Raw genomic sequence first — 57,135 nt, 5'->3', positions numbered from 1 at the left:
CGCGCTCGTCGAACGGGACCCATCCGTCGCCGGCCGCGTTGCGGGGGTTGTACGCGTAGACGAGATCCAGGCCGGTGCGGCGCAGGAAGCGTCCGGTGAGTGCCGTGTACGCGTCGAGCGCCTTCTCGGGCCAGGAACCGGCATAGGTGTAGCCCGCGCCCGAGGGGCCCGCGATCAGCAGGTCGTTGCCGGTGGCGGTCTTCTGGTAGTACGCCAGGAGCGCGGGTCCGATGTCGGCGAGCAGGGGGCTGACCGTCCAGTTGACGGGGACGGCGCCGCGCTTCGGGTCGTCCCAGATGTCACGCATGTGGCGCTGGCAGTACTGGACGTTGTCGCCCTCCCCGAACGTGAGGGTGAGGTAGACGCGGTTCCGGAGGGTGGACTTCGGCCGGGGCCTGACCTTGGAGGAGACCTTCGCGGGGACGCCCGCGTGCACGGTGCCGTTCATGTAAAAGTCGGCGGGCACCACCTCGATGCCGTGCTGCGAGGCCCGGTCGACGCCACCCCACTCCCCCGCCACGTCGTTGGAGAACCAGCCGGCGTACGGGGTGGTGGGCTCGACGCGGCTGAAGATCTCGTCGAGGAGCTTGCCCGTCTCGCCGGTCGGCGGCAGCCACACGACCATGGCGCGGCTCGCGACCGCATAGTCCCGGAAGTACGGGAACGGTTCGACGCGCGTGGGCGCGGTCGTCGTCGCGGTGACCAGGTACTGGTTCCACACGTCGACCTCGGCCACGAGTTCCCGGGTGCCTGCCGGCGCGGTGAACCGGTAGATGAAGTAACCGCCGCCGTCGCAGAACCGGTTGGCGTCCCCGCCCATCGAGGAGTTGACGCCGTCGAAGAGGTACGGGGTCTCGGCGTCCGTGCCGGGCGCGAAGGAGGCGACCACCTGCCCGTCCGCCTTCACCTCGACCGAGCCGACCGACGCGCCCCAGCCGTCGTCTCCGTAGGAGTCCTGGAAGCGGAGATAGACGCCGTCCTCGCCGGTGAGTTCCGTGCTCAGGTCGAAGGTGCGCACCTGCCGGTTCGACGAGTCGCGCACGCGCTCGGCCTCGCGGGCGAGCTCGCGCCACTGCACGCCGTCGGCCCGTACGGTCCTCGTCGGCGGCAGCCCGGCCAGAAGTGTGGGGGTGCAGCGCGGGAACAGATGGTCCAACTGCCAGCGGTACGTGGCGAGTACGTCGTCGGCGTCGAACCGGCCGCGCAGGTCGGCCACGGTGGCGAGGCCGTGGTCGCGGGCCCGGTCCGCCGTGGCGGCGACAGCGTTCTCCAGGCCGGCGAGGGTCGTGGCGATGTTCACCGAGTCGGGGACGCCCGGGTCGTAGAGGACGGCTCCGCGCACGTCGTCGCGGTAGCGGCGCACGAGGTCGGTCGCGTGGTCGTGGCGGGTGACGGTGGCGCCGGTGCCGGGCAGCCAGCGCAGGTCCACGTCGCCGCTGTCGAAATTGAAGTACAGGCGCGGGCGGCGGCGGTTGACGACGCCCTGAAGGGTCGTCAGGAGCAGCTGGTCGTGGCCGTCCAGAGTGCTGACATCCGCGACGTCGAGGTGGGTGGGGCGGCCGAAGGACGGCAGGAGGGGGCGGGCGGCAGCGGATTCGGCGGCACCGGCCGGGTTCGGCAGGCCTCTACCCGGTCCTCCCGCCGCGAGGGCCGCACCGCTTGCCTGGAGAAGGCTTCTTCGGGACACCATCGGCGATCACTGCTCCTTGGGAGAAGTAGAGATGACATCGTTGTCACACGGCCGGTTGCACTCGATCGAAGACTGCGGCGCCGTGGAGCATGACAACACGGGTGCGGCACCGTGTCCACCCATCCGTCAGGGCCTCGCAGGGCAGGCGGAATTGGGCACGACCGCACTCTTGCCTCCGGACCACCCAGCTCATATAACGTTGTAAAGCACACGCGGTGAAGCACCGCCTCCGCACCTGCGGTCCGCGCGGCTGCGAGTCGAGGCCGTGAACAAGAGCGCCGAGCGCTACCTTCTCTGACAACCCGTCAGCACCCTGAGGCCCCTCCGTATTCGGCAACAGCGCCCCCGTGAAGGGTGACAACGTTATCAATTGCCCTGCAGCCGCGGGCTGTCGGGCAGAAGGCGAGATCCCCGCATGACTTCGACCTTCCCCTCCCCCTCCCCCTCCTTCCCCGGCAGGAGAAGCCCCAGCCGCCGCGGTGTCCTGCGCGGCTCCGCCCTGCTCGGCGCCACCGCCGCGGCCTCCGGGCTGCTCGGCTCCCCGCTCGCCGGGGCCGCCACGAGGCCCGCCGCAAGTCCGGGCGGCCGCCATCTGCCCCCGGCGGACCGCGCGAAGGCGGCCCAGGTGCGCGCCGAGTTCCTCCATGGCTGGAACGGCTACAAGAAGGCCGCCTGGGGGCACGACGAGGTCAAGCCGGTGTCCGGCACGAGCAGCGAGTTCTTCGTCCCGGGCCGTCCCGTCGCGCTGTCGGTGATCGAGGCGCTGGACACGCTCTACGTGATGGAGCTCGATGACGAGCTGAAGTTGAGCTGCGACTACCTGGAGAAGCATCTCGACCTCGACATCGACGGCGACTTCCATGTCTTCGAGGCGATCATCCGCGTGGTCGGCGGCCTGCTGTCCGGCTATCTGGTGACCCGCAGGCCGAGGCTCCTGGAGCTGACCCGCGAGGCGGCGGACCGGCTGCTCCCGGCGTTCACGAAGTCGCCGACCGGCATCCCGTACACACAGGTCAACATGCGTACCGGTGCCGTCTCGGGGAACACGCCGCCACTGGCCGAAGTGGGCACGAACATCCTGGAGTTCGGGGTGCTGTCTCAGCTGACGGGCGATCAGAAGTACTACCTGGCAGCGAAGAAGGCCTGTCGCGAGACGATGCGACGGATCTCTCCGCTCGGCCTGCTCGGTACGTCGCTGAACGTCGAGACCGGGAAGTGGGCCGACGGGACCGACACGGCTCCGAACCCGCCGGTGGACTCGTTCTACGAGTACCTGTGGGGCGGCTGGGAGCTGTTCGGTGACCGGGACCTGCTCAACTGGTACCGCGAGACCACGCGCGCGATCCTGCGGCGCCAGTCGGTGACCGTCGACGGTCACCTGTGGTTCCGCCAGGTCGACATGGACACCGGAGAGACCACCGGGACCCGCGCCTCGGAGCTCGCCTCGTTCTACGGCGGGCTCCTCGCGATGGGCGGCGACCAGCCGCAGGGTGAGGCGTACTACCGGTCCTGGTCTGCGGTGATGCAGCGTTATCCCGTCCTGCCCGAGGAGATCGACTACACCGACTTCTCGGCGACACAGAAGGGCAATCAGCTCAGGCCGGAGTACGTGAACTCCGCGTTCAACCTCTTCCAGTTGAACGGCCGGCAGGAGTGGCGCGACACCGCGTGGACGTACTTCCAGGGGATGAAGAACCTGCGCGTCGACGGCGGTTACACCATCGCGTCGGACGTGACCGTCTCGCCGATGGCGCTCGGAGACCTGACTCCCGCGTACTGGTTCGCCGAGAACATGAAGTACCTCTACCTCATCTTCGCCGCCACCCCGCGCTACGACTACCGGACCGGCTATCTCTCGACCGAGGGCAAGCTGCTGCGCGGCGTGCGCTGATCCCGGCCGGCCCCCGGCGGCAACCGGGGGTCGTCTTGTCATGACCCTGGACAGCGCACCTGAGGGCGTGCTGTCATGCCAACTGCCCGTTCCTTCCAACGTTGTACAGACGCAGGCGACGAGCCGCCCCCCTTCCTCAGTCAAGGAGGATTCGTGCGCACCAAACGACTCAGAGGCCGACTGGCCATGCTGCTGGCCGCGGGACTGGGCCTCGCGGCACTCACCGTGTCGCCGTCGGCGACAGCGGCCGACGACCCGGTCGAACCCCACGGCCTGAAGGGCGAGTACTACACCCAGTCCGCCGCCGGAGCCTTCGACTTCCACGAGCTCAAGGCCACCGGCTTCGACCCGAAACTCGACTTCGACACCCTCGAGCCGCGGCTGCGGACGGCCACCGGCCAGGCCGACGACGCCAGTGTGCGCTGGACGGGCAAGGTCGTACCGGAGAAGACCGGCGCGACAACGTTTTCCATCACCGGCGACAACGGCTTCCGGCTCTGGGTCGACGGCAAGCTCGCCATCGACCACTGGGTCGACGACTGGGACAAGGAACAGACCTCCCAGCCCGTCGAGTTGACGGCCGGCAAGGCGTACGACATCAAGGTCGAGTACTTCGAGCACTTCGGCGGCTCGAACCTCCATCTGCGCTGGACCGAGCCGGGCGAGAGCAAGGAAGCGATCCCCTCCTCCGCCTTCCGTCTCCCCGACGGCTGGGACTACGACGGGGCGATATCCACGACCGTCCTCAAGGACGGCCGTACCCTCAAGCTCGACTTCGCGCAGTCGCTCGCGGCCCCGCCGGCCGGCCTCGCGGATCACCTCCAGGCCGTGATCGGCGGTGCCCAGTGGCCGCTCTCCACGATCAAGGCCGACCCGGCCGACCCCCGCACCCTGCTCGTCGGGCTCAAGGAGCCGGTCGTGGGCAAGAAGGGCGGCGGCGCGTCCGGCCAGGCCGATGTCACGTACGACGGCAAGGGCGGGCTGACCAGCACCGGCGACAAGGCCGTCGGCCAGTTCTGGAGCAGCGGCCCGAACGACTCCGAGTACGAGCTGCGTACCAAGTGGGCCGACGAGGTGGGGCCGAAGAACGCCCACCCCGAGTACCCGCGCCCGCAGCTCACCCGGGACGCCTGGCAGAACCTCAACGGCGAGTGGCAGTTCGCCGCGGCGAAGTCCGGTGACAAGCCGCCGGTCGGCAAGGCGCTCGGCGAGAAGATCCTCGTGCCCTACCCGGTCGAGTCGCAGCTCTCCGGCATCGAGCGCCACGAGGACCGCATGTGGTACCGCCGCACCTTCACGGTCCCCGCGGGCTGGAAGGTCGGTGACGGCAAGCGCCTCCAGCTGAACTTCGGCGCCGTCGACTGGCAGTCCGAGGTGTACGTCAACGGCACCAAGGTCGCCGAACACAAGGGTGGCTACGACAAGTTCAGCGCCGACATCACGGATGCGCTGAAGCCGGGGCGCACCCAGGAGCTGATCGTCGGCGTCTACGACCCGACGGACGCGCAGGGCGGCGAGAACCCGCCGGTCGGCAAGCAGCGCCTCGACCCGAGCGGCATCTGGTACACCCCCTCCTCCGGCATCTGGCAGACCGTGTGGATGGAGCCGGTCGCGGCCGATCACGCCGCCGACCTCAAGATCACACCGGACGTCAAGGCAGGCAGCGCCACCGTCGAGGCCAAGGGCGTACGGGACGGCGTGCCGGTCACGGCGACGGCGTACGACGGCAAGCGCAGGGTCGCCACGGCGAGCGGGGTCACCGGCGCGCCGCTGACCCTGAAGATCGACAAGGCGCATCTGTGGTCGCCCGACGACCCGTTCCTCTACAACCTCAAGGTGAACGTCGGCAAGGACAGCGTCGGCAGCTACTTCGGGATGCGCTCCATCTCCGTGGATAAGGTGAACGGCACGCCGCGCACCCTCCTCAACGGCAAGCCCGTCTTCATGATGGCCACGCTCGACCAGGGCTTCTGGCCCGACGGGCTGCACACCGCGCCGACGGACGAGGCGCTGGCCTACGACCTGAAGATGCACAAGCAGATGGGCTTCAACTCGGTCCGCAAGCACATCAAGGTCGAGCCCGACCGCTGGTTCTACTGGGCGGACAAGCTCGGTCTGATGGTGTGGCAGGACATGCCGGCCATGAGCGCGGCGCCGGACGCGGCCGCGCGCGCCGAGTACGAGCGCGAGATGAAGACGATGATCGACCAGCACAGCAGCCACCCCTCGGTGGTCATGTGGGTCACCTTCAACGAGGGCTGGGGCCAGTACGACGTGGGCCGCATCGCCGAGCAGGCCAAGGCCTGGGACCCGACGCGGCTGGTCAACAACATGTCGGGCCTCAACCTCGGGGCGGACGGCGGGACCGGCGACATCATGGACGAGCACGGCTATCCGAGCCCGGCCCTGCCGCCGCATCCCGACGGCAAGCGCGCCCTGGTCAGCGGCGAGTACGGCGGCCTCGGCCTCGCGGTACCCGGTCACGCGTGGGCGGTGCAGCAGTCGTACGTGGACGTCGACCCGGCGAAGTACACGGACGACTACCTCGCACGGCTCGCCGAGGTGCACAAGCTGGCCTGCCAGGGCAGCAACGGCGCCGTGTACACGCAGATCTCGGACGTCGAGGGTGAGCTCAACGGCCTGGTGACGTACGACCGCAAGATCGTCAAGCCGGATGTGAAGCGGGTGAAGGCGGCGCAGGACGCGCTGATCCGCGACGCCTCGCAGGCGACCGTGGCCGGCTGCTCCGGCAGCTGAACACGGTCTGACATGTGCCCGGTCCCCCTTCCGCGCTCCCTCGGGGCGGAAGGGGGACCGGGGCGCGGCTCGCCCTTGTTGCGCGAGCCCGGCCCTTCGCATCCCCTCCCCCGTACCTCCGTACCTCCGTACCTCCGTACCTCCGTACCTCCGTACCTCCGTACCTCCGTACCTCCGTACCTCCGTACCTCCGAACAGGAGCACCCGCATGCCTGTCAGCAGACGCGCTCTTCTCGGTGCCGGCGCCCTGGGCCTGGGCGCCGCGGCGCTCGGCGGCCCGTTCGCCACGTCCGCGGCGGCGGCTTCACGCCCCTCGGCCGGCACTCTGCTCCCGGACGCGTTCCGGAAGCTGCCCTCCGGCAGTGTCACCGCCCGTGGCTGGCTCGCCGGGCAGCTGAAACTCCAGCTCGACGGGCTGTGCGGCCGGTACGAGGACCTGTCCCACTTCCTGGACTTCGACAACACCGGCTGGGTGCACCCCGAGCGCGGCGCGTGGGAGGAACTGCCGTACTGGCTGCGCGGCTACGTCCCGCTCGCCGTCGCCACCGGTGACGAGCACGCCCTGGCCCGTTCGCGCGAGTGGATCGACGCGATCCTCGCCACGCAGGAGAGCGACGGTTTCTTCGGCCCGCGCGCGCTGCGCACCTCGCTCAACGGCGGTCCGGACTTCTGGCCGTTCCTGCCGCTGCTGATGGCGTTGCGGACCTACGAGGAGTACACGCGCGACCGGCGCGTCGTCCCGTTCGTCACCCGCTTCCTGCGTTTCATGAACGCCCAGGGGGCCGGAGCCTTCAACTCCAGCTGGGTTTCGTACCGTTGGGGCGACGGGCTCGACATCGCAGTGTGGCTGTACCGCCGCACCGGGGAGAAGTTCCTCCTCGATCTGGCGGGCAAGATGCACACCCTCGGCGCGGACTGGACAGGCGGCACGCCCTCGCGCCACAACGTGAACATCGCCCAGGGGTTCCGTGAGCCGGCCCAGTACGCACAGCTCACCGGCTCGGCCGAGCTGACCCGGGCCACCTACCGCGGTTACGACGCCGTGATGGGTGCGTACGGCCAGTTCCCCGGCGGTGGCATGGCGGGCGACGAGAACTACCGGCCCGGCTTCGGCGACCCCCGTCAGGGCTTCGAGACCTGCGGCATCGTCGAGTTCATGGCCAGCCATGAACTGCTCACACGCATCACCGGTGACCCGGTGTGGGCGGACCGCTGCGAGGAACTCGCGTTCAACATGCTGCCCGCCGCACTCGACCCGCAGGGCAAGTCCCTGCACTACGTCACCAGCGCCAACAGCGTCGACCTGGACAACACCCCGAAGACACAAGGGCAGTTCCAGAACGGCTTCGCCATGCAGTCCTTGCAGCCCGGCGTCGACCAGTACCGCTGCTGCCCGCACAACTACGGCATGGGCTGGCCCTACTTCAACGAGGAGCTGTGGCTCGCGACGCCCGGCGACGGGCTCGCCGCCGCCATGTACGCCCCCTGCACGGTCCGTACGCGGGTCACCGGCGGCACCGAGGTGACCATCGTCGAGGAGACCGGCTATCCCTTCACCGAGACCGTCGAGTTCAGGCTCTCCACCCCGAAGCCGGTGCGTTTCCCGCTCCGGTTGCGTATCCCGGGGTGGTGCCGCGGGCCCGAGCTCCTCGTCAACGGCAAGCGCCTGGCGGCCGAGGACGGACCGGTCTGGGCCGAGGTGGAGCGCACCTGGCACGACGGTGACGTGGTGACGCTGCGCCTGCCGCAGCGCACTTCCGTACGCCACTGGCCCGACAACCATGACGCCGTCAGCGTCGACCACGGACCGCTCACCTACTCCCTGAAGATCGGCGAGCAGTACGAGCGCTACGCGGGCGACGACACGTTCCCCCACTACGAGGTGCACGCGACCTCCGCCTGGAACTACGGCCTGTCGCCCGACGCCGGGCTCTCGTTCCGGCGCGACGACGGGCCGGTCGGGGACAACCCGTTCACCCACGGAACGACGCCGGTGCACATCACCGCGCGCGCCCGTCGCATCGAGGAGTGGGTCGCGGACGACGAGCACGTCGTCGCGCCCCTGCAAAGCGGACCGGCCCGCAGCGACGCGCCCGTCGAGACGGTGACACTCGTCCCCATGGGCGCGGCCCGGCTGCGGATCACGGCGTTTCCCCAGGCCTCGCCCGACGGCAGGGCATGGACGCCGGAGCCCGCGTTCCGGCGCAGCGCCAACAAGCACAGCGGGAAGGTTCTGGCGGTCGACGGCATGTCGACGGAGAACAGCGCCCGCGTCGTCCAGTTCGCCAACTCCGGTACGGGCGACCACGCGTGGCAGCTCGTCGACCAGGGCGACGGCTGGCATCTGATCCGTAACGGCCAGAGCGGCAAGGTCCTCGGGGTCGACGGGATGTCCACGGCGAACAGCGCACACGTTGTCCAGTACGAGGACAACGGCACCGCCGACCACCTGTGGGCGCTCGTCGACAGCGGGGACGGGTGGTACCGGATCCGCAACAAGAACAGCGGCAAGGTCCTCGGCGTGGACGGGATGTCGACGGCGGACAGCGCGCAGGTCGTCCAGTTCGACGACAACGGGACGGACGACCACTTGTGGCGGCTCCTCTGACGTCGTGACCGACCGTGGCGCGCCGGGGGGATCCCGGCGCGCCACGGCGTCGGTGTGCCGGGGACGGTGTGCCGGGGGTCCTGTGTGTCAGGAGCCGGTGTGCCGGTCGTCCTGTGTGTCGGGGGTCCGGTGCGTCGGGGGTCCGGTGGGTCAGGGGTCCGGTGGGTCAGGAGTCGGTGTGCCCGGGTCTCGTTACCCTGCTGGTCCGGCTGCCGGTGCCGGTAAATCCGTTCCCCTTGCCACCTTTCGCCATGCGGACGTATAACGTTGTAAGCCCGGCTCCAGAGCCTTTGCGCCGGGGCCATGGCTCCGGCGCCGTGCGGGCACGCACCGGTCCCGGCGCCCGGCAGGCCACCGGAAGGAATGTTGTGCGGGTCAGCCTCAAGGACGTCGCCGCGCGTGCGGGCGTGTCGATCAAGACCGTCTCGAATGTGGTGAACAACTACCAGCACGTCACACCCGCGATGCGCGAGCGGGTGCAGCAGGCCATCGACGAGCTCGGCTACCGGCCCAACCTCACCGCGCGGCACCTGCGTAAGGGGCGGACGGGCATCATCGCCCTCGCCCTTCCCGAGCTGGGCAACCCGTACTTCGCCGAGCTCGCGGCCGCGGTGATCGACGCCGCCGCCCTGCACGACTACATCGTGCTCCTGGACCACACGGGCGGCCGGCGCGAACAGGAGGTCCTGGTCAGCCAGGGTTTCCGCGCCCGCGTCATCGACGGCCTGATCCTCAGCCCCATCGAGCTGGAGGCGGAGGACCTCCGTGAGCGTACGGAGAACGTGCCTCTGGTCCTGCTCGGCGAGCGCCACTACGACCTGCCCTACGACCACATCGCGGTGGACAACGTCGCAGCGGCCCGCACCGCAGTCCGCCATCTCATCGATCTGGGGCGCCGCGAGGTGGCGTTCATCGGCGCCCGCCGCGGTCACAGCCAACCCGCCCACCTGCGTCTTCAGGGGTGGCGCGAGGAGCTTCTCTCGGCGGGCCTCTCCGTGGACGACGGGCTGATCGCGACGACCGAGGGGTGGGGGCACGCGGACGGCGCTGCGGCGATGACCCGGATCCTGGAGACCGGACGTCGGCCCGACGCCGTGTTCGCGTACAACGACCCCATCGCCATCGGAGCGATGCGGGTGCTGTCGGAGCGCGGCATGCGCGTGCCCGAGGACGTCGCCGTGGTCGGCTTCGACGACGTCGTCGAGGGGCACTTCGGGACAGTCACGCTCACCTCCGTGTCGCCGGACAAGGAGGCCATCGCGCGGATGGCTGTGGAGTCGGTCCTCGCCCGGCTCAGCGGCCAGGCGCCCGAACCCCGCCGCGTGTGGGCGGACTACCGGCTCATCGCGCGCGAGAGCACGCTGGGGCGGAGCACGCAGGCCTGACGGGGCATGTAGACCGGACCGAGCACGTAGGCCGAGCGGCGGGACGGCGTGCCCGTTCCGCCGGCAAAGGGACTTCCCGCCGAAATCCCCGGCCCGGCAGCCGCCGGATGACCGCCGGATATCCGAAAGACCCGAGCAGATACCTGTACCGACCCCTTACAACGTTGTAATGTCCAGGCGTCCGCAGCTGCCGGTCCCCGGCTCCGTCCGCGCCCCGTCGGCATCGCCCGCGTCCGGCGCCGGACAGAGCCCGGCCCTCACCCCCGCGAGGAGCCCATGTCCTTCGCCGCCCCTTTCCCGGCACCCTTCGGCGCCACCCCCTCGGGCCTCCCGGTCGAGCGCTGGACTCTGCGCAGTGCTAGCGGAGTTGAGGCCGCCGTGCTGACATACGGCGCCGTACTGCACTCCCTGCGTGTCCCCGGCCCCGAACGCCGGCCACCCGCCGAGGTCGTCCTGAGCCTCCCGGACGTGAAGCACTACGCCACCCACGGCGCGTATCTCGGGGCCGTGGTGGGGCGGTTCGCCAACCGCATCGCCGCGGGCACGTTTACCCTGGACGGAACGCGGCACCACATCCCCGGCAACGACCGGGGCAACTCGCTGCACGGCGGAGCCGACGGGTTCGACCGCCGGTTGTGGCGTGCCGAACCGTGCGAACGGCCCGACGGCGCCGCGAGTGTGCGGCTGAGCCTGGAGAGTCCGCACGGCGACCAGGGCTTTCCCGGTTCGCTCCAGGTGTCCGTCACCTACACCCTCGCGTCCGACGGATCCCTGACGCTCGACTACCACGCCGTCACCGACCGCCCCACGCCCGTCAATCTGACGCACCACGCCTACTTCAACCTCTCCGGCGACCCGGACCGAGGGGTACTCGACCACCTGCTGACGGTGGACGCCGCCGCGTATCTGCCCATCGACGAGACGGGCCTCCCGCTCCCCGGGGCACCCGCACCGGTGGCCGGTTCGCCGTTCGACTTCACCCGGGCACGGCGGATCGGTGCGCGGATCGCCGAGCCCGACAAGCAGTTGGCGCGTGCCGGCGGCTACGACCACTGCTGGGTGCTCGACGACCGTGACCGTCCGTCGGGCGAGGGGCAGTTGGGCCTGCGCCGTGCGGCCCGCCTCGAGGACCCCGGCAGCGGGCGCGTGCTCGAGGTGCACACCAGCGAGCCGGGGCTCCAGGTCTACGCAGGGCAGCAACTCGACGGCGGATTCGGCGACTTGCTGGGTCGCAGGCTGGGCGCCCACGCGGGCCTGTGCCTGGAGACGCAGCACTTCCCCGACTCCCCCAACCGTCCCGACTATCCGAGCACCGTCCTGCGCCCGGACCAGGCCCTGCGCAGCCGGACCGTGCTCGGCTTCCCGCACCTCACAGCGGTCGCACGTTGACCGCGGTCGGGCGGCCCACCCGAATCACAGGGCGGTCACGTCCCGCACAAAGGCTTTACACCCTCCTTTCAACGATGTAAAAACTCCTGCGGGCGGACCAGTCGAGGCTCTCGCCTCGTCGAGCCGCATACTCGCCGCCCTCGCTGCTCCCTGCCAACCCTCCGTCGCCGCGCCACCCGGATCGGGGTCACCATGAAGCACTTCGCCCACCGCCGTCACCTCACCGCCCGCCCTGTGATCGTGGCCCTGGCCGCCGCCATGGCCCTCACCGCCTCCGGCTGCGCCAAGTCCGAGGACGACGCCGCGAACAAGTCCGACTCCTCCGCGTCCGCCGCCGACGCGGGCCAGAAGGTCGTCACGCCGAAGCCCGGCAGCAAGGGCTGCACGATCGACGCGTACGGCGGGAAGAAGCTCGACCTCAAGAACGCCACGGTCGGCTTCTCGCAGTCCGAGAAGGAGGCCAACCCCTTCCGGATCGCGGAGACGGCCTCGATCAAGGCCGAGGCGAGCAAGCGCGGTCTGAAGCTGCTCACCGCCAACGCCCAGTCGCAGTTCTCCAAGCAGATCAGCGATGTGCAGGACCTCCTCGCCAAGGGCGCCGACCTGCTGGTGATCGCCCCGCTCAACTCGGACGGCTGGGAGCCGGTGTTGAAGGCCGCCGCGGCCAAGAAGGTGCCCATCGTCACCATCGACCGCAAGATCAACGCCACGGCGTGCAAGGACTACGTCAGCTTCATCGCGTCGGACTTCGTCGACCAGGGCAAGCGCGCCGCCGACCGGATGATCGAGGCGACCGGCGGCAAGGGCGAGGTCGCGATCCTGCTCGGCGCCGCGGGCAACAACGTCACCACCGAGCGCACCAAGGGCTTCAAGGACCGCATCAAGGAGAAGGCCCCGGACCTCAAGGTCGTCTTCCAGCAGACCGGCGACTTCGCCCGCGAGAAGGGCCAGCAGGTCACCGAGCAGCTGATCCAGTCGAAGCCCGGCATCAAGGGGATCTACGCCGAGAACGACGAGATGGGCCTCGGCGCGGTCGCCGCGCTCAAGGGCGCCGGCAAGAAGGCCGGTGACGTGAAGATCGTGACGGTCGACGGAACGCGCAACGCCGTCCAGGGCATCGTCGACGGCTGGATCAGCGGTGTCATCGAGTCCAACCCGCGCTTCGGCCCGCTCGCCTTCCAGACCCTCGACACGTTCACCCAGGGCAAGGAAGTCCCCCAGGACGTCATCATCCAGGACGGGGCCTACGACGCGAAGAACGCCAAGTCGGACATCGGAAAGGCGTTCTGACACGGCTTCAGGCGGGCGGGGTGGGTGGGCCTGCGCAGGCCCACCCCGCCCCTGATCCGGCCTGATCCAAACGAAAGACCCTAGCCCTCACCCCACTCTGGAGGCACAGGTGGCTCCCTTCGCCGAAGTCCTCACCGTCCGCGGACTCAGCAAGTCGTTCCCCGGTGTCCGGGCCCTGGACGGTGTGGACCTCGCGCTGCACGCCGGTGAGGTCCACGCCCTGATGGGCGAGAACGGCGCCGGCAAGTCGACGCTCATCAAGGTGCTCACCGGTGTGTACCGGCCCGACGCGGGAGACATCACCTTCCAGGGCCGCCCGGTCTCCTTCGCCACGCCGCTGGAGGCCCAGCGCGCGGGCATCTCCACGATCTACCAAGAGGTCAACCTCATCCCGCTGTTGAGCGTGGCCCGCAACCTCTTCCTGGGGCGCGAGCCGCGCAACCGGTTCGGGCTGCTCGACTTCGGCCGCATGCACCGCGAGGCCGAGGAGACGCTGCGCGCGTACGGGGTGCGGGTGGACGTTCGGCAGCCGCTGCGGACGCTGGGCGTCGGCGCCCAGCAGATGGTGGCCCTGGCCCGGGCCGTCGCCACCGACGCGCGCGTCGTCATCATGGACGAGCCGACCTCCTCCCTCGAACCGCGCGAGGTGGAGACCCTGTTCGAGGTGATCCGCCGGCTGCGCGCCGACGGGATCGCCGTCATCTACGTCAGCCACCGGCTCGACGAGCTGTACGCCATGTGCGACACCGTGACGGTGCTGCGGGACGGCTGCCGCGTGCACACCGGACCGCTCGCGGATCTGGACCGGCTCACGCTGGTGTCCACCATGCTGGGACGTGACCTGGGCGAGGTCCGCAGTGAGGGCCTGACCAAGTTCACCGGCGACCACCATGCCGCCGACTCCGAACCGGTCCTCAGCGCAAGGGACCTGACGGTTCCTCACAAGTTGCACGGGGTCTCGCTGGACATCCGTCCTGGCGAGGTCGTCGGTCTGGGCGGACTGCTGGGGTCGGGGCGCACGGAGACCGCGAAGGCGATCTCCGGCGCGCTGGCGTCGAAGGCGGGCAGCGTCACGGTGGCCGGTGTCCCGCTGCGCGCGGGATCCACGCCCGCCGCCATCCGCGCCGGCATCAGCCTGCTGCCCGAGGACCGCAAGAGCGAGGGCATCGTCCCCGGGCTCTCCGTCCGCGAGAACATCGCGCTGGCCGCGCTGCCGAGGCTCTCCCGCTTCGGTCTGGTCTCCGAGGCCCAGGTCGACAAGATCGTGGACACCTTCGTCAAGAGGCTCCGTATCAAGGCCTCCTCGCCGCACCAGAAGGTCGGCGAGCTGTCCGGAGGCAATCAGCAGAAGGTGCTCCTGGCCCGCTGGCTGGCCATGAACCCGAAGGTGCTGCTCCTGGACGAGCCCACGCGCGGTATCGACGTGGGCGCCAAGGCCGAGGTGCAGAAGCTGGTCGACGAACTGGCCGAGGACGGCCTCGGTGTCCTGCTCATCTCCTCCGACCTGGAGGAACTCATCGAAGGGTCCGACCGCGTGGTCGTGCTGAAGGACGGCGCGGTCGTCGGCGAACTGACCGGCGACGACGTCACGGAGGACAAGCTGATGCAGACCATCGCGGCGGGCAGCCCCGCCCCCGGCGCCGCCGGGGAGGTGACCCGCCATGGCTGAGGCCGCGATACGGCCGGCCGCCCTCGACCGCGCCCGCGTCCTGCAGTGGATGCAGACGTACGGCGTGTACGCGGGCGTGGCCGTGCTGCTCGTCGTCAATATCGCCGTCACCCCGCACTTCCTGTCCGCCGAGAACTTCCGGACTCAGGCCGTGCAGGTCGCGCCCGTGATCATCGTCGCGCTCGGCATGGCCCTGGCCATCGGCACCGAGGGCATCGACCTGTCCGTGGGCGCCGTCATGGCGCTCGCGGCCTCGGTCACTGCCCTCTATCTGGGGTACGGACTCGTGCCTGCCCTGCTCACGGTGGCCGTGTTCGCCGCCGTGGTGGGCCTGGCCAACGGGGCGCTGGTCGCCTGGGTCGGCGTCCAGCCGATCGTGGCCACGCTCGCCCTCATGGTCGGCGGCCGCGGCATCGCCCTGGTGCTGCTGCCGCAGCTCAAGGACCTGCACAACCCGGCGCTCGCGTCGCTCGGTTCGGGTGACGTACTCGGCATCCCGTACCTCATCGTCATCGCCGCCGCGCTCGCGCTGCTGGTGGCCTTCGTCATCCGACGCACCACCTTCGGGCGGCAGTTGCTCGCCATCGGCGACAACCGGGCGGCGGCGAAGCTCGCGGGGCTGCCGGTGCGCCGGGTCCTGATGCTCGTCTACGTGGCGTGCGCGCTCCTCGCCGCTGTCGCGGGTGTGCTCGCGACCGCGCGGCTCCAGGCCAGCGACCCCACGTCGCTGGGCAATCTGATGGAACTGTCCGCGATCACCGCGGTGGTGGTCGGCGGCACCCCCCTGAGCGGCGGCAGGGTCAACATCGCCGGAACGGTGGCGGGCGCCGTCCTCATCCAGCTGCTCACCGCCACCCTCATCAAGCACGATCTGCCGCCTTCGTGGACGCAGATCGCCCAGGCCATCGTGATCGTGCTGGCGGTCTACGCGGCGCGCGGAAGGGGGAAGCGATGACGGCGACCAGGACGGAAACGGAAGAGGCCGTGGCCCGTACGGAGAAGGAGCTTCTCGACGCCGAGCCCGTCGGCAGCAGCCGCTCCGAACGGCTGAGCGCGCTGGTCCAGCAGCACGGCGCGCTGGCGGTCCTCGTGATCGTGTCGGCGGTGGCGTCACTGAGCTTCGGCTCGTTCGCCACCGGGGACAACTTGTCCAACATGGCGACGAGTTCGGCGTTCCTGGCGGTCGTCGCGCTCGGCATGACCTTCGTCATCATCACCGGCGGCATCGACCTGTCCGTCGGTTCGCTCTTCGCCCTGGGCGGCGTTCTGGCCGCGTGGGGGTCGCAGTACGGCACCTTGGTGGCGCTCCTGCTGCCGATGGCGATCTGCGGTCTCATCGGTGTGGTCAACGGCCTGCTGATCGCCCGCTCGCGACTCGCTCCCTTCATCGTCACGCTGGCCGCGATGCTGGGCGCGCGCGGCCTGATGCTGTCCCTGACCGACGAGGGCGCCGACACCTATCTCCTCGCCAAGGGTTCGTTCCTCGCGGAGCTCGGCCAGGGCACGACACTCGGCCTCGGCAACCCCGTGTGGATCACCCTGGTCCTGTTCGTGGCGGGCGCGGTGGTCCTGCGCCGCAGCCGCTTCGGCCAGCATGTCTACGCGGTCGGCGGCAACGAGGACGCGGCCGCTCTCATGGGTGCTCCCGTGGCCCGTACCAAGATCATTGTCTATACGCTGTCCGGCATCCTCGCGGGCCTGGCCGGCGCGCTCAACGCCGCCTGGCTGGCCTCCGGCGTCACGATTCTCGGCAACGGCATGGAGCTGGAGGCCATTTCCGCGGTCGTCATCGGCGGCACGCTGCTGACCGGCGGCCTCGGCTACGTCAGCGGCTCCCTGGTGGGGGTGCTGCTCCTGAAGGTCATCCAGAACGTCATCAACCAGATCGGCTCCCTCGACTCCTCCTACCAGCAGGTCGTCAGCGGCGCGTTCCTGGCGGTCGTGGTCATCGCGCAGACGTGGCTCGGCCGCAGGCGGCAGTTGTTGTAGGCGACCGGATCGCGCTGAGGCTTTACGACGTGGACCCCAGCGGGCGGGCCCGGGCGATCAGGAGGGCCACGTCGTCGCGGTCCCCCTCGTCCCGCAGTGCCACGAGGAGGTGGTCGCAGACCTCGTCCAGGGACCCCTGCGGGTCGGAGAGCAGATCGAGCAGGGTGTTGATGCGGGCGTCTATGGCGTCGGAGCGCGTCTCGATCAACCCGTCGGTGTAGAGCACGAGTTGGTCGCCGCACTCCATCTTCACGGTCGTCTCCTGGAAGGCGACGTCGCCCACACCGAGGGGTGTCCCCGTGGGCAGGTCGAGGAGTTCGGGTCGCCGGCCGGGCCTGACCAGGATGGGCGGCAGGTGGCCCGCGACGGCGATCCGGCACTCGCCTCGGTGCGGGTCGTACACGGTGTATATGCACGTGGCGAACGCGGGGTCGAGTTCGGCGGCGGTGTGGTCGAGGTGGCGGAGCACCTCGGCCGGCGCGAGGTCCAGGTCCGCCAACGTGCGGGTGGCGGTGCGCAGTTGGCCCATGGTGGCGGCGGCGTTGATGCCGCTGCCCATCACGTCACCGATCACGAGGGCGGTCTTGTCCCCGGCCACCGGGATGGTGTCGAACCAGTCGCCGCCGATCTCGCTGGCCGACTGGGCGGGCTGGTAGCGGTAAGCGATCTCCAGGCCGGGCCTGCGGGGCGGCCTGGGCGGGAGCAGGTGGCGCTGGAGGGTGAGGGCGGTGCGGCGTTCACTCTGGTACGAGCGGGCGTTGTCGATGCAGACCGCCGCGCGGGCGGCCAGTTCGCCGGCCAGGACGACGTCGTCCTCGTCGAACGGCAGCTCGTTCCTCGCGCGGCCCAGGTCCAGCGCGCCGAGCACCTCTCCGCGTGCGATGAGCGGCACCGCCAGATAGGAGTGCAGCCCCGCCCGGGACAGGACCCGGGCGGACTTCGGGTCGGGGGCGATGCGCTCCAGGTCCTCTTCGCTCACGTGCTCCACCAGCACCGGGCGCCCTGAGGTCACGCACTGGGTGATGTACCGGTCGGCCGCATAGCTGGCGATCTGCCCGGGGGTGTCGGCGGCGTGGAGCGCGTTGGTGGAGTAGGCCGCCGTCACCGCCAGTGCCCGGAAGAGAGCGGGTCCTCCGGCGGCCGGGGTGGTCTGGCGCAGGCCCTGGAGCACGGCGTCGAGTATGTCGACCGCCGCCAGGTCGGCCAGCTCGGGGACGACCACCGACGCCAGCTCGTGCGCGGTCTGCTCGACGTCCAGAGTGGTGCCCACGGTCCTGGACGCGTCGGCGATGAAAGCCAGGCGCCGGCGGGCCCGGGCGGCTTCCTGCGAGGCCCGGTGCTGTTCACTCACGTCCACCACGGAGATGGCCAGGCCGAGGACCCGGCCGGCCGGGTCGTCCAGCCGGTAGTAGGACACCGACCAGGCGTGTTCCACGTCGGCGGCGCCGCCGGGGCGGCCGATGGTGAACTCGTTGAGGACCGGCGTGCCCGTGGCCATGACCTGGCGCATCGTGGCCGTGATGGCTTCGGTGTCCAGGAACGGAAGGGCCTCGCCGACGCCGCGGCCGATGTGCTGCTCGGCGGGCAGGGCGTTGATGCGTTCCAGCGCGGGGTTGACCATCACATAGCGCAGGTCCGTGTCCAGGACCGCGAGCCCGATGGGCGACTGGGCCACTAGCTGCACGGACAGCGCGAGGTCCCTCTCGACGCGGCGCAGGAGGGCCTGGTCGCTGGCGATGCCGAGGGCGTAGACGTCTCCGAGCTCGTCGTGGAGCCGCATGTTGCGGAACTCCACCAGGCGGGTGCTGCCGTCCTTGTGGCGTACGGGGAAGACGCCGGCCCAGCTCCGGCCGCTCTCCATGACCTCGGCGAACAGGCTGAGTACGAGGTCCTGGTTTTCCGGGGCGACCAGGAGCGGCGCGGCGTGCTGCCCCAGCGCCTCCTCGGCGGTGAAGCCGAACAGCTCCTCGGCCTGCGGGCTCCACAGGCAGATCCGGCCCTGGGCGTCGATCATCACCGCGGCCACGGCCAGGGCGTCCAGCAGGCCGCCGGGCTCGGAAACCGTGCCCGCCTTTGTCAGGCCTGTCCGCGACGAACCGATCGCATCCATCCAGTCACCTCCCCAGAATCGCCGGGGTCCGAGGGACGGCTGAAAGGGATCAGCCCGGTTCGGGATGTCATCGACTCCATCGAGGACGAGTATTTTGTCAGCCGGAGCCCCGGCGTGTACTGCGGTCCAGATTCTCGGCCATGCTGCCTCCAGACTCCCCACGGCATTTTATGCCCCTTTCCCGGGGAAGGTCATGTTCGCTTCCTCTGCTGCTGGTGGGCCGTGCCCATGCAGGGGCCGGTGGATCTATCGGGCGCCGATCATCGCCAAGCTGTCGACCGCCGCAGGGGACAGCTCGGACTCCCGCAAGCCGGACAGGGGCATCCAGGTGACGGCGCTCGTGGAGTCGTCCGCCTTGGTCACCACGAGCGGGCCGGGCTTGACGTCGACGCGGTAGAAGAGCCCCACCAGATGCCGGTCCACGCCGAGCCGGTGAGCGGTGTACGACCGCGCGTCGATCAGCCTGGCGTCCAGGAGTTCCAGGCCCGTCTCCTCGTACAGTTCGCGCCCCAGCGTCTCGTGCGGCTGCTCCCCCGGATCGATCCCTCCACCGGGCAGGTGCCACAGGCCGGGCTCGAAGACCGGTGAGTTTTCCGCAAGTTGGGTCAGCAGCAACTGCTCCTCCATGACAGCGATCGCATACGCCGAGACTCGCGAACGCATCTGACCTCCCACGTTGCACCACTGCGGACATCACCGTCCCCGATGACGGCCGATGCAGGGGAACAACCTATCGATCACGCGCCCCGCGCGGTCAGGAATCACGCCGAACCCACGGAGCCCGCACAACGCGTCAACGTGACACGCCGATCAACCACGTGCGGGTGCCCTGTGCGGCCATGGCAGAACATGGCACATGCCGGCTCGTTGGGATACCCGAGGACGTCTTCGGGTTCCTGTCGTGGCGACGGCAACCGGTGCACACCCTGAGGGCGGGACTCCATCACGGCCCCCTCCGCGCCCTCACCGGCTACGGAGGGGGCCTTTCCTCTTCTTTCCTCCCGTGGGCCGGCTTCTTTCCTCCCGTGGGCCGGCTTCTTTCCTCCCGTGGGCCGGCCGCTTGGGCATCAGCCGATCGGTTGACCCCGGTGTCGTCCGTAGGGGTCCGTAGCCGCAGACGGCAGGCCGACCGGTGAGGGCGGGACGTGGCCGGAGAATGGACTCCGGAACGGAAATCGGAGGCGCCCCCGTTCCTTCCCTACGGACTTGGAGCACCGAGATGCACGACCGCGACCGCCGACTCCTGGAGGCCGCCCGGCGCGGTGACGCCGCCGAGGTGCGCGCAGCCCTCGACGCCGGGGCCTCGGTGGAGACCTGCGACGAGGAACTGCGCTCCCCGCTGCTCCTTGCCGCTCTCAACGATCACGTCCAGGCCGCGCGGGTCCTGGTCTCGGCCGGAGCGGACCCGGACGCCCAGGACCGGCGGCACGACAGCCCGTGGCTCGTCACCGGCGTGACCGGCAGCGTCGCGATGATGCGCGTCCTCCTCCCGGCAGGCCCAGATGTCACTCTGCGTAACCGCTACGGCGGCGTCTCGGTGATCCCCGCCAGCGAGCGCGGCCACGTCGCGTACGTGCGGGCGGTGCTCCGGGAGACGGACATCGACGTCAACCACGTCAACGATCTCGGATGGACCGCGCTCCTGGAAGCCGTGATCCTCGGCGACGGGGGCCGCGCCCACCAGGAGATCGTGGAGCTGCTGCTCGCGGCGGGCGCCCGCCCGGAACTCGCGGACGCGGACGGCGTCACGGCCCTGGAACACGCGGAGCGCCGTGGCTTCGACGCGCTCGCGGCGCTGCTCAGGGCGGCGGCATGACGGCCCGCGCGCGCGGTCTGCTCGGGGCGATCGCCGTTGTCCTCCTCGCGGCGGGGTGCACCGCGCCCGGCGCCGCTGACTCCATCGCGTCCTCGCCCCCGGCCACCACCGTCACGCCCTCGGCGCCGGCGCCCGCGCGAACCGCTCAAGGCACCTTGCTGGTGGCCGACTTCGGCAGCGACACGGTCACGTTCGTGGACCCGGAGCGCGGCACACTCGACTCGGTGAAGGTGGGCACGGCACCGTACGGGCTCGTCGTCGGCAAGGACGGCCGGGCCTGGGTGACGACGGCCGAAGGGGTGGCCGTCGTCGACACCGGGACGTGCGAGAATGTCGGCCGCATCCCGTACACGACGGAAACCGGCCCCGCCACGACCGGCGAGTACCGCGGCGGCGGCATGGGCATCGCCCTCGCGCCCGACGGAAAGCATGTCTACGTGGGCGTCAACGTCCCTGACAAGAACGGGGTGTTGGAGGTCATCGACACGGCGACGCGGAAGGTCACGGACACCGTCCCGGTCGGCCGTCGCCCCTTCGATGTCGACGTCTCGCGGGACGGCGGTGAGGTGTACGCCACCGGCCACGACTCGTTCGACGTGACCGCCGTACGCGCCGACACGCTCACCCCGCGCCGGTTCGAGGTCGCGCCGTACGGCACGGAGGGCGGACTCGGCTCGTGGCTGAAGCCGCACTACGCCGCCGTGCGCGACGACGGGAAGCTCCTGCTGCCCTTCGAGGGCGAGAAGCTGGCCGTCCTCGACCCGCGCACCGGCAAGGTCGCCGTCGAACCGATGACCGCCGACACGCACCAGCACGGCGCCCGGTTCACCCCCGACGGGACCCTGCTCGCCGTCGGGACGGGACCGATCAGCGCCGGGGACAACGACGCCTCGCTGACGATCCGCACCGCCGACGGGAAGGAACGCGTCGTCCCCCTCGACGGCCCGCACGAGGACGTCGCCGCGTCCCGGGACGGCCGCACCGCCTACGTCACCGGGGGCTTCACCCGGGACGGATTCTGGGACGGGATCACCGTCGTGGACCTGAAGAGCGGGGCCACCCACCGGCTGCCCGCAGGTCATCGGCCGCTGGGCATCGCCGTACTGTGACCGGGCCCCGCCCCCTGCCCGTCCGGGCCTGACTCAGATGCGGACCGGCAGCGCGATCGGGTAGGTGCCGTCGCCCGCGAATCCGACGCGCTCGACGGCGTCCCGATCGACGGCCAGCTTGAGGCTGTCGCGCCGCAGGAACAGCTCGTCGAGGATGACCTCGGTCTGGAGGTTGGCGAGCGCGGCGCCGATGCAGCGGTGCGCGCCGTGCCCGTACGCGATGTGCCCGGTCCCGCGCGCCGCCTCGCGCGTGAGATCGAGCCGCGTGGCGTCGTCGAAGGTTCCCGGGTCGCGGTTGGCGGCGAGCAGACCGCTCGTCACGCCCTCCCCCTGGCGTACCAGGACGCCGCCGAGTCGCACGTCCTCGGTGGCGTACAGGGTGGCACCGACCCGTACCGCCGACACGTGACGGAGCAACTCCTGGACGGCGCGCGGCAACAGGTCGCGCTCCGCCCGCAGCCGGGCCGCCTCCTGCGGGTGGTCGAGGAGGGTGAGGACCGCGTCGGTGATGAAGAAGGCGGGCGGTGCGATCCCCGTGTTGATCAGCAGGAAGACGAGCGCGATCATCTCCTGGCGCGTGAGGCGCTGGCCCCCGGCCGCCGTCGCGCTGGAGCGCAGCAGATCGGAGACCAGGTCCTCCCTGGGCGCCGGGCCACGGAGGTCCAGCAGTTCGCCGATGTACGCGGCGAGGTGGTCGATGCCGGGCAGGAACCGGTCCGGCTCACCGGACTCGTAGTCCCTGATCCAGCCGCTCACCTTCGGCCGGTCGGCCGCGTCCACGCCGATGATCTCGCAGATGACGTCCGTCATGACCGGGTAGGCGAAGGCACTCAGGAGGTCGAACTGGTCGCCCTTCGCGGCGAGTTCACCGGTCACGTCCTGGACGATGCGCTCGATGCGCGGACGCAGCGCGGCGATCCGGCGCGGCGCGAAGGCCCGCATCACGTGCGTGCGCAGGCGGGTGTGCTCGGGCCCGTCGACCATCACGAGGATCTCCAGGTACTGCCGGTACTCCGGCGGCAGCCCGGCGTCGTCGAGCAGTTCCGCGCCCACACCTCCGCCCTGCGCACCCGGAACCCTCGCCAGGTCCCGCACGAAACGGGTATCGCCGAGCGCCGCCTTCACCACGTCGTAGCGCGTGGCCAGCCACACGGGGGTCGTGGTCCCCGGGAGCGTCACCCGCACCAGCGGCACGCCATGGCCGTGCGACGCCTCGTCGATCTGAGCGTGGGTCAGTTCCAGTGGTGCGGCGGCCGGATCGGTCATGTCCTCACTCCGTTTCGCGAACACGTATCCCCTGACGTGATCTCGGTCGCCAGCATCCAATAGAACATGGGTACGGGTGGGTGGCGTGACCAGTTCGTGATACGAGGATGAGCCTCGCGCTCAGCGGTCGGAATCACCTCCGGAGAGCCGCTCGACGGCCCGGGACGTACTCGCCGACTTCCGCCTGGCGGCCTTCTGTTCACGTGCGGCGTCCCGGACCCGTACGGACGCCTCGTCCGCCGCCTCGGCGGCGGTGCGCCGCTCCTCCTCGGCCTCGCCGAGCTGAACCGTCAGGAGTGCGACGCGTTCGTCCGCCGCGGTCCGGCGGGCGGTGGCCTGCTCGTGCTCCTCCTCGGCCCGGCGCACGTCGTCGTCGCGGCGGCTCGCTTCGGCCGCGGCCTCGGTGGCCGCCTTCATCGCCTCCTTGAGGCGGGCGCGGCGCTTCTCCTCGGCGGCATCGGGGGCCTTTTGACTTGCGGGAGCAGGGGTGTGCTTTTCGGGCTCTGCGTCCTTCTTCAGCACCTGCGCCAAAGGCGTCGTACCGGGGAAGTCCGTGGACACGATGGGGACCTTCGTGAGCCTGCCGGTGGCCCACTGCTCGGCGACCTCCGGGTCGGCCAGCGCCGCGTGGAGGATCTGTTCGACCTCGTGCAGAACGCTCGGGCTCACCGGCTGGCCTGCCTGCCGGGCGAGGCCGCCCGCCTGTCGCGCGAGGCCCGCGATCACTACGTGCTGCTGATGGCTGAGGGTCCGGAACTGCTCCGGGTCGAGCGTGCGGTGCGCTTCCCGCAGCGCCTCCGCAAGCTCGAGGAGCTGCCCCGCCTCCTCCTTCTCCCGCGCCAGCAGGTTCGACACCCAGGCGGCGAGAGTCGGCTTGTGGAAGGCGGCAATCCGGCGCGCGGTGGCCGCGTCACCGGCGCGTTTCGCCTCGGCGGCCTGCGCGTTGCGCGCGGCCGTGAACTGTACGGGCGGCAGGCGGTAGAGATCCTCGGCAACATCATCTGCATCCACATGTCCACTCTGCCGTGCGGGTGGCGCAGGCGGCTGAGACGCGCCGGTCGCATTGGCCCACCCGCTACCGCGCTGTCGCGCCGAGCGCCGGCGAACGTGTCACGTTCAGCGCGAGGCCAGTACGCGGTCGAGGGTCAGCCGACCGGCCCGCCCCCACGTGGGCTTGCCGCCGGGCGCGCCCGGGGTTGGCCGGTGCGTCCGCCGGTTCGCCGGGGGCCCATTCCGCAACGGTCCAAGGGTGCGGGAAGAGGCCGGACGGTTCGGCGAGCCGGAGAGGTGTGGGGACCGGGAGCGGAAGCCGCGGGGTCAGGAGCGGCAGCCAGCGGTGCTCCTTGCGCAGCAGGTCCGGGGCGCGTGGCGTACGTGGCAGCCGTACCGCCAACTCGGCGCCCAGACACCACAGTTGGTTGTCCCAGGTCCGGACACTGCTCCGCGAGAAGCGAACGCACCACCGCTTCACCGATGGCGTCGTCGATTGGCTCGTCGATTGGCTCGTCGATCCGATGGTCAGCCATCCGGAGAGTCTGCACGACCGGCGAGGCGATCGCCCGCCTCCGTGCGGCGGTAGACCACGCGTCGGCCCACTCGCGTACCGACGACCATGTCCGCATCGCGCAGGACGGCCAGGTGGCCGCCGACGGTTCCGAGCGACTGGCCCAGGTGCGCGGCGAGTTCGCTGCTGGTCGCCGGGCGTTCGAGTTCGTGGAGGAGGGCGGCACGGCCGCTGCCGATCAGCCGGTCGAGAGCCTGCGGCGCTCGCGCCCGCCCGGTCCGCTCGGCCGTGCCGCGGGCCGGGTACACCAGGGCGTACCGGTCGGGAGGCGCCTCGGCCAGCCAGGTGCCGCTGGTCACGCAGACCGGGACGAACAGCATTCCGCCCTCGCCGACGATGCAGTCGGGACCTGGCTGGTCACTGAAGCGGATGGCGTCGGCGCCGACCCACGCACTGCGCCGGTTCATGTGCTGGAGGGCTCTGGGCCAGCCGTACCCGGCGAGCAGGCCCGCCCGGTACGTGACGTCCCGCTCCAACAGGGCGCGGCGGCGCGGCCAGTCCGGCGACACATGCGTCGTCCACACCTGCCGGAAGAGTTCGGCGGTCCGGGTCCCCCACCCGTGCCCGGTCAGCCACTCCAGGTCGTGCCGCTTCCAGCTGCGGGCCACCGCCGCGTCGAGGTCCGCGCGTATGTCGTCGTCACGGGCCGCGGCGACGGCCTTCAGTTCGTCGGCGAGCGTGGTGCGCATTCCGCCGGACGGCGGGCGGCTCACGTAGCCGGGGAGGTACTTGGTCGAGCAGATCAGCTCGACGAGGCCTCTGGCGAAAGGGTCCGCGTCGAGCGCGGCGTGGAAGGCGTCGTGGTGGCGGGTGTACCAAGGGGTGAGCCACGGGTCGGAGCAGGGCTTCATCAGGACGCTCATCGACCCCAGCGTCTCGGCGCTCGGCGACAGCGCGAACCGGGACTGTGACAGGGCCATCGAGCTCAACCGCAGCAGCACCATCTTTCGCCTCCTGCCGAAACGTTAGCGTGCGCGCCGACGGCTCCCCACACTCGGGCCGGTGCGTTCCTCCCTCCTCCAACAGGCCGCGTTCCGTTCGTTCTTCGCCGGACGTCTGGTGTCCCTGCTCGGCAGCTCGATGGCTCCGGTCGCGCTTGCCTTCGCCGTCCTCGACGCCTCGGGCAGCGGTCACGACCTCGGCGTCGTCCTCGCCGCCCACATGCTGCCGCTGCTCGCGCTCCTGCTCGTGGGCGGCGCCGTCGCCGACCGGTTCCCGCGCCGGACCGTCCTGGTGACCGCCCATCTGGGGGCGGCGTTGACGCAGGGCGCCGTCGCCGCGCTCCTGCTGACCGGGCACTACTCGCTGCCGCTGGTGGCCACCCTCGAGTTCCTCAACGGCGCGCTCGCCGCCTTCACGACCCCGGCGCTGCGCGGCGTCGTCCCTCAGCTCGTCGCCAAGTCCTTTCTGCAGCAGGCGAATTCGCTCCTCGGCTCGGCCGGCAACGCCACGAAGATCCTCGGCCCGAGCCTGTCGGGCGTGCTGGTCGTGACGGTCGGGAGCGGGCCCGCCATCGCGTTCGACGCGCTCACGTATCTCGTCGCGGCCGGATTCCTCGTACGGCTCCCCCTCACCGGCGCCTCGGAGGCGTCACCGCGAAACACCGTGCCGGCCGACATCCGCGACGGCTGGAGCGCGTTCCGTGCGATCCGGTGGGTGTGGGTCGGCACGCTGTCCTTCTGCCTGCTGAACCTCGTCCAGACCGGTACGTGGCAGATCCTCGGCCCCCAGCTCACCCGGCAGCTCAGCGGCGAGACGACCTGGGGGTTCGTGCTCAGCGTGCGCGGCGTCGGCATGCTGGCGTCGAGTCTGCTGATGTACCGGCTGGTGGTGCGGCATCTGCTGCGGTTCGGGCAGCTGGCCGGGGTGCTGGGCGCGCTGCCCCTGATCTCGCTGGGGGCGCAGGCGCACGCCCCGTGGCTGATCGCGGCGGCGTTCGTCGCGGGGCTCGGTTCCTCCGTCACCGCCCTCGCGTGGGACACCTCGCTCCAGGAGCACGTCCCCGCACACGTGCTGTCGCGCGTCTCGTCCTACGACGACCTGCTGTCGTATGTCGCGATTCCGGTCGGGCAGCTCTGCGTGGGCCCGCTGGCCGAGGCGTTCGGCGCGTTCCGGGTGACCGCGGTCGCCGGCGCCGTCTCCGCCGCGGCCACGCTGATACCCATGGCCTCCAGAGCCGTACGCCGACTGCCTCACGCCCAGCCCGACACCTCCGCACCCGCAGCGGACTCCTGCTCGGCCACCTGACGGCACACCGGATCACCGGTGGTCCAGGTCCAGGTCCAGGTCGGAAGCCCGATGCCTGCTGGTCGTAACCGTCCCGGGACCGTTCAGAGCCCACGTTCGTGAGCCGTCGACGGCGGCGCTCCGTCGGGGTGTGCGTCGGCCCGGTCCGTCATGGGGTGGCCGTTGAGAAGCGGGCGGAGCAGGTGGTGGGTGGGTACGCGTTCGATGACGAGGAGCGCGATGTCGTCGTTGAGCTGCCCGCCGGTGTGGGCGAGCAGATCACGGTGAATGTGGTGCAGCAGGGAGTCGGGGCCGCCGCCGGGAAGGGACGGGAAGGACGCGACCCGCTCGGCGAGCGGATAGAAGGCGCCGGTGGGCGAGCGGGCCTCGATGACTCCGTCGGTGTACAGGACGAGGAAGTCACCGGCCGTGAAGGTGAAGTGGTCGCTTCGAAGCGGGGGGACGGGCAGTTCGCCCATGCCCAGGGGTGGCGCGGAGTTACCTGGCGCCAGCGCCGTGACCTGGCGCGCGCGCACCAGCAGTGGCGGTGGATGGCCGGCGGTGACCATCTCCGCGTGCGGACCGTCGTCCGGGATGTCGAGCACGAGGGCGGTGACGAAGTGCTCTCCGGCGTCGTGTTCGGTGTCGGCGACCTCCTCCAGGTTCCGGGCGACGCTGTCGTCCATGGCCGCCATCAGATCGGGCAGCAGAGCGTGACGGTGAGCTCCCTCGCGGAACGCTCCGAGCACGACCGACGCCTCACCGATGGAGGCAAGACCCTTCCCGCGTACGTCGCCGATGACCACGCGGGTGCTGGGGTGAGCGGCGCGGGCGACCGCGAACAGGTCACCCCCGATCTTGGCCTCGTCCCCAGCGGCCAGATACAGCCAGGCCACGCGCAGCGGACCGACCCTGCGCGGCGGAGGTCTCAGCAGCACCCGCTGCGCCGCCTCGGACACCGACCGCACCCGGTTCAGCTCCCGGATGCGCCGGTCCCGGGCATGAGAGAAAAGAACGATCAGCGCGGAGAGGAGGGTGATGGCGATGATCTGCGAGATGTGGTTGGTCGTGGTCAGACCGCCGTGCAGTGCCCCTATCAGGATCTGCGCGCCCACGGCCAGGAGCCCGACCAGGGCGGTCAGCCGGGGGCCGGCGATGGAGGCGGTCAGGGCCGGTGCGATGACGAGCAGCGGGCCGAGGTGGACATCTGTCGGTGAGTGGATGTCCACCAGGACGATCACCACGATCAGACCGAGTGGAACAGCCACCAGACCGCGGCCCGATGGCCGCTCCAGGAGGCGATCCATCGACCATCGCCGGTATCTCACAGGGGAATTTTATACCCGTGTGACGTCGGCGCCCTGTCGCACGGACGGCGCACCGGCGCCCACCACACCCCCCGCGACCTGCTCGAATACCGCGTGCACCGGGGCACATCACTCCCCCGGCGCGGGTGCGCCACCCAGACGTTCCCACACCCACCCAGAGGACGTGTGCCGCCTCCCTCCACACAAAAGGGAAGCAAAACTGCTCAGCTCAAACTGGACAGGCAAAACTGTCGAATCTACGGTGGAGGCATGAGCAAGCACGCCGAGACCCCGCCGCACACCCGCCAGGGGCTGACCCGCCCATGAGCAACCCCGACATACCCGCTCCGGCGGCCGGTGGCCCGGCGTCAGAGTCCGACCCCGGCGAGCACGACGACTCTGCACGGCACTTCGACCGCAGGCTGATCCCGCCGATGATCATCGGCTCGGTCCTGAACCCGATCAACTCCACGATCATCGCCGTGGCCCTCGTCCCCATCGGGGTGGCGTTCGGCGCGCCTCCCTCGCAGACCGCGTGGCTCGTCTCGGCTCTCTATCTGGCCACCGCTCTCGGGCAGCCCGTCGTCGGACGGCTCATCGACCTCTTCGGACCGCGCCGTCTCTTCCTGGTCAGCACGTCCCTGGTCGGCATCGCGGGCATCGCCGGCACGCTGGCCCCCAATCTGGGCTCCCTGATCGCCGCACGCGTACTGCTCGGCTTCGGCACCTGCGCCGGTTACCCCGCCTCGATGTCCCTGCTGCGCAGCGAGGCGGAACGGACCGGTCGCGACAGTCCCGGCGCCATCCTCACCACCCTCGCGGTGTCCGGCCAGACGATCGCCGTCATCGGGCCCTCCCTCGGCGGGCTCCTCGTCGACGTGGGCGGCTGGCGCGCCACGTCCGCCCTCAACATCCCCCTCGCGGCGGCCGCCCTGATCCTCGGCGCACGCCGGCTCCCGGTGCAGGCCCGCCCGCGCCGCACCGGCGGCAGGAGCATCGCGTCCGAACTCGACCTCCCCGGAATGGCGCTGTTCGCCGCGCTGCTGTTCTCGCTCCTGCTGTTCCTGATGAACCTGCACGCCGACACGTGGTACCTGCTCGCCATCGCCGCCGCGGCGGCCACGGCATTCGCGGTACGTGAACTGCGCGCCCCCGTACCGTTCATCGACCTCAGGGTGCTCGCCGGCAACACCCCGCTGCTCGCCACCTACGCCCGGGCCCTGGTCGCCTACGTGGTCTCGTACGCCTTCCTCTACGGCTTCACGCAGTGGGCCGAGGAGGGCCGTGGGCTCTCGCCCTCCCAGGCCGGCCTCGTGCAACTGCCGATCTTCCTCACCGGTATCGCCGTCTCCACCCTCACCGGCCGCCACCAGGCCATCCGCGGCAAGCTGCTCATCGGAGCCGTTTTCCAACTCGCCGCCTGCACACTGCTGTTGAGGCTCGGCGGCACGAGCCCGATCTGGCTGCTCCTCGCCGTCGCCCTGATCTTCGGCGTGCCCCAGGGACTCAACAGCCTCGCCCTGCAGAACTCGGTGTACTACCAGGCCGATCCGGAGCGCATCGGCACCTCGTCCGGGCTGCTCCGCACGTTCGTCTACCTCGGCTCGATGGTCGCCTCCGCCGCCTCCGCGACCGCGTTCGGGCAGCACGCCGACACCCGGGGGATGCACCAGCTCGCGTGGTTCATGCTCGGCGCCGGCGCGCTCTTCCTGCTCCTGACGGTGTTCGACCGAGGGCTGCGCCCCATCGCCGCCCCGCGCTCACCCGCCTGACCGGGAGGTCGGCTACCGTGCCTTCGATGACCACTACAGCGATCGGCACGGACTTCAACACCCCTATCGACGAACGCTACTTCGAGGACTACGTTCCCGGGTCCAGCTATGTGTTCGGGAGCGTCACGGTGACCGAGGAGGAGATCCTCCGGTTCGCGGGCGAGTTCGATCCGCAGGACATCCACACGGATCCCGAGGCCGCGGAACAGGGCCCCTTCAAGAGTCTGATCGCGAGCGGCTGGCACACCGCCTCCCTGATGATGCGCATGTACGCCGACCACTACGTGAGCAAGGTCGCGAGCCTCGCCTCGCCCGGCGTCGACGAGTTGCGCTGGACCCGCCCGGTGCGGCCCGGTGACAGCCTGTCGATCCGTACGACGGTGGTCTCCGCACGTCCCTCGCAGTCCAAGCCCGACCGCGGGATCGTGCACACCGACATCGAGGTGTTCAACCAGCGCGGCGAAACCGTGCTCACTCTGTCCGCGATGAACTTCCTGCGACGCCGGACGCAGTGACGGCGGGCCCCGGACCCGACAGGGCAGCCGGGACCCGGACGGGCAGCACCCTTCTCGCATGCTGGAAAAGCCGGTGCACACACCACCGGCCTTTCTAGGGTGCGTACATGTCACCTGCTCTCACCCGGGTCCACCCGCCTCAGCTCGCCGCCCGCGCCGCCACGGTCACGGCCTCACCCGTACGGGAGATCCTCGCCCTCACCGCACGGCCCGAGGTCATCTCCTTCGCCGGCGGGCTGCCCGCACCCGAGCTGTTCGACACCGAGGGCGTGTCCGAGGCGTTCCGTGCCGTCCTTGCGGAGCAGCCGAAGGCGGCGCTCCAGTACTCCACGACCGAGGGCGACCCCGGTCTGCGTACGGCCGTCGCGGCCCGCCTCGGCGCGCGCGGGCTGCCGACCGCCCCCGACGGCCTCGTCATCACCACCGGGTCCCAGCAGGGACTCTCGCTGCTCGCCTCCGCGCTGATCGAGCCGGGCGACGTCGTACTCGTGGAGAACCCCTGCTACCTCGCCGCGCTCCAGGTCTTCGGCTTCGCGGGCGCCCGCGTGGTGCCCGTGCCGGACCTCGCGGACCTGGACGACATCGTCCGGCGCGAGCGGCCGAAGTTCTTCTACACCGTCCCGAACTTCCAGAACCCCACCGGTCGCACCATGAGCGACGCACAGCGCGCGTCGGTGGCCGAGGTCGCGGCCCGGCGCGGGATGTGGATCGTGGAGGACGACCCGTACGGCGAGCTGCGGTACGAGGGTGAGGCGGCCGGCTGGATCGCTTCGTACCCGGGGGCCGAGGACCGGACCGTGCTCATGGGGAGCTTCTCCAAGGTGATGGCGCCCGGCCTGCGCATCGGCTGGCTGCGCGCGCCCGCGGAGCTCCTTCGCGCCTGCGCCGTCGCCAAGCAGGCCGCCGACCTGCACACACCGACGGTGACCCAGCTCGCGGCCGCCCGCTATCTGGCGGACCGTGACCTCGACGCGCACATCGCCACAGTCAGGCAGGCCTACGGGGAGCGGCGTGACGCGATGCTCGCGGCGCTTGCGGACGCCCTGCCGGACGGCGCCGAATGGAGCCGTCCGCAGGGCGGGATGTTCCTGTGGGCGCGGCTGCCGCAGGGCGCGGACGCCACGGCTCTGCTGCGCACGGCCATCGGCCACGACGTGGCGTACGTGCCCGGGGCCCCCTTCTACGCGGGAGAACCCGACCCGGCCACGCTGCGCCTGTGCTTCGTCAGCGAGACGCCCGAGGTGATCCGGGAGGGCCTCGGACGGCTGGGGGCGGCGCTGCGGGGGTGACGCGGACCGTCGGTCACGGACGGTCCGCGGGCCCCTCCGGCGTCGGCTCCGCGCCACTGTCCGGGTGCGGTCGGGGTGCGAAGACCGTGAACCGGGCGCCCTCGGGGTCGAGCAGGGTCACGGAGTCGCCCGTCGTGTCCGCGTCCCGGCGCGTGACCGCTCCGCCGTGCTCCACGGCGGCCCGGGCACACGCCGTGGCATCCCGGACAGTGAAGCGGACCTGCCAGTGCGGCCGCACCTGCGGGTCGGGGGCCGCACCCGGCGCCCCGCCGCCGAGTGCGGCCACCGGCTGTCCCGAACAGACGAGGACGACCTCCTCGTCCTCGTACCGCACGTCGCAGCAGCCCGGGCTCGTCCACCCGAGGACTTCCCCGTAGAAGATCGCGGCGTCGAACGCGTCGCGCGTGACGAGGTGCAGCCACAGGGGCGCCTCCCGGCGCCACGCGCCGAAGTTGCGGACGAGTGCGCCGGCCCAGATTCCGAAGACGGCGCCGGCGCGGTCGGACACGATGGCCGCCCGCCCGGTGGGGAAGCCGATCGGACCGACCCCGACCGTGCCGCCGCGCTCCTGTACGCGGCCGACCGTCTCGTCCGCGTCGGCCACCGCGAAATAGGGCGTCCACGCGACGGGAACCTGCAGAGCCGGAGCGACCGCTCCGATCCCCGCCACGGCCCGCCCTTGCGCGAGCGCCACCACGAACCGCTCACCCAGCGTGCCCGCACGGAACGTCCAGCCCAGGACAGCGCCGTAGAACGACTGCGCGGCCGACAGATCACGCGCCGCGAGGCTCACCCAGCAGGGCGAGCCGAGGACCGCGTGGTGCGACGTGGCTTCTTCCGATCCGGTCCTGGAGATCAGCTTGCTGCTCATGAAAGGCCGCCCCCTTTCGCCCGCGGGGGCTCGGTCAGGGCTCTGGCGGCGACCGGGTACCCGTAACACCGCGTCCGACACACCACGTCCTGGAGGAAACACCGTCCGCCGAGCTCCGATGACCTGCCGTGACGCGTCGCCCGCCGAGTCGCATCCGGGCACGTGCGGCCGGAGAATCGTAGTGCAGTCGCATGTCGATGCTTCGGACCGGAGGCACTTACCTGCGAGCGGCGTACCGCTCCTGATGGATGCCGGCGCCCGTTCCCGCGGCCCGCGCCGGCACACCGTTGAGGAGCGAATCCCGATGCTCACTAACATCACTGCGGTCGCCACCCACCACCGTCGGACCTCGAGCGACGCCCACGACGACTCCCCCGACACGACGGCGGCCTTCGCGCGCGTGGCCGGTCTCGCCGAGGGACCCGAACGGGATCTCCTGTGCGAGGAGCTCGTCGAGGCGTGGCTGCCCATGGCGCACCGCATCGCCCGCCGCTACCGCAACAAGGGCGAGAGCACGGAGGACCTGGAGCAGGTCGCGGCCATGGGACTGGTCAAGGCGATCAACCACTACCAGCCCGAGCGCGGCCCCTTCCAGTGCTACGCCGTGCCCACCATCACCGGCGAACTGCGCCGGCACTTCCGCGACCGGATGTGGGACGTGCACGTGCCCCGCCGCGTGCAGGACCTGCGCAACAAGGTCCGCGCGGCCCGCCGCGACCTCACCGAGCGCCCCGGCAGCCCCGAGCCCGGCATCGGCGCCATCGCCGCGTACACGGGGCTGACCGAGGAGGAGGTCCGAGACGGGCTGAAGGCGATCGAGAGCTACAGCGCGCTGTCCCTCGACGCGGAGCTCTCCCCGTCCGGTCACGACGGACAGAGCCTCGCCGACGCGCTCGGCGCACCCGACACCGCGTACGACCTCATCACCGACCGCGAAGCCGCCAAGACGGGTCTGCGCCACCTTCCCGAGCGCGAGCGCGCCATCCTCTACCTGCGTTTCTTCGAGGGCATGACACAGGCCCGCATCGCCGAGAAGTTCGGCATCTCGCAGATGCACGTCTCCCGCCTCATCCATCTCAGCTGTGCACGGGTACGCGCCGAGGCGGGGCGGGAGTACGGGGCGGCCGACGGCCTGCCTGCCGCCTGAAACCCGGCGCTTTGCCCGGCCGGGGGGAGGACACTGGGATCAGGGGTTGGACTCCGCTCCCTGCCCCCGGCTCCCGGTGGGAGCAAGGGTGGCAGCCGGCGGGGAGCGGCCGCCGCCGGGATGTCTTGGGCGACGGCCGTAGGGCGCGAGGACGCAGCGTTTCCCCTCCGCGATGTCCTCGCGTCCGCCTCCCGCCTCCCCGCACTCGACGAGCGCCTCACCGGCATCGCGGTCACCATGTTTTAGGGGGTCGCGGGGGAAGGAGGCCTTGACCGTGGCGCCGAGACCGGAACTGCCCGGACGGGGCGAGTCGTACTGGATGCACACCAGCGGCACGACCGCCTACCCACCTCTCACCGAGGACGTCGAGGTCGACGTCGTGGTGGTCGGTGGCGGAATCGCCGGGCTCAGCACGGCCTGGGAACTGACGCGCGCCGGCCGGACCGTCGCCGTACTCGAGGCCGACCGCATCGCCGCCGGAGTCACCGGCTACACCACGGCCAAGGTGTCCGCGCTGCACACCCTCGTGTACGACCGCCTGCGCCGCACGCACGGCGAGGAGGCCGCCCGGCTGTACGCGACGTCCCAGCAGGCCGCGGTGGAGCGCGTGGCCGAGATCTGTGCCGACGTGGCGATCGACTGCGACCTGGAGCGCGCCCCGGCCTTCACCTACTCGGTCCGCCAAGAAGGCACGGACATACTGCGCGCCGAGGCCGAGGCCGCCCGCGAGGCCGGGCTCCCGGCGCGGTACACCGAGGACACGGGCCTGCCCTTCGCCGTCGCGGGGGCGGTGCGGGTGGACGACCAGGCGCAGTTCCACCCCCGCAAGTACCTGCTGGCCCTTGCCGAGGATCTGGTTGCCCAGGGCTGCGTGATCTTCGAGCGGTCCCGCGTGACCGAGATGCTCGGCGGCATCCCGTGCACGGTGACCACCGAGGCGCAGCACACGGTGACCGCGCATGCCGTCGTCGTCACCACCCATTACCCGATCTTCGACCGCGCGTTCCTGTTCGCCCGCCTCCAGCCGCGCCGGGAACTCGTCGTGGCCGCCCCGCTCGCCTCCGACCCGGGCCCGCTCGGCATGTTCATCACCGAGGACGAGGGCAGGCGTTCGGTGCGCACCGCTCCGTACGGCGCCGACGGGCAGCGGCTGCTCATCGTGACCGGAGAGAGCTTCACACCGGGTACAGGCGACGCGGCGGCGTCCTTCGCACGGCTCGACTCGTGGATGCGCGAGCACTTCGCCGTCGAGGACACCGCGTACCACTGGGCGGCCCAGGACAACGACTCCGGCGACGGGATCCCGATGATCGGGCCCCTGCATCCCGGGGCACGGCACGCGTATGTGGCGACGGGCTTCGGCGGGTGGGGCATGAGCAGCGGCGTCCTGGCCGGACAGCTGCTGAGCGGGCTGATCACCGGCGACGAGGCGCCCTGGGCCGAGCTGTACGACCCCCGCCGCCTGTGGAGCACGATGCGGGAGGCGCCCGCTCTGCTGCGCCAACAGGCCGATGTCGCACGGCACTTCGTCCGCGACCGGCTGCACACCGCCCACGTCGACTCCGTCACCGAGATCCCGCCGGGATCGGGCGCGGTGGTGCGTGTGGACGGGCACCGGTGCGCCGTCTACCGCGCCGAGGACGGCACGGTCCGCGCCGTCTCTGCGCGCTGTACGCATCTGGGCTGCATCGTGGCGTTCAACGCCGCGGAGACGACGTGGGAGTGCCCCTGTCACGGTTCGCGCTTCGCCACGGACGGGTCGGTCCTTCAGGGACCGGCCATGTGGCCACTGGCACCGGTGGAACTGCCGGGTACGCCGCCTGCACCGGATGACGGGGAAGGAGGCGCCACGACGAGTGGGCCATGACAGTCGGCGACCGAGTGCACCGCTTCCCGTAGAGACCGTTCCCATAGAGACCGCCATAGAGACCGAGAGACACGGAGAACGACGTGAACGGCACATCAGCTTCGACAGCCTTCCCCGCGGAGGCCCCCTCGTCCCGGGACCTGGTGGAGGTCGTGCTCGGCGACTGCTCCGCGCCGGACGCCGACGCGGTCTTCCACTTCCTGGGCGACCACTTCGACTCCGACCGCGGCGAGGCCGTCCCCCATGGCAACGAGGGGCCGCGCCCCGCCGCGTGGACGGGCAACTTCCTCGTGGAGCACTCCCCCGCCGAGGTATCCGGCGCCGTGCTGGCCGGAACGGTCACGGTCGATCTCCAGGGCTGCCCCGTGGCGGTGGAACGCCTCTGCCGGACCCTGGACGCGGCCTTCGCCGTCGAGAAGGTCGGCAAGGTCGCCGGCGACCAGGAGGTCGAGGTCCAGCTCCACCTCAACAACCCGTGACCACCCGCACCCCGGTCACTCAGGAGGGAACGACCATGCCCCGAGGATCGAACGCGAAGCGCGAGCGCCAGTACGAGCACATCAAGGAGAGCGCCGAGGAGCGGGGAGAGAGCAGGAAGCGGGCCGAGGAGATCGCCGCCCGCACGGTCAACAAGGAACGCGCCCGCGCAGGTGAGTCCCGTACGGCCGGCAAGACCTCGACCCAGGACATGTCGTCCGGCCGGCGCGGCGGGCAACACTCGCACTCCGGCGCCGAGGGCCCCACGTACGACCAGCTCTACGCGGAGGCCCAGCGGCGCAATATCCACGGGCGGTCGTCCATGGACAAGGCGAAGCTCAGGAAGGCCCTCGGCGACTGAGCCCCCCGCACGGCCCGGACTCACTCCGCGGTAGCGACGGCCGCCTCCGGGACGGGAGCCCGCTCGGCCCGGCGCTGCGCGCGGCCCACCCGGCGGGCGATGACCACACCGAGGAGCGCCAGCGCGCCGCAGGACGCCCAGACCGTGACGTACGCGGTCTCCGAGGCGATGCGGGCGCCGTGCACATCCACGAGGAGGCGGTTCATGACCGCGGCGAAGGCCGCGCCCGCCACCGAACCGGCCAGAGTCTTGAGGGTGTTGTACATGCCGGTGCCGATGCCGGTCTGGTCGGCGGGCAGGTGCCCCATGAGCAGGGTGGGCAGGGTGGCGATGGCGGTTCCGACACCCGCGCCGGCGACCATGCCGAGGACGGCCATCTGCCAGGGCGCGCTGTGGGCGAAGACCATCCCGGCGTAGCCGAGCGCCACCAGGGTGAAGCCGCCGACGAGGGTGTGCTGCGGGCCGAACCTGCGGACCACGCGGTCGGCGCAGGTGCCGGCGGCGGCCATCGCGACCGCGCCGCTGACCGTGAGCAGCGAGATGCCGAGGGTGTCCAGACCGAAGCCGAGGGGACGCGGGGCGGCGAAGAAGGACGGGTTGGCGGTCTGGGACCCGTACAGCACGCAGCCCGTGAGGAAGCTGAGGACGTAGAGCAGCGCCATGCTGGGACGGGCCATGAGGCGTACGTCCACCAGGGGTTGCGGGGCCCGCAGTTCGACGCGGACGAACACGGCGATGAGGACGGCGCCGAGGGCGAGGGCTCCGGCCGTGGGGGCGAGGCCCGCCTTGTTCGCGGTCGCCATGCCTATCAGGACGGCGGCGAGGCCGGCGCTGAGGAGGGCCGCTCCCGCCCAGTCGACGCGGCAGAGCGCGCGGGTGGTGGACTCGGGTATCAGCCGGAAGGCCACGGGCAGGCAGAGCAGGATGGCGACGGCGGGCAGCATCAGCAGACCGTGGACGTCGTGCACGGAGCGGGAGAGCAGGCCGGTGCCGATCGCTCCGAGGGTGGCGCCCAGGGTGAGCGCGCCGACGAGCATGCCGATGGCGGCGCCGACGCGTTCCTTCTGGACACGGTCGCGGACGATGGCGAAGTCGAGCGGGAGCCAGCAGGCGAAGACACCTTGCAGTGCCCGGCCGATCAGGAGGACGGCGAAGCTGTCGGCCGTGGCGACGATCACCGAGCCCACGGCGACAGCGACCATGGTGATCCGGATCAGCCGCCGGTGGCCGTAGATGTCGCCGAGGCGGGACAGCAGGGGTACGGAGATGCCGGCGACGAGCAGGAAGACGCTGTTCACCCAGTTCAGGTCGCCGGCGCTGACGTGCAGGTCGCTGCCGATGAGGGGCAGGACGACGGGCACGGATCCCTGAAGGATGCCGCTGCACAGTTCGATGAAGACGAGGAAGCCGACGACTGAGGCGGTCGACGGTGACGTGCTGCCTGGGGATGCGCTTCGGGGCATGGCGGGGTCTCCAAGGCGTGCTGGGGTGCGGGCGGGGCCGCGGTGGGGCCCGCCCGTGACGGGGACGGAGGTGCAGAGGTACAGAGGTGCGAGGGAGGGAGGTGCGGAGAGAACGGGGCGGGAGCGGGGCTTCAGCCCTCGGGGGTGTCCCTGAGCGAGGCCGAACCGGGCAGGCGGGGTACCTGTCCGGCCAGGGCGAGGTCGACGAGCTGGTGGACCGTCTCCTCGCGGATCGGCGCGGGGCGGAACGACCTCCGGTAGACGAAGAACCCGTTCCACAGGTCGAGCAACGCGTCGGTGTCGATGTCCGGCGGCAGGTCACCGCGGGCGATTCCCCGCTGTACGGCGGCCCGTGCGTGGTCCCGGCGGTGGAGCACGACATCGAGGAACGACTGGAGGACGGCCGACTCCTCGGCCGCTGCCTCGGTCAGGCACAGCCGGCTGAAGACGTCTCGGGCGCGGGTGAAGTCGTCGATGTAGTCGCAGACGACGAGCAGTTCGGCGCGGGTGTCGCCGACGTCGCGGACCGCGCGTACGTCGGCACGGGCCACGAGCACATCGGCGATCACCGCGGCTTTGTGCGGCCACCACCGATAGAGCGTCTTCTTGGAGACTTTGGCGCGCACGGCGATCTCGTCCATGGTCATCCCGAGGTAGCCGCTCTCGTCGAGCAGTTCCTCGGCCGCGCCGATGACGCGGTCACGGACTTCTTCGCTGCGGGGTCGGCCTGCCGGCCGCGCTGTGCTCGCCATGCGGTCCCATTTCGGGGCATGCGGGCCCCCACGTCAATAGGAAACGGAAAGTTCCCGAAAGAAGTCACCCGTCCGTAACACGGTCCGCCACGTCCCTCTCGATGTCCCTCCGGGTGACTCATGGCCATGCCCTCGGTGAGCTGATACATATGACCCCCACGAAAGGAAACGGATCGTTTACTTTCTCTCTCACATGCTCACGCGCTCACATGCTCACGCGCTCGCCCCGAGTGGAGGACCTCCATGCCCACAGTCGACTCATCCCCGCGCGACCGAGTCGCCGCCCGACTCGACGAGTACAAGGACCGCTTGCTGGAGCTCAGCCACGAACTCCACGCCGACCCGGAGACGTCCTTCGACGAGGTCCGCGCCGCGGGCCGGCTCGCGGCGCTCCTGGAGGACGCGGGGTTCACCGTGGAGCGCGGGGCGTGCGATCTGCCCACCGCGCTGACGGCGACATACGGCAGCGGAGACCTGACGGTCGGGGTGTGCGCGGAGTACGACGCGCTGCCACAGATCGGCCACGCCTGCGGGCACAACATCATCTGCGCGGCGGGCGCGGGCGCTGCGATAGCCCTGGCGGCGGCCGCCGACGAGCTGGGCTTCCGGGTGAAGCTGCTGGGCACCCCGGCCGAGGAGGAGGGCGGCGGCAAGGTGCTGATGCTGGAACGCGGCGCCTTCGACGACGTGACCGCGGCGATGATGGTGCACCCCGCGCCCGTCGACGTCGTGGATCCGCGCGGTTCCAGCAACGCGGTGGCCCGGTTCGAGGTCACCTTCACCGGGCGCGCGTCGCACGCCGCCGCAGCCCCCGAGGGAGGGCTCAACGCCGCCGACGCCGCGGTCGTCGCGCAGGTCGCGGTGGGCCAGCTCCGGCAGCAGCTGCGGGACGGCTACCGGGTCGCCGGAATCGTGCGGCACGGCGGCGAGCGCACCAACATCATTCCGGAGCGGACAGCACTCGAGTACGAGGTGCGTACACCCACCGGCGAGGAGCTGGCCGAGCTCCGGGAGCGCGTACTGAACTGCTTCCGCGGAGCCGCGCTGGCCACCGGCACGACGATGGAGGTGCGCCGCATCCAGCCCGACTACCTGGACCTGTGCCACGACCCGTCACTGATGGACGCGTACGCCCGCAACCTGCGGGCGACCGGGCGGGACGTCCCGGAGCCGGGCCCGTCGCCGGTGGGCACGGGCGGCTCCACGGACATGGGCAACATCACGCACACGATGCCCGCCATCCACCCGGCGATCGGGGTGCTGGGCGCCCAAGGCATGCCGCACACCCGCCAGTTCGCCGAGGAGGTCTCCGGCGCGGCCGGGGACGAGGCGGTACTGGACGGCGCACTGGCCATGGCCTGGACGGGCCTCGACCTGGCCGCGGACCCCCAGTGGCGCACGCGCTGCGTTGCTTCCCGTCACGGCTGATCCACCCGGCGCGCGGTCAGGTCATGACATCGGGGGTGCCCAGGTTCGACCAGGGCCTTTCGTTTGGATCATGCTGGGCCGCGATCAGTTCGGCGAGTGTCCCGGCAGGCACGTCCAGTTCGCGTTCCGCGGTGGTGATGGCCATGGCCGTCACCGCCGGGGGGCGGTTGGTGCGCTCCGTGTTGGCGTGGGCGCCGAGGCCGTCCAGGACCACGAGGATCTGGATGGCGGTCACCTCGGGGTTCTCGGTGCGAAGGGCTCCGGCCGCTACGCCGTCGCGGATGAGCTGGGTCAGACGTTCGCGCCACTGGGCCTCCTGGTGACCCACCCGGTCGCGCAGCCTGTCGCGGTAGCGGCTCAGATGCCTGGCGTTGAGCCACAGGCGGCTCATGCCGTCGAAGCGGTCCCCCGTGGTCAGGTGGAAGAAGCGGGCCAGGTCCTCCAGCGTCTCGCCCTCGGGCCGATCCACGGGAATCAGTTCGTCCAGCTCGGCCGTCGCCGCCACACCGAAGGCCTCGGCAACGAGGTCCTCCGCGACCGGGAAGTAGTGGCTGATCAGGCCGGGGCGCACCGCGAGCTCGTCGGCGACCCGGCGCATCGTGATGCATTCGAGGCCCTCCGCGAGGGCGATCGCCGCCGCCGCGGCCACGATCTCGGCGCGGCGGGCTTCGGGATTCTTCCGCACCCGTTTCGGCCGGGTGCTTGACGGCACCCCCTGCTCACTATTGGATTCGTGGCCAATAGACAAGTCGGCTCCCGTGCTCGCCTGTTCGGAGGACTGCATGGCTCCCACGATCCCAGACCCCTCGGCACAAGCTGCCGCACCCCCTGCCGACCAGGCCGGGCGCGTGGAGGCGCACGGCATCGACTTCATCCCCGACGCCGAACGGCACGGCCGCGCCCGCGAGCTGTTCGCCGTATGGGCGGCGCCCAGCGTCAGCTACCTCAGCCTCGTGGTCGGCGGCGCGCTCATCCTGATGGGCCTCGGCCTCTGGCAGGCGCTGGCAGTGATCGCGGCGGGCAATCTGTGCTGGGCGCTCGTCGGGCTCGTCGCCGTGAGCGGTCCCGCGGCCGGCACCCCGAGCCAGGTGATCACGCGCGCGATGTTCGGCATCCGGGGCAACCGGGCGAACATCGCCCTGACCGGCTGGTTCGTGTCCGTCTGCTATCTGGCCCTCAGCTGGGCCGCGGCCTCGCTCTCCGCCTTCAGCCTCGTCGACAAGGCCGGCATCGCCCTCACGACGGGCGTCAAGGTCGTCGTCATCGTGGTGCTCGCCGCGGCGACGCTCGCCATCAGCGTCTACGGCCACGCCACCATCGTGAGGCTCTACCTGCCGTTCAGCCTGGCGCTGACCGCGGTCTTCGTCGTCCTGGCCGGCTATGTGCTCGGCCACGTCGACTGGGGGTACGCGCCCGAACACCCGCTCCACGGAACGGAGTTGTGGGCCGTGATGATAGGCGGCATCACCCTCGTCGCCTCCGCGCCGCTCTCGTACAGCAACAGCGCCGACTTCGCCCGCTATCTGCCCCGTACCACCTCGCCGAGAGCGATCGCCGGGTGGACCGCCCTCGGCGCCTACGTGCCCAGCGTCCTGTTCACCTCACTCGGTGCCCTCGCGGGAACCGCACTCGACATGTCCGACCCGCAGACCGCTCTCGAGACCATCCTGCCGAGCTGGTTCAAGCCGGCCTTCCTCCTGGCCGTCATCCTCGGCGCGATCTGCAACAACGCCATGACCGCCTACAGTTCCGGCCTCGCCCTCCAGTCGATAGGGGTCCGGATCCGCAGGTCCCGCAGCGTCGCCCTCGACGGAGCCCTCGGTGTGGCACTGACGCTGTACGCGCTGCTCGTCTCCAACTTCCTCGACACCGTGAGCAACATGCTCGAACTCATGGTGGCGCTGATGGGCCCCAGCATCGCGATCTACGCCACCGACATCCTGTGGCGCCGCAACCGCTACGACGGCAGGGAACTGACCGACGAGTCCCGGGGCAGCGCGTTCTGGTACAAGGGCGGCGTCAACTGGGCCGGCGTGACCGCCCTGGTGGTCGCCACCGCGATCGCGTCCCAGTGCGTCAACACACAGATGTACACCGGCCCCATCGCCCGGGCTGCGGGCGGCACGGACCTCTCCCTGCCGGCCGGGATCCTGGTCTCCGCGGCCGTGTACGTCGCCATGATGCGCGTGAACCGGCCCGCCGAGGCCCGGCGCGGATAACCCGACACCCCGCCTCCGGGTACGCCGGGGCCCGGCGCCGCCAACTCCCGCGCCGGGCCAACCTGTTCACCTCACCGGAGCACGCGCCTACGCCGCGCGCTCGCCACCAGTTCATCGACCGTGGCCAGCTTGACCCGTGGCCGGCCTGCCTCGCGCCCCCGCGCGGCCTCGGCCCGTTCGATCGCCATCAGGCCCTTCGCGTCGAGGACGCGCCGGTTGCGGCGCCTGGCCAGCCGGTGGAAGGCCTTGGGCGCGTGCGGTGGCTTCGGCAGCGCGCCGGAGACTGCGTCGGCCAGCAGCGTGGCGACCGTCTCGGCGGCGCAGGTGCGGTTGGCGCCGATTCCGCCGCTGGCGCCTCGCTTGATCCAGCCCACGACATACGTTCCGGGCATGCCAGTGACGCGCCCGCCCTCGTGCGGAACAGTGCCGGTGACCTCGTCGAAGGGGAGGCCGGAGAGCGGTCCTCCGCGATAGCCGATCGCGCGCAGCACCATGCCCGCCGCGATCACCCGCTCCCCCGACGCCCCTTCGGTGCGCACGGCTTCGACCTGTTCCGCGCCGAGCACCTCCACGGGCGAGCTGTGGAAGCGCAGGACGATGCGCCGCCCGGGCGGCGGTACCACGTCTGCGTCGAGGGCGCCGCGGGGAACACCCTTCAGGACGGCGGCCTTGTCGTTCGTACCGGCCGCGTCGATGGCCGCGCCGATACGGGGATCGTGGTCGTCCACGAGCAGTTGCAGGCCCGGCACGTGCTTGAGCGCGAGCAGTTCCGGCGTGGTGTACGCGGCGTCCTCGGGGCCACGGCGGCCGAGCAGGACCACTTCGCGTACGGAGCTCGCGCGCAGCGCCTTCAGGGCGTGGTCGGCGATGTCGGTGCGGGCGAGGGTGTCCGGGTCGGCGAGCAGGATCCGGGCGACGTCGAGGGCGACGTTGCCGTTGCCGACGACCACGACACGTTCGGCACGGAGGTCGATCGCGTCGTGTGCCACGTCCGGATGGGCGTTGTACCAGGCGACGAAGGTGCGTGCCGAGATGCTGCCGGTGAGGTCCTCGCCCGGGACGCACAGGCGGCGGTCGGCGGCGGCCCCGACGGCGTAGACGACCGCGTCGTGGTGCTCGGCCAGCTCCTGCGGGGTGACGTCGTCGCCCACTTCGAGGCCCAGGTGCATGCGTACCCGGTGATGCGTGTGGAACCTGGCGAAGGTCTCGCCGACCTTCTTGGTGGCCGGGTGATCCGGCGCCACGCCGTAACGCACGAGGCCGCCGGCCACCGGCAGCCGGTCGATGAGGGTCACCTCGGCGTTGGTGTGCAGCAACAGGTCCTGCACCGCGTACATCCCGGCCGGTCCGGTGCCGACGACGGCGATCCTGAGCGGCGCGAGGTCGGACGGCAGCACACGCGGGAACGAAGGGCTGCCCCAGGCATGGAAGTTGGGGGTGTCCTCGACCGCGTCCGTACCCGAATCCGTATGCCTGTCCCTGTCTTCGAAGTACGCGGCGTTGATCGCGGCGTACTCCTTCTGCGCCGGGGACAGCCTGTCCACCGGGAAGATCGCGTCGACCGGGCAGGCGTCGGCGCACGCGCCGCAGTCGATGCAGGACACCGGGTCGATGTGCAGCATCTCCGTGCTGCCGAACGCCCGCTCCTCGGGGGTGGGGTGGATGCAGTTGACCGGGCACACGGCGACACACGTCGCGTCGCTGCAGCAGGTCTGGGTGATGGCGTACGTCATGTCGTCAACTCACGTCGGCTCAGATGAGGTTGGCACGCTTGTAGAACGCCAGCGCCGGCTTGGTGAGCAGCCGTGCGGAGGCCAGGAACTCCATGAGGCCCGAGCAGCTCGCGCGCATCATGGACTTGTGGTGCTCGTTGGCCCCGGCCTCGGCCACGGCGCGCCGCACGTCAAGGCCGGCGCTCTCGTAGACCTGGCGGCGGACCATGCTCGTCACGATGAAGTAGGACGCGGTCGCGACCACGAAGGCGTTGATGTGCCGGCGGATCCGGCCCGCACCCGCGAGACGCTTGCGCGTCTGGTCGCGGGCGAACTTCATGTGCCGCGACTCCTCGACGACATGGATGTTGTTGATCGTGCGGACGAAGGGCACGACCCGCTCGTCGCGCATCCAGTCGCGCTGCATGACGTCGAGGACTTCCTCGGCCACCAGGATCGCGGCGTACGCCGCCTCACCGAAGGCGAGTGTCTTGAAGACGCGGCCGAGTTCGATGACGAGCCGGTGTGGCCGGTAGGCCGGCGCCCCCAGCTTCTCGGCGCCGCGGGCGAACATGATCGAGTGGCGGCACTCCTCGGCGACCTCGGTGAGCGCCCACTGGAAGTCGGCCTTCGTCGGGTCCTTGGCGTACATGTCCCGCAGCACCATCTGCTGAAGGATCATCTCGAACCAGATGCCGGTGCTGGCCACCGACGCGGCTTCCTGCCGCGTCAGCTCCTTGCGCTGCCCCTCGGTCAACTCCGCCCAGTACGCGGTGCCGTAGAGCGTGCTCCACTCCGGGCTCGCGCCGTGGAAGTCCCTGTCCAGCGGCGTCTCCCAGTCCACCTCGGTCGCCGGGTCGTACGCCAGCACGGCGGCCGACTCCAGCAGTCGCTGCGAGACGCCGCGCTCGTCGGGGAGTTCGTGCGATTCCGGCCGAACAGTGCTGCTTGCCATGCTGCGGCTCCTTGGATCAGACGTGTGCGTTCCCTGTCGTTGCGCTGCCGTGTCCGTCGCCGTCCGTGAGTACGCCCGGCGGTACGCGAGGCTGATCGCGGAGGCCACCGTGCGGGCACACGCACGGGGCCACGGACCGTCGCCCCGTCGCGGCCCGTCGGCGGGGCGCCGCCTGCCGGCTCCGCGGGCTGCGCGAAGGCACCAGGTCAGCACAGGTGGACGGGGGCTCTGCAGAGGCCACCCGCCCGCTTGTTAGACGGACCGTATAACAAGGGGGGTGCGTTGGCCTACCCCCCGGTAAGTAAGCCTGAGGACACGGATCCGTCACGCCTGCCGGTAGCCGCGGTCCTCGACCAGACCGCGCGCGAGGCGGGCGAAAGCACGCGCGGCCGCGCTCTCGTAGGCGCTCTCCCTACGCAGAAGCACGGCGGTACGGGTGGGCAGGGGCGGGTCGAGAGGGACGGGCCGAAGGTGTGGGTGATCGTCGGCGATGGCGTCGGGGAGCACGGTGGCCAGCAGTGACGAGCGGCGCACGATCTCGGTGAGCGCCAGGATGCTGTTGGCCTCGACGGCGACCGTCGGTTCGACGCGATGCGCCGCGAGATAGTCGTCGATGTGACCTCGGGTCGCGAAATCTCCGCTGAGCAGGGCGAGTTGACGGTCGGCAAGCTCGCGTACGGGCAGCGGCCGGTCGCCCCGGACCTCATCGCCGTCGGCGCTCACGACGAGGCTCAGGTGTTCGGTGAACAGCGCTGTGGCGGCGATGCCCGCCTGATGCGCCCCCTCGAAGGCGATCCCGAGGTCGAGTTCGTCGGCGAGCAGGCTCGCCTCGATGTGATCCTGCGTCATCTCCCTTACGTCCACGGTGATTCCGGGGTGGCGGCTGCGAAGCGTGTCCACGAGCGGGCCGATGAGGTAGACGGTGAACGTGGGAGTCATGGCGAGCCGGAGATGGCCCCGCGAGAGGTCCGCGACGTCGAGCACGGCGCGATCGGCGGCCGCCAGGTCCCTCAGTACGCGCTTCGCGTAATACACGTAGGCCTCGCCGGCGTCGGTGGGGCGCACCGTGCGGCCGCTGCGGTCCAGCAGCTGGGCGCCGACGACGCGCTCCATCTGCTTGATCTGCTGCGACAGCGTCGGCTGGGAGATGCGCAGCTCCTCGGCCGCACGGGTGAAGTTGCCGTGCTCGGCCACCGCGATCAGATAGCGGAGATGACGAAGTTCGGGGCCCATAACCCGACTATAGGCCCTCTCATAGATGTCATCGATAGGAGTCATGGTCATTGCGTCTTGGACGCTATAGCTGCTGGTCATGCATGGTGGATCTCGTCAGCCCGACGGGCCGGCAGTCATCGAAGGGAGTGACCCATGCATGACCTCTCGGACGGTCTCGCGCGCTTTCGCCGCGACGTCTTTCCCGCAAAGGCGGGGCTCTTCGCCCACCTGGCCACGACCCACCGCCCGACGACGCTCTTCATCGGCTGCTCGGACGCCCGCGTGGTCCCCGAACTGATCACACAGAGCGAACCCGGCGAGCTGTTCGTCGTCCGCACCGCGGGCAACCTGGTCCCGGCCTACGCGTCGGACCCCGACGGCGTTGCGGCGAGCATCGAGTACGCCGTCGCCGTGCTGCACGTGAGCGACATCGTCGTGTGCGGTCACTCCGCCTGCGGGGCGATGACCGCGCTGGCCGAGGGGCACGACCTCAGCGCCGCGCCGGTCGTCTCCGACTGGCTGCGGCACGCGGACGCCGCTCGGGCCCGGGCCGCCGCGGTCCCGGAAGCGTCGGGTCCCGGCAGGGTCGCCGCCCTGGTGCGGGCGAACGTGTCCGCGCAACTGCAGAACCTGGCCACCCACCCCTCCGTGGCCCGCGCTCTGGCCGAAGGGACGCTCACGCTGCACGGCTGGGTGTTCGACATCGCCACCGGAGCAGTCCATCCGGTCGACGCCGCCGCGATCGCGGCCTGACCGCACCGACCAGAACCAAGAAACGCCGAACCCTTCTGAAAGAGGAACTCCCCATGCCGCACGCCCAGTTCGACCCCACCGCCCGCGAGACCCTCGCCGTCGCCGCCGTCGATGCCAAGACCCGCAAGGACCTGACCTGGCAGCAGATCGCCGACGTCGCCGGGCTGTCGCCGGCCTTCGTCACCGCGGCCGTGCTCGGCCAGCACGCCCTTCCGCAGACGTCCGCCGAGGCCGTCGCGGAACTCCTCGGCCTCGACGAGGACGCCGCCCTGCTGCTGCAGACCATCCCGACGCGTGGTTCGATCCCCGGCGGCATTCCGACCGACCCGACCATCTACCGCTTCTACGAGATGCTCCAGGTCTACGGCACCACCCTCAAGGCCCTCGTCCACGAGCAGTTCGGCGACGGCATCATCAGCGCGATCAACTTCCAGCTCGACGTGAAGAAGGTCGCCGACCCCGAGGGCGGCGAGCGCGCCGTGATCACCCTCGACGGCAAGTACCTGCCCACGAAGCCTTTCTGACCCGTCGTCAGGACAGATACCACAGCCGGTCACGCAATTCCCCGGAGGACCCCCATGGACTTCGCCCAGCGCACCATCGACCTCGCCCGCCAGAACGTCGAAGAGGGCGGACGCCCCTTCGCCACCGTCATCGTCAAGGACGGCGAGATCCTCGCCGAGAGCCCCAACAGGGTGGCCCAGACCTCCGACCCCACCGCGCACGCGGAGATCCTCGCCATCCGCGACGGCTGCCGCAAGCTCGGCACCGAGCACCTGGTCGGCGCCACCATCTACGTACTCGCCCACCCCTGCCCGATGTGCCTGGGTTCGCTGTACTACTGCTCCCCCGATGAGGTCGTCTTCCTCACCACCCGCGACACGTACGAGCCGCACTGCGTCGACGGCCGCAAGTGATTCGAACTCGACTCCTTCTACGGCGAGTTCGCGAAGGACTACACCGAGCGGCGCCTGCCCATGCGCCACGAGCCGCGGGACAGCGCCGTCGACGTGTACCGGCTGTGGCAGGAGCGCAACGGCGGCAGCCGCCGGGTGCCCGGGGCGCCGACGGCCTGAGGCGGTCTCGCGCCGGCTCAGCCCAGGATGCCGCTGCCGGCCTGCGCAGGGATCGCCACCCCCGTAAGCCCCCGTGGCACGGTCGCCGTCGGCAGGCCGCTACGGCTCCCCCGGTCGATGTCGGTGATCAGATCCCGCAGCGCGGCGCAGCCGTGCGGTGCCGGCAGCCGGCCGTCCAGGGCGGCGAGCGCACGGTGCGCACGCAGGCGGGCCCTGCCGGTGCGCCCGTCGCTGTGGTCGACGAACGCCTGGGCATACCGGGCGACGAGACAGGCCCAGGCGTCACCGCGCATGCCGGGCTGGCTCAGGGCGCGGCGGGCGCTCCGCCGCGCCGCCCGCGGCGACTGCCCCGCCTGCGTCACGGCGAGAGCGGCCAGGCTCACCGCGGGCGGCAGACCGCCGGGCACGTTCGCCGGGATCGTGCTCGCCGCTTCCTGGAACTGCTCGGTGGCCCGTTCGAGGTCGCCCTCGTGGAGCGCCAGCATGCCCTGGACGTGCGCGATCCGCCCGATGGTCGCGTCGTCCCCCGCCAGGACCGCGGCCGGCCACGCGTGCCGGAGCAGCTCACTCGCCCCGTACGGGTCGCCGTACGCCGTGAGGCAGGCCGCGAGGCACAGGCCGCGCGCGATCAGGAGGGTGTCCGAGCGGCACATCGGGAGCAGCCGCAGCAGATGGCGGCGCCCTTCGTCGGCGGCGTCGTAGACCGCCCACCAGAACCACAGGTTCAGTACGGACTCCAGGGCCGCCGCCGCGAGTTCGGGCCGGCGGGGCGCGTACTCCAGCATCGCCCTGAGCCCATCGGCCTCGTCCAGGACGAGTCGTACGGCCTGCGGCTGGCTGCCGAGGCTCCACAGGTTCTCGGCGAGGGCGGCCACCCGGTGGAAGTGGATCGCGCGGCGTTCGGCGGCGACCTCGAACTCCCTTGCCTCACGCAGCCGTTCACTGCCGAAGTCGTGGGCGGCGGGGGCCATGCGGTAGCGGGGTTCGCGGATGCCGCCGGGGTCGCGTACCGGAGTCAGGACGCCGACCGCGGCGAGGCGGGTCAGGCATGCGGGCACCCGGGCCGGGGCGAGGCCGCCGCCGGCGCAGACGAACGCCGCCGTCGACTCGTCGAAGTCCCCGGCCAGGATGCTGGCGCGGGCCCACACGATCCGCTCGTCGCGGTCGCACAGCACGTAGGCCGCTGCGACGGCGTCCCGCAGCGAGCGGTGCCGGGGAGCCGCCATGTCCGGTGCGCTCAGCCAGCACTGGTGTTCCTTGAGCCGTTCCGCGACCTCCCCCACGCTGCTCCTGGCGGCCTGGTCCGCGGCCAGCTCGACCGCGAGCGGAAGCCCGCCCACGTACCGGCAGATGTCCGCCACCGAGCTCAGGTCCGAATCGTCGGCGTCGAAAGAGGCGCCCGCCCGCTCCAGGGACCGGTCCAGGAACCGGTCCAGGAACAGCTCCACGGCAGGCGCGGTCCCGTGCTCGTCCGCGGGCTCGGCGCTGAGCGGCGCCAGGCGCAGCACGGCCTCGCCGCCCAGGCCGAGCGGCCGGCGCGCGGTCACCAGGACGCGCAGCGACGGCACGAACTCCAGCAGTGTCTGCACCATCCCCACGCACTCGGCATGGACCGGATCGACGTCGTCGAGGAAGAGCAGCACGTCAGCGGCGCGCAGCCGGTCGGCGAGGGCGCCGACACCGGCCGCCCCGCGCCGCCCGTGGATCCCGGCCGCCGCCTCCATGACGGCGGCGGTCAGCGAGGCGGGCGAGCCCGGCCCGGCACCGGACCCGGCGTCCTGCCCGCCCTCCGGCCAGCGGACGACCATGATGCGCGGCACGGCCCCCTGCGCGCCGACGCCCGCGACCGCCTCCGCTGCCGGCCGCCCCTCGCCCACGCCGAGCACGCACTCCCCCGCCCCTTGCGCCACGACATCCGCGACCGCCTCCGCTGCGAGCCGGCTCTTGCCCACGCCGACCTCGCCGGCCACCGTCACCAGCCGATGCTTCTCCAGGAGCGTGCGCAGGTCCTGCGACTCCCGCTCCCGGCCCACCAGCGGACCGGGCACCGGGCCGCTGTCCTCCGCCGACGGTGCGCTGTCGCCGCCCTTGCGTGTCCACACATCCGCCATGCTCCGCACATTCCTGCCCCTCGTCCGTCGACCGCCGCCGCCGTCCGTAGCCCGCGCCCAGTCTGTGCAGAACCGTCACTGCACTTGCGCCACGGCAACCCCAACGCCTGAGCGGCCCCAGGGTGTCGTCGCCGGGCGACGGTCCACCCTTCGCGCGGAACAGTCGAACGCGCGCCCGACTCCACGGAGGGGCGGAGGGCCACCCGAAGTGAGCAGTTTTGGAGAAGCGCCGGTCATGAGCCGCGCCTAGCCTGAACCCCGTGGACAGCGCCCCTCACGGCAGCTCTCCCGCCGTCCTCGAACCGGACGACGGCGACCACACCCACGACCTTCAGGAGTGACCATGACCAGCTCTTCCACCCAGGGGATCAAGACCGTGCTGCACCCCGTCTCCGACCTGGCGAAGGCCAAGGCGGTGTACGTCGCCCTGCTCGGCGCGGAGCCGACGGCCGACGCGCCCTACTACGTCGGCTTCGACGTCGCGGGCCAGCACATCGGGCTCGTGCCCGGTGGCGGGGGCATGGCCTCGCCGGTGACCTACTGGCACGTGCCGGACATCGAGGCGAAGCTCGCCGAGGTCACGGCCGCGGGTGCCGTGGTGAAGGAGGCCGCGCACGACGTCGGCGGGGGCCGCCTCGTCGCCACCTTCACCGACGCCGACGGCAACGTCCTCGGGCTGCTCCAGGACAGCTGACGGACGGCCGGGCCGACCGGGTCCCGGGCAGAAGACAAACAGCATCAGGCGGACGGCTCGAACCTGGTTAGATCGAGCCGGGCGACGCCGACGGGGCCCGCGAGGGCGGCCCCGCGCAACAGATGGAGACACGATGAGCATGGCCAAGGGGACGCAGGCGCAGTCACCTGCGCTGCACGCTGCCGACAGCCACGATCTGATCCGCGTGCACGGTGCGCGCGTGAACAACCTCAAGGACGTCAGCGTCGAGCTCCCGAAGCGCCGGCTGACGGTGTTCACCGGTGTCTCCGGCTCGGGAAAGAGCTCGCTGGTCTTCGGCACGATCGCCGCGGAGTCGCAGCGGATGATCAACGAGACGTACAGCACGTTCGTCCAGGGTTTCATGCCGACGCTGGCCAGGCCCGAGGTCGACGTACTCGACGGTCTGACGACCGCGATCATCGTCGGCCAGGAGCGGATGGGCGGCGACGCCCGCTCCACGGTCGGCACGGCCACCGACGCCAACGCGATGCTGCGCATCCTCTTCAGCCGGCTCGGCAAGCCGCACATCGGCTCGGCCAAGGCGTTCTCCTTCAACGTCGCCTCGATCAGCGGCGCGGGTGCGGTCACCGTCGAGCGCGGCGGCGAGAAGGTGAAGGAGCGGCGCAGCTTCAGCATCGTCGGCGGCATGTGTCCGCGCTGCGAGGGCCGGGGTTCGGTCACGGACTTCGACCTGACGGCGCTGTACGACGACAGCAAGTCGCTCAGCGAGGGCGCGCTCACCGTCCCCGGCTACAGCGTCGACGGCTGGTACGGCCGGATCTTCCGCGGCTGCGGCTTCTTCGACCCGGACAAGCCGATCCGCAGGTTCACCAAGAAGGAACTGCACGACCTGCTCCACAAGGCGCCGACCAAGATCAAGGTCGACGGCGTCAACCTGACGTACGAGGGTCTGATCCCGAAGATCCAGAAGTCGATGCTGTCCAAGGACATCGACTCGCTGCAGCCGCACATCCGCGCCTTCGTGGAGCGGGCGATGACGTTCACGTCCTGCCCCGACTGCGGCGGCACGCGGCTGAGCGAGGCGGCCCGGTCGTCGAAGATCAAGAAGATCAGCATCGCCGACGCCTGCTCGATGCAGATCAGCGACCTCGCCGAGTGGGTGCGGGACCTGAAGGAGCCGTCGGTCGCGCCGCTGCTGAAGGCGCTCGGGGACACCCTCGACTCGTTCGTGGAGATCGGGCTCGGCTACCTCGGCCTCGACCGCCCTGCGGGCACGCTCTCGGGCGGTGAGGCGCAGCGCGTCAAGATGATCCGCCACCTCGGGTCGTCCCTGACCGATGTCACGTACGTCTTCGACGAGCCGACGATCGGGCTGCACCCGCACGACATCCAGCGGATGAACGACCTGCTGCTGCGGCTGCGGGACAAGGGCAACACGGTGCTGGTCGTCGAGCACAAGCCGGAGGCGATCGCGATCGCCGACCACGTCGTCGACCTCGGCCCGCGGGCCGGCACCGAGGGCGGCGAGGTGGTGTTCGAAGGCACGGTCGAGGGGCTGCGGGCCAGTGACACGCTCACCGGGCAGCACCTGGACGACCGCGCGACGCTGAAGCCCGCGGTGCGGACGCCGACGGGGAAGCTGGGGGTGCGCGGTGCGGGCACCAACAACCTCCAGGACGTCGACGTCGACATCCCGCTCGGCGTACTGACCGTCGTCACCGGGGTCGCGGGTTCGGGCAAGAGCTCACTGATCCACGGCTCGGTGTCCGGGCAGGAAGGCGTGGTCACGGTCGACCAGGCCGCGATCCGCGGTTCGCGGCGCAGCAACCCGGCGACGTACACCGGGCTGCTCGACCCGATCCGCAAGGCGTTCGCCAAGGCCAACGGAGTGAAGCCGGCGCTGTTCAGCGCGAACTCCGAGGGTGCCTGCCCCACCTGCAACGGCGCGGGCGTCATCTACACCGACCTGGCGATGATGGCCGGTGTGGCCTCCACCTGCGACGACTGCGAGGGGAAGCGGTTCCAGGCCTCTGTCCTCGACTACCACTTCGGCGGGCGCGACATCAGCGAGGTGCTCGCGATGCCGGTGGCCGAGGCCGAGCAGTTCTTCGGCGCCGGGGAGGCACGCACGCCGGCCGCGCAGAAGATCCTTCAGCGGATGGCCGACGTCGGGCTCGGCTACCTCACGCTCGGACAGCCGCTCACCACGCTGTCCGGCGGCGAGCGGCAGCGGCTCAAGCTGGCGACGCACATGGCCGAGAAGGGCGGGGTCTACGTCCTCGACGAGCCGACGACCGGCCTCCACCTCGCCGACGTCGAGCAGCTGCTCGGCCTGCTCGACCGGCTCGTCGACTCCGGCAAGTCCGTCATCGTCATCGAGCACCACCAGGCGGTCATGGCCCACGCCGACTGGATCATCGACCTCGGTCCCGGCGCCGGTCACGACGGCGGACGGATCGTCTTCGAGGGCACACCCGCCGAACTCGTCGCGGACCGCTCCACCCTGACCGGCGAGCACCTCGCGGCCTACGTGGGCGGCTGATCGGGAGGCGAGGGCGGATACCCTCCGGGTCGGACGCGAGTCAGTGGCGCTCATGCCACCTGCTCGTGACGAGGTGAGGCTCCCGGCGCACCATCCTGCGGACCGGCCGTTACGCGCAGCGACGGCACCGCCGGGATCCAGGCCTTCTCGATGTCCGACCCGGACCGCACCGCCTCGCGGAACAGCCCGCGACTGACTGACCGCGGGCACATACCGGCGATCCCCCGGCGGACGGGCGCTACCGCAGAGCCGTCTCGACGAGCCCACGGATCTCCGGCTGGGAGACCCGGCCGCCGGACAGCAGCCGGTCGAAGACCAGCCCGTCGATGCACGCCAGCAGGGTGCGGGTGCGGTCCTCGGCGTCCGCCACGCCGTGCGCGGCCAGGAAGTCGCGTACGGCGTCGCGTGCCGCGTCCTCGCGCGGGACGAGGATGTCCCGCAGCTCGGGATGGCGAACACTCTCGACGGCGCACGCATAGCGCGCGAGGGACCGCCGCCGCCCCTTCCTCGTGAGCCACTGCCCGACGAACTCCGCGATCTGCGCGGCCAGTTGGCCACATCGCGTTCGACGACGGCCGAGTGGAGTGGCACGCCGTCCTCAACTCGCCCGCAGGCGTGCGGCATCCGGATCCACTGGCCGAGATGCGGCGCCGGTTCGCCGGGTGGCACGACCCGATTCCCGCACTGCTCGACGCGACGCGGCCCGAGGCCGTACTGCACCACGACATCAACGAGTTGGTCACCCCGATGTCCACGTACGCGATGGGCCGCGTCGCCCTCCTCGGCGACGCCGCCCACGCCATGACACCGAACCTCGGCCAAGGTGCCAGTCAGGCGCTGGAGGACGCGGCCGTGCTCGCCGCCGCCGTCGCCGGTGAACCCACCGTCGAAGCCGCGCTCGCCCGCTACAACACGGAGCGCCGGCCACGCAGCCAGTCCGTCGCCCGCGCCGCCCGGCAGGCGGGCCCGATGGGCCAGCAGCTGACGCATCCCCTCCATCGCCCTGCGCGACACCGCACTTCGCCTGGCCCCGTCACGCGTGACCGTCCGCGCGATCCTGCGCCATGCCGACTGGACACCGCCTGAGCTGCCGAGTTGCCCTGAGTCTCACGGAGCGTAGTCGTCCGCCGCGCGGCTTCGGTGCCGCCGTTCTACGTTGGTCGAGCAAGACCCGTACAAGACAAAGGAGTCGTAATGGCTGGCAAGGGTGGCACGGACAAGATCAAGGGCAAGGCCAAGGAGATGACCGGCAAGGTCACGGGCGATCGCCGCAAGGAGGCCGAGGGTAAGGCCGACCAGGCGAAGGGCGAAGCCAAGAAGGCCATGGGTGACGCCCACGACCGTGCCCGCGGAGTCCAGGACTCCCTCAAGCGCCACGGCTCCTGACCTGAGCCTCGGAAAAGCCCCCGCGCCTGCTGCGCGGGGGCTTCTCCCCTGCCGTCACAGGGCTTTGGCCAGCCGGAACCCGAGGTCGTCGATAGCGAACGTGGGGTGGCTGCGGCGTCGCACGGACGCCCCGCAGCCCCGCTCCGACTCGGCCCAGCCACCGCCGCGGAAGATGCGGTACGAGCCGTAGACCTCCTCGTCGTACAGGTCCCAGCACCACTCCCAGACGTTGCCCAGCATGTCGTGCAGCCCCCATGCGTTGGGGGCCTTTCCGCCGACGTCCCGGACTCCGCCCCCGGAGTTGCCCGCGTACCAGGCGATGTCGTCGATCGCCCCGTACCGGTAACCCTCAGTTCCCGCCTTGCACGCGTACTGCCACTCGGCCTCCGTCGGCAGACGGTAGCCCTCGGCGTCCCAGTCGCATGTCACCTCGCCGCCGTCCGCGTCGCGGGTGTAGGCCGGGGTCAGACCGGAGCGCGCCGAGACGGCGTTGCAGATGTCGATCGCGTCGAGCCAACTGACGTTCGTCACCGGCGAGGCACCGCTCGGGGCACCGCTCGGGGCGGGAGCGGGGTCGGCGCCGGTGACGCAGCGGAGGAGGTCGGCCGTCACGGGATGGCGGCCGAGCAGGAAGGGGGCGATGTCCGTCGTCCAGCGCGTGCCGCGCCGGTCGTCCCGTAGGTCGACGGTGCCACCCGGGACGCGCACCATCCCGTTGGCGATGGTGTCGACGGTGGCGTCGGTCGCGGGGTGCACCTCGTGAAGCCTCTCCATAGGGATCATCCGTAGAAGTTGCGCTGCCAGCGGTGCCCCGCCAGCACGGCGAGCTGGTCGGCGGTCAGCGGCCGTCCGTCGCTCAGGGCCGTGTTGCGCTCGACGTTGCGTACGGTGCGCATGCCGGGGATGACGGTGGAGACGGCGGGCGAACTCAGCACGAAGCGCAGCGCCTGCTCGGCGATCTCGTCGGGCGCGATGCCGAGATCCGCGACGATGGCGGCGACCTTCCGCTCGACCTGCGCCGGCCGGTCGTCGCGGAAGTAGCGGGCGCGGAAGTCGCCCTCGGGGAACGTCGCCCCGGCGGTGATCCGACCTGTGAGTCCGCCCTCGTCCAGCGCCACGCGGACGATGACGCCGACGCCGTGCTCCTCGCAGGCGGGCAGCAGCGCGTCGGCGGGTGCCTGGTCGAAGATGTTGTAGATGACCTGCACGGTGTCGACGGCGCCGCTGCGCACGAGGGCGAGTGCGTTGTCCGGCTGGTGGTCGTTGACGGAAACGCCGAACAGGCGGATCTTCCCCTCCTTCTTCAGCTCCTCGACCGTCTGCAGCCAGTCGCCCCTGCCCACCCACTCGTCGCTCCAGACGTGGAACTGCACCACGTCGAAGTGGCCGAGGCCGCTGACCCGCAGACTGGTCTCCACGCTCTCGCGTATGTGGGCGCCGGGGAACGCCTCGGCGGGGTCGACGCCGTCGGGCGCGGGCCAGATCCGGTTCTTCGGCGGAACCTTGGTCGCCACCAGCACCTCGTCGCCGGCCCGCTCGCGCACGACCCGGCCCACGATCCGCTCGCTCTCGCCGTAGCCGCGGGCGGTGTCGATGAAGTTCACCCCGAGGTCGACGGCACGGTGCAGGGCGCGTACGGACTCGTCCTCGGTGGCGCCCACCCACCCGGACGCGCCGATTCCCCAGGCGCCGTAGCCGATCTCGGAGACGGACATTCCACTGCGGCCCAGCTCGCGGTAGCGCACTCTCAACCTCCACGTCGTGTTTCCTCGCCCGGGCCGCATCGAAGCCGGCGCCCGGAAGCGTCCCGACGATCCATACCCTCTTCAGGCCTCGCGCGTCCCCCGATATGGACACTTTGCCTACGCCGGAAACGTCACCGGTAGACTCGTTGGCTGATTCCTCCGGTGCCGGGGGCGTCGCCAGCCAAGGAAAGAGGGAAGTCTCGACGTGTGGGCCGCACAGCACGAAGCTCCGATCTACAGTCGGCTCATCCAGGAACGAGGCGACATCCCCGCCCAGGTCCGTGCCGCAGCCGAACAGACCCTGCGCGATCTGGAACGGGTGATGCCGGCGCCGCTGCCGCGCGCCATGCCGACGCAGCAGACGCACTCGCCCGCGCTCAACAGCGGCGGGCAGGGCTCGCTCTAGCGCATACGGGAGCCGGCGGCACCGGGAAGGTTTCCCGAGCCGCCGGCTTCCGTCTTGTCCGGTTCGCGATCAGCTCTTCGCGGCCAAGTCCTTGAGCGCGATGTTGAGTTCGAGGACGTTCACGCGGGGCTCGCCCATGAAGCCGAGGATGCGGCTGCTGGTGTGGTCCTTGACGAGCTTGTCCACCTGGCTGACGGACAGGCCGTTCCTCTCCGCGACACGGTGGACCTGGAGGTCCGCGTACGCCGGGGAGATGTCCGGGTCGAGGCCGGAGCCGGAGGAGGTGACGGCGTCGGCCGGCACATCCGACTTCTTGACCTTGTACGTGGCC

At 70.9% G+C, this 57,135-nt stretch carries 46 protein-coding genes and 4 pseudogenes (2 of these 50 cut by a window edge); 30 read left to right on the top strand and 20 right to left on the bottom strand.

Annotation, left to right across the window (positions count from 1 at the left end; genetic code table 11):
• Positions 1–1,690 carry the 5' portion of a GxGYxYP domain-containing protein gene (locus OHA58_RS35650; protein WP_405483831.1) on the bottom strand. Its footprint begins 329 nt before the window's first position, so 1,690 of the gene's 2,019 nt are visible here — the first part of the coding sequence; the start codon lies at positions 1,688–1,690; the stop codon falls past the left edge of the window.
• Between the two features lie 415 nt (positions 1,691–2,105).
• Here OHA58_RS35650 and OHA58_RS35645 point away from each other — a divergent pair, with 415 nt between their 5' ends.
• The 9 genes from OHA58_RS35645 to OHA58_RS35605 all read left to right on the top strand — a co-directional run bounded on the left by OHA58_RS35645 (position 2,106) and on the right by OHA58_RS35605 (position 16,668).
• Positions 2,106–3,581, top strand: coding sequence for a glycoside hydrolase family 47 protein (locus OHA58_RS35645; protein WP_405483830.1), 1,476 nt, complete (start codon positions 2,106–2,108; stop codon positions 3,579–3,581).
• A 153-nt stretch (positions 3,582–3,734) separates the two neighbouring features.
• On the top strand, positions 3,735–6,338 hold the full coding sequence (locus OHA58_RS35640; protein ID WP_405483829.1) for a PA14 domain-containing protein: 2,604 nt from the start codon (positions 3,735–3,737) through the stop codon (positions 6,336–6,338).
• 208 nt (positions 6,339–6,546) lie between these two features.
• On the top strand, positions 6,547–8,946 hold the full coding sequence (locus tag OHA58_RS35635) for a beta-L-arabinofuranosidase domain-containing protein (RefSeq protein ID WP_405483828.1): 2,400 nt from the start codon (positions 6,547–6,549) through the stop codon (positions 8,944–8,946).
• A gap of 368 nt (positions 8,947–9,314) precedes the next feature.
• Complete coding sequence (locus OHA58_RS35630; RefSeq protein WP_405483827.1) at positions 9,315–10,331, top strand: LacI family DNA-binding transcriptional regulator; 1,017 nt, start codon at positions 9,315–9,317, stop codon at positions 10,329–10,331.
• Between the two features lie 276 nt (positions 10,332–10,607).
• Positions 10,608–11,720 (top strand): aldose epimerase family protein, encoded by a 1,113-nt coding sequence (locus OHA58_RS35625; protein WP_405483826.1) that lies wholly within the window; start codon positions 10,608–10,610, stop codon positions 11,718–11,720.
• A gap of 192 nt (positions 11,721–11,912) precedes the next feature.
• Entirely contained in the window at positions 11,913–13,010 is a 1,098-nt protein-coding gene (locus OHA58_RS35620) for an ABC transporter substrate-binding protein (protein WP_405483825.1), read from the top strand.
• Positions 13,011–13,119: 109 nt separating this feature from the next.
• Entirely contained in the window at positions 13,120–14,679 is a 1,560-nt protein-coding gene (locus tag OHA58_RS35615; RefSeq protein ID WP_405483824.1) for a sugar ABC transporter ATP-binding protein, read from the top strand.
• Complete coding sequence (locus OHA58_RS35610; protein ID WP_266568655.1) at positions 14,672–15,634, top strand: ABC transporter permease; 963 nt, start codon at positions 14,672–14,674, stop codon at positions 15,632–15,634. The genes OHA58_RS35615 and OHA58_RS35610 overlap by 8 nt, the downstream gene beginning before the upstream one ends.
• Complete coding sequence (locus OHA58_RS35605; protein WP_405483823.1) at positions 15,631–16,668, top strand: ABC transporter permease; 1,038 nt, start codon at positions 15,631–15,633, stop codon at positions 16,666–16,668. Before OHA58_RS35610 ends, OHA58_RS35605 begins: the two co-directional genes overlap by 4 nt.
• 22 nt (positions 16,669–16,690) lie before the next feature.
• Here OHA58_RS35605 and OHA58_RS35600 read toward each other — a convergent pair whose 3' ends face one another.
• Complete coding sequence (locus OHA58_RS35600) at positions 16,691–18,778, bottom strand: SpoIIE family protein phosphatase (RefSeq protein ID WP_405483822.1); 2,088 nt, start codon at positions 18,776–18,778, stop codon at positions 16,691–16,693.
• A gap of 246 nt (positions 18,779–19,024) precedes the next feature.
• Complete coding sequence (locus tag OHA58_RS35595) at positions 19,025–19,441, bottom strand: NUDIX domain-containing protein (protein WP_405483821.1); 417 nt, start codon at positions 19,439–19,441, stop codon at positions 19,025–19,027.
• Positions 19,442–19,997: 556 nt separating this feature from the next.
• On the opposite strand from OHA58_RS35595, the gene OHA58_RS35590 reads away from it, so the two are divergent.
• Together OHA58_RS35590 and OHA58_RS35585 are read left to right on the top strand one after the other, a co-directional pair.
• Positions 19,998–20,594, top strand: coding sequence for an ankyrin repeat domain-containing protein (locus OHA58_RS35590; RefSeq protein ID WP_405483820.1), 597 nt, complete (start codon positions 19,998–20,000; stop codon positions 20,592–20,594).
• Positions 20,591–21,703 carry a YncE family protein gene (locus OHA58_RS35585; protein WP_405483819.1) on the top strand — a complete coding sequence of 371 codons (1,113 nt, stop codon included), beginning with the start codon at positions 20,591–20,593 and terminating at the stop codon, positions 21,701–21,703. The genes OHA58_RS35590 and OHA58_RS35585 overlap by 4 nt, the downstream gene beginning before the upstream one ends.
• 33 nt (positions 21,704–21,736) lie before the next feature.
• On the opposite strand, the gene OHA58_RS35580 is transcribed toward OHA58_RS35585, so the two are convergent.
• The 4 genes and pseudogenes from OHA58_RS35580 to OHA58_RS35565 all read right to left on the bottom strand — a co-directional run bounded on the left by OHA58_RS35580 (position 21,737) and on the right by OHA58_RS35565 (position 25,477).
• Positions 21,737–22,969 (bottom strand): cytochrome P450, encoded by a 1,233-nt coding sequence (locus OHA58_RS35580; RefSeq protein ID WP_405483818.1) that lies wholly within the window; start codon positions 22,967–22,969, stop codon positions 21,737–21,739.
• A 120-nt stretch (positions 22,970–23,089) separates the two neighbouring features.
• Positions 23,090–23,980 carry a hypothetical protein gene (locus OHA58_RS35575; RefSeq protein ID WP_405483817.1) on the bottom strand — a complete coding sequence of 297 codons (891 nt, stop codon included), beginning with the start codon at positions 23,978–23,980 and terminating at the stop codon, positions 23,090–23,092.
• A gap of 64 nt (positions 23,981–24,044) precedes the next feature.
• Positions 24,045–24,395: pseudogene (locus OHA58_RS35570) on the bottom strand (phosphotransferase); the annotation flags it as partial.
• 92 nt (positions 24,396–24,487) lie between these two features.
• A complete protein-coding gene (locus tag OHA58_RS35565) occupies positions 24,488–25,477 on the bottom strand; it encodes a helix-turn-helix domain-containing protein (protein ID WP_405483816.1) in 990 nt (329 codons plus the stop codon).
• 58 nt (positions 25,478–25,535) lie between these two features.
• Between OHA58_RS35565 and OHA58_RS35560 the strand changes: the two genes are divergently transcribed.
• On the top strand, positions 25,536–26,780 hold the full coding sequence (locus OHA58_RS35560) for an MFS transporter (RefSeq protein WP_405483815.1): 1,245 nt from the start codon (positions 25,536–25,538) through the stop codon (positions 26,778–26,780).
• A gap of 83 nt (positions 26,781–26,863) precedes the next feature.
• On the opposite strand, the gene OHA58_RS35555 is transcribed toward OHA58_RS35560, so the two are convergent.
• Complete coding sequence (locus tag OHA58_RS35555; RefSeq protein WP_405483814.1) at positions 26,864–28,087, bottom strand: PP2C family protein-serine/threonine phosphatase; 1,224 nt, start codon at positions 28,085–28,087, stop codon at positions 26,864–26,866.
• Between the two features lie 413 nt (positions 28,088–28,500).
• Here OHA58_RS35555 and OHA58_RS35550 point away from each other — a divergent pair, with 413 nt between their 5' ends.
• From OHA58_RS35550 to OHA58_RS35540, 3 genes are all read left to right on the top strand, one after another.
• Complete coding sequence (locus OHA58_RS35550) at positions 28,501–29,838, top strand: MFS transporter (protein ID WP_405485347.1); 1,338 nt, start codon at positions 28,501–28,503, stop codon at positions 29,836–29,838.
• A gap of 26 nt (positions 29,839–29,864) precedes the next feature.
• Positions 29,865–30,353, top strand: coding sequence for a MaoC family dehydratase (locus OHA58_RS35545; protein ID WP_405483813.1), 489 nt, complete (start codon positions 29,865–29,867; stop codon positions 30,351–30,353).
• 107 nt (positions 30,354–30,460) lie between these two features.
• On the top strand, positions 30,461–31,642 hold the full coding sequence (locus OHA58_RS35540; protein WP_405483812.1) for a PLP-dependent aminotransferase family protein: 1,182 nt from the start codon (positions 30,461–30,463) through the stop codon (positions 31,640–31,642).
• A 13-nt stretch (positions 31,643–31,655) separates the two neighbouring features.
• On the opposite strand, the gene OHA58_RS35535 is transcribed toward OHA58_RS35540, so the two are convergent.
• Complete coding sequence (locus OHA58_RS35535; protein WP_405483811.1) at positions 31,656–32,513, bottom strand: VOC family protein; 858 nt, start codon at positions 32,511–32,513, stop codon at positions 31,656–31,658.
• A gap of 304 nt (positions 32,514–32,817) precedes the next feature.
• Between OHA58_RS35535 and OHA58_RS35530 the strand changes: the two genes are divergently transcribed.
• The 5 genes from OHA58_RS35530 (at position 32,818) to OHA58_RS35510 (ending at position 36,365) form a co-directional block, all read left to right on the top strand.
• Positions 32,818–33,660, top strand: a complete 843-nt coding sequence (locus OHA58_RS35530) for a SigB/SigF/SigG family RNA polymerase sigma factor (RefSeq protein ID WP_405483810.1) — start codon at positions 32,818–32,820, stop codon at positions 33,658–33,660.
• A 120-nt stretch (positions 33,661–33,780) separates the two neighbouring features.
• Positions 33,781–33,906: a hypothetical protein gene (locus tag OHA58_RS35525; protein ID WP_405483809.1), complete on the top strand. Its 126-nt coding sequence runs from the start codon at positions 33,781–33,783 to the stop codon at positions 33,904–33,906.
• A gap of 73 nt (positions 33,907–33,979) precedes the next feature.
• A complete protein-coding gene (locus tag OHA58_RS35520; RefSeq protein ID WP_405485345.1) occupies positions 33,980–35,527 on the top strand; it encodes an FAD-dependent oxidoreductase in 1,548 nt (515 codons plus the stop codon).
• 83 nt (positions 35,528–35,610) lie between these two features.
• Complete coding sequence (locus tag OHA58_RS35515) at positions 35,611–36,006, top strand: hypothetical protein (protein WP_405483808.1); 396 nt, start codon at positions 35,611–35,613, stop codon at positions 36,004–36,006.
• A gap of 35 nt (positions 36,007–36,041) precedes the next feature.
• Positions 36,042–36,365: a plasmid stabilization protein gene (locus OHA58_RS35510; protein ID WP_405483807.1), complete on the top strand. Its 324-nt coding sequence runs from the start codon at positions 36,042–36,044 to the stop codon at positions 36,363–36,365.
• A 20-nt stretch (positions 36,366–36,385) separates the two neighbouring features.
• On the opposite strand, the gene OHA58_RS35505 is transcribed toward OHA58_RS35510, so the two are convergent.
• Positions 36,386–37,828, bottom strand: a complete 1,443-nt coding sequence (locus OHA58_RS35505) for an MFS transporter (RefSeq protein ID WP_405483806.1) — start codon at positions 37,826–37,828, stop codon at positions 36,386–36,388.
• Between the two features lie 131 nt (positions 37,829–37,959).
• Positions 37,960–38,580, bottom strand: a complete 621-nt coding sequence (locus OHA58_RS35500) for a TetR/AcrR family transcriptional regulator (protein ID WP_405483805.1) — start codon at positions 38,578–38,580, stop codon at positions 37,960–37,962.
• Between the two features lie 243 nt (positions 38,581–38,823).
• Here OHA58_RS35500 and OHA58_RS35495 point away from each other — a divergent pair, with 243 nt between their 5' ends.
• Positions 38,824–40,008: a M20 family metallopeptidase gene (locus tag OHA58_RS35495; protein WP_405483804.1), complete on the top strand. Its 1,185-nt coding sequence runs from the start codon at positions 38,824–38,826 to the stop codon at positions 40,006–40,008.
• A 16-nt stretch (positions 40,009–40,024) separates the two neighbouring features.
• On the opposite strand, the gene OHA58_RS35490 is transcribed toward OHA58_RS35495, so the two are convergent.
• A complete protein-coding gene (locus OHA58_RS35490) occupies positions 40,025–40,720 on the bottom strand; it encodes a TetR/AcrR family transcriptional regulator (protein ID WP_405483803.1) in 696 nt (231 codons plus the stop codon).
• A gap of 70 nt (positions 40,721–40,790) precedes the next feature.
• On the opposite strand from OHA58_RS35490, the gene OHA58_RS35485 reads away from it, so the two are divergent.
• On the top strand, positions 40,791–42,227 hold the full coding sequence (locus OHA58_RS35485; protein ID WP_405483802.1) for a purine-cytosine permease family protein: 1,437 nt from the start codon (positions 40,791–40,793) through the stop codon (positions 42,225–42,227).
• Positions 42,228–42,298: 71 nt separating this feature from the next.
• On the opposite strand, the gene OHA58_RS35480 is transcribed toward OHA58_RS35485, so the two are convergent.
• The 3 genes from OHA58_RS35480 to cynR all read right to left on the bottom strand — a co-directional run bounded on the left by OHA58_RS35480 (position 42,299) and on the right by cynR (position 46,127).
• Entirely contained in the window at positions 42,299–43,960 is a 1,662-nt protein-coding gene (locus OHA58_RS35480) for an FAD-dependent oxidoreductase (RefSeq protein ID WP_405483801.1), read from the bottom strand.
• A 19-nt stretch (positions 43,961–43,979) separates the two neighbouring features.
• On the bottom strand, positions 43,980–44,894 hold the full coding sequence (locus OHA58_RS35475; RefSeq protein WP_405483800.1) for a diiron oxygenase: 915 nt from the start codon (positions 44,892–44,894) through the stop codon (positions 43,980–43,982).
• Positions 44,895–45,218: 324 nt separating this feature from the next.
• Positions 45,219–46,127, bottom strand: coding sequence for a transcriptional regulator CynR (cynR, locus tag OHA58_RS35470; protein WP_405483799.1), 909 nt, complete (start codon positions 46,125–46,127; stop codon positions 45,219–45,221).
• 135 nt (positions 46,128–46,262) lie between these two features.
• Here cynR and OHA58_RS35465 point away from each other — a divergent pair, with 135 nt between their 5' ends.
• The 3 genes and pseudogenes from OHA58_RS35465 (at position 46,263) to OHA58_RS35455 (ending at position 47,938) form a co-directional block, all read left to right on the top strand.
• Positions 46,263–46,862 (top strand): carbonic anhydrase, encoded by a 600-nt coding sequence (locus OHA58_RS35465; RefSeq protein ID WP_405483798.1) that lies wholly within the window; start codon positions 46,263–46,265, stop codon positions 46,860–46,862.
• Between the two features lie 53 nt (positions 46,863–46,915).
• Positions 46,916–47,386 (top strand): cyanase, encoded by a 471-nt coding sequence (gene cynS, locus OHA58_RS35460; protein WP_405483797.1) that lies wholly within the window; start codon positions 46,916–46,918, stop codon positions 47,384–47,386.
• A 54-nt stretch (positions 47,387–47,440) separates the two neighbouring features.
• Positions 47,441–47,938, top strand: a pseudogene (locus OHA58_RS35455) (nucleoside deaminase).
• A 17-nt stretch (positions 47,939–47,955) separates the two neighbouring features.
• On the opposite strand, the gene OHA58_RS35450 reads toward OHA58_RS35455, so the two are convergent.
• Positions 47,956–50,049, bottom strand: a complete 2,094-nt coding sequence (locus OHA58_RS35450; protein WP_405483796.1) for an AAA family ATPase — start codon at positions 50,047–50,049, stop codon at positions 47,956–47,958.
• Between the two features lie 343 nt (positions 50,050–50,392).
• Here OHA58_RS35450 and OHA58_RS35445 point away from each other — a divergent pair, with 343 nt between their 5' ends.
• Positions 50,393–50,743 carry a VOC family protein gene (locus OHA58_RS35445; protein WP_405483795.1) on the top strand — a complete coding sequence of 117 codons (351 nt, stop codon included), beginning with the start codon at positions 50,393–50,395 and terminating at the stop codon, positions 50,741–50,743.
• Positions 50,744–50,876: 133 nt separating this feature from the next.
• Positions 50,877–53,267 (top strand): ATP-binding cassette domain-containing protein, encoded by a 2,391-nt coding sequence (locus OHA58_RS35440; RefSeq protein ID WP_405483794.1) that lies wholly within the window; start codon positions 50,877–50,879, stop codon positions 53,265–53,267.
• Positions 53,268–53,505: 238 nt separating this feature from the next.
• Here the strand turns inward: OHA58_RS35440 and OHA58_RS35435 are convergent.
• Positions 53,506–53,802: pseudogene (locus tag OHA58_RS35435) on the bottom strand (TetR family transcriptional regulator C-terminal domain-containing protein); the annotation flags it as partial.
• Between the two features lie 17 nt (positions 53,803–53,819).
• Between OHA58_RS35435 and OHA58_RS35430 the strand changes: the two are divergent.
• Together OHA58_RS35430 and OHA58_RS35425 are read left to right on the top strand one after the other, a co-directional pair.
• Positions 53,820–54,387: pseudogene (locus OHA58_RS35430) on the top strand (FAD-dependent monooxygenase); the annotation flags it as partial.
• 74 nt (positions 54,388–54,461) lie between these two features.
• Positions 54,462–54,653 carry a CsbD family protein gene (locus OHA58_RS35425; protein ID WP_405483793.1) on the top strand — a complete coding sequence of 64 codons (192 nt, stop codon included), beginning with the start codon at positions 54,462–54,464 and terminating at the stop codon, positions 54,651–54,653.
• Positions 54,654–54,707: 54 nt separating this feature from the next.
• Here OHA58_RS35425 and OHA58_RS35420 read toward each other — a convergent pair whose 3' ends face one another.
• Both OHA58_RS35420 and OHA58_RS35415 read right to left on the bottom strand, forming a co-directional pair.
• The gene (locus OHA58_RS35420; protein ID WP_405483792.1) at positions 54,708–55,427 is read right to left on the bottom strand and encodes a formylglycine-generating enzyme family protein; all 720 of its coding nucleotides are present in this window, start codon (positions 55,425–55,427) and stop codon (positions 54,708–54,710) included.
• Positions 55,428–55,432: 5 nt separating this feature from the next.
• Positions 55,433–56,398 carry an aldo/keto reductase gene (locus tag OHA58_RS35415; RefSeq protein ID WP_405483791.1) on the bottom strand — a complete coding sequence of 322 codons (966 nt, stop codon included), beginning with the start codon at positions 56,396–56,398 and terminating at the stop codon, positions 55,433–55,435.
• A gap of 205 nt (positions 56,399–56,603) precedes the next feature.
• Between OHA58_RS35415 and OHA58_RS35410 the strand changes: the two genes are divergently transcribed.
• Entirely contained in the window at positions 56,604–56,804 is a 201-nt protein-coding gene (locus OHA58_RS35410; RefSeq protein ID WP_116500726.1) for a hypothetical protein, read from the top strand.
• 69 nt (positions 56,805–56,873) lie between these two features.
• On the opposite strand, the gene OHA58_RS35405 is transcribed toward OHA58_RS35410, so the two are convergent.
• A protein-coding gene (locus OHA58_RS35405; protein ID WP_405483790.1) for a potassium-transporting ATPase subunit C crosses the window boundary here: on the bottom strand, positions 56,874–57,135 show its 3' portion. It continues 407 nt past the right edge of the window; only the last 262 of its 669 coding nucleotides appear in the window; its start codon lies off the right edge, out of view; its stop codon occupies positions 56,874–56,876.

The sequence above is a fragment of the Streptomyces sp. NBC_00009 genome, assembly GCF_045040855.1.
Classification (GTDB): Bacteria; Actinomycetota; Actinomycetes; order Streptomycetales; family Streptomycetaceae; genus Streptomyces; species Streptomyces aureus.
This window is presented reverse-complemented; position numbering and strand designations above follow the sequence as displayed.

What these genes read in the sequence shown, in the direction of transcription:
- OHA58_RS35645 (WP_405483830.1), top strand. Translation starts at nt 2,106, where the DNA reads ATGACTTCGACCTTCCCCTCCCCCTCCCCCTCCTTCCCCGGCAGGAGA.
- OHA58_RS35635 (WP_405483828.1), top strand. Translation starts at nt 6,547, where the DNA reads ATGCCTGTCAGCAGACGCGCTCTTCTCGGTGCCGGCGCCCTGGGCCTG.
- OHA58_RS35625 (WP_405483826.1), top strand. Translation starts at nt 10,608, where the DNA reads ATGTCCTTCGCCGCCCCTTTCCCGGCACCCTTCGGCGCCACCCCCTCG.
- OHA58_RS35620 (WP_405483825.1), top strand. Translation starts at nt 11,913, where the DNA reads ATGAAGCACTTCGCCCACCGCCGTCACCTCACCGCCCGCCCTGTGATC.
- OHA58_RS35610 (WP_266568655.1), top strand. Translation starts at nt 14,672, where the DNA reads ATGGCTGAGGCCGCGATACGGCCGGCCGCCCTCGACCGCGCCCGCGTC.
- OHA58_RS35605 (WP_405483823.1), top strand. Translation starts at nt 15,631, where the DNA reads ATGACGGCGACCAGGACGGAAACGGAAGAGGCCGTGGCCCGTACGGAG.
- OHA58_RS35600 (WP_405483822.1), bottom strand. Translation starts at nt 18,778, where the DNA reads ATGGATGCGATCGGTTCGTCGCGGACAGGCCTGACAAAGGCGGGCACG.
- OHA58_RS35595 (WP_405483821.1), bottom strand. Translation starts at nt 19,441, where the DNA reads ATGCGTTCGCGAGTCTCGGCGTATGCGATCGCTGTCATGGAGGAGCAG.
- OHA58_RS35590 (WP_405483820.1), top strand. Translation starts at nt 19,998, where the DNA reads ATGCACGACCGCGACCGCCGACTCCTGGAGGCCGCCCGGCGCGGTGAC.
- OHA58_RS35585 (WP_405483819.1), top strand. Translation starts at nt 20,591, where the DNA reads ATGACGGCCCGCGCGCGCGGTCTGCTCGGGGCGATCGCCGTTGTCCTC.
- OHA58_RS35580 (WP_405483818.1), bottom strand. Translation starts at nt 22,969, where the DNA reads ATGACCGATCCGGCCGCCGCACCACTGGAACTGACCCACGCTCAGATC.
- OHA58_RS35565 (WP_405483816.1), bottom strand. Translation starts at nt 25,477, where the DNA reads ATGGTGCTGCTGCGGTTGAGCTCGATGGCCCTGTCACAGTCCCGGTTC.
- OHA58_RS35550 (WP_405485347.1), top strand. Translation starts at nt 28,501, where the DNA reads ATGATCATCGGCTCGGTCCTGAACCCGATCAACTCCACGATCATCGCC.
- OHA58_RS35545 (WP_405483813.1), top strand. Translation starts at nt 29,865, where the DNA reads ATGACCACTACAGCGATCGGCACGGACTTCAACACCCCTATCGACGAA.
- OHA58_RS35540 (WP_405483812.1), top strand. Translation starts at nt 30,461, where the DNA reads ATGTCACCTGCTCTCACCCGGGTCCACCCGCCTCAGCTCGCCGCCCGC.
- OHA58_RS35535 (WP_405483811.1), bottom strand. Translation starts at nt 32,513, where the DNA reads ATGAGCAGCAAGCTGATCTCCAGGACCGGATCGGAAGAAGCCACGTCG.
- OHA58_RS35530 (WP_405483810.1), top strand. Translation starts at nt 32,818, where the DNA reads ATGCTCACTAACATCACTGCGGTCGCCACCCACCACCGTCGGACCTCG.
- OHA58_RS35525 (WP_405483809.1), top strand. Translation starts at nt 33,781, where the DNA reads ATGTCTTGGGCGACGGCCGTAGGGCGCGAGGACGCAGCGTTTCCCCTC.
- OHA58_RS35520 (WP_405485345.1), top strand. Translation starts at nt 33,980, where the DNA reads ATGCACACCAGCGGCACGACCGCCTACCCACCTCTCACCGAGGACGTC.
- OHA58_RS35510 (WP_405483807.1), top strand. Translation starts at nt 36,042, where the DNA reads ATGCCCCGAGGATCGAACGCGAAGCGCGAGCGCCAGTACGAGCACATC.
- OHA58_RS35505 (WP_405483806.1), bottom strand. Translation starts at nt 37,828, where the DNA reads ATGCCCCGAAGCGCATCCCCAGGCAGCACGTCACCGTCGACCGCCTCA.
- OHA58_RS35500 (WP_405483805.1), bottom strand. Translation starts at nt 38,580, where the DNA reads ATGGCGAGCACAGCGCGGCCGGCAGGCCGACCCCGCAGCGAAGAAGTC.
- OHA58_RS35495 (WP_405483804.1), top strand. Translation starts at nt 38,824, where the DNA reads ATGCCCACAGTCGACTCATCCCCGCGCGACCGAGTCGCCGCCCGACTC.
- OHA58_RS35485 (WP_405483802.1), top strand. Translation starts at nt 40,791, where the DNA reads ATGGCTCCCACGATCCCAGACCCCTCGGCACAAGCTGCCGCACCCCCT.
- OHA58_RS35480 (WP_405483801.1), bottom strand. Translation starts at nt 43,960, where the DNA reads ATGACGTACGCCATCACCCAGACCTGCTGCAGCGACGCGACGTGTGTC.
- OHA58_RS35475 (WP_405483800.1), bottom strand. Translation starts at nt 44,894, where the DNA reads ATGGCAAGCAGCACTGTTCGGCCGGAATCGCACGAACTCCCCGACGAG.
- cynR (WP_405483799.1), bottom strand. Translation starts at nt 46,127, where the DNA reads ATGGGCCCCGAACTTCGTCATCTCCGCTATCTGATCGCGGTGGCCGAG.
- OHA58_RS35465 (WP_405483798.1), top strand. Translation starts at nt 46,263, where the DNA reads ATGCATGACCTCTCGGACGGTCTCGCGCGCTTTCGCCGCGACGTCTTT.
- cynS (WP_405483797.1), top strand. Translation starts at nt 46,916, where the DNA reads ATGCCGCACGCCCAGTTCGACCCCACCGCCCGCGAGACCCTCGCCGTC.
- OHA58_RS35450 (WP_405483796.1), bottom strand. Translation starts at nt 50,049, where the DNA reads ATGGCGGATGTGTGGACACGCAAGGGCGGCGACAGCGCACCGTCGGCG.
- OHA58_RS35445 (WP_405483795.1), top strand. Translation starts at nt 50,393, where the DNA reads ATGACCAGCTCTTCCACCCAGGGGATCAAGACCGTGCTGCACCCCGTC.
- OHA58_RS35440 (WP_405483794.1), top strand. Translation starts at nt 50,877, where the DNA reads ATGAGCATGGCCAAGGGGACGCAGGCGCAGTCACCTGCGCTGCACGCT.
- OHA58_RS35425 (WP_405483793.1), top strand. Translation starts at nt 54,462, where the DNA reads ATGGCTGGCAAGGGTGGCACGGACAAGATCAAGGGCAAGGCCAAGGAG.
- OHA58_RS35420 (WP_405483792.1), bottom strand. Translation starts at nt 55,427, where the DNA reads ATGGAGAGGCTTCACGAGGTGCACCCCGCGACCGACGCCACCGTCGAC.